This window comes from Alteromonas sp. 1_MG-2023, assembly GCF_030547075.1.
GTDB lineage: Bacteria > Pseudomonadota > Gammaproteobacteria > Enterobacterales > Alteromonadaceae > Alteromonas.
This window is the reverse complement of the sequence record NZ_JAUOQH010000002.1, coordinates 346,029-402,552: the sequence shown is the minus strand read 5'-3', so window position 1 is coordinate 402,552 and position 56,524 is coordinate 346,029. Positions and strand designations below refer to the sequence as shown.

General features: G+C 43.1%; 43 protein-coding genes and 1 tRNA gene (1 of these 44 running past the window's edge). 31 read left to right on the top strand and 13 right to left on the bottom strand.

What is annotated here, in order from left to right; translation table 11 throughout:
* Positions 1 to 140 precede the first annotated feature (140 nt).
* The 11 genes from Q4561_RS03655 to Q4561_RS03605 all read left to right on the top strand — a co-directional run bounded on the left by Q4561_RS03655 (position 141) and on the right by Q4561_RS03605 (position 14,985).
* Positions 141 to 217 (top strand) — tRNA-Met (locus Q4561_RS03655).
* Between the two features lie 912 nt (positions 218 to 1,129).
* The gene (locus Q4561_RS03650; protein WP_303457656.1) at positions 1,130 to 4,498 is read left to right on the top strand and encodes an MHYT domain-containing protein; all 3,369 of its coding nucleotides are present in this window, start codon (positions 1,130 to 1,132) and stop codon (positions 4,496 to 4,498) included.
* The gene (locus tag Q4561_RS03645; RefSeq protein WP_303457655.1) at positions 4,498 to 5,493 is read left to right on the top strand and encodes a two-component system response regulator; all 996 of its coding nucleotides are present in this window, start codon (positions 4,498 to 4,500) and stop codon (positions 5,491 to 5,493) included. The genes Q4561_RS03650 and Q4561_RS03645 overlap by 1 nt, the downstream gene beginning before the upstream one ends.
* Positions 5,494 to 5,823: 330 nt before the next feature.
* Positions 5,824 to 6,282 carry a ribosome maturation factor RimP gene (gene rimP, locus Q4561_RS03640; RefSeq protein WP_303457653.1) on the top strand — a complete coding sequence of 153 codons (459 nt, stop codon included), beginning with the start codon at positions 5,824 to 5,826 and terminating at the stop codon, positions 6,280 to 6,282.
* Between the two features lie 45 nt (positions 6,283 to 6,327).
* Positions 6,328 to 7,821 carry a transcription termination factor NusA gene (nusA, locus tag Q4561_RS03635; protein ID WP_303457652.1) on the top strand — a complete coding sequence of 498 codons (1,494 nt, stop codon included), beginning with the start codon at positions 6,328 to 6,330 and terminating at the stop codon, positions 7,819 to 7,821.
* Between the two features lie 24 nt (positions 7,822 to 7,845).
* Positions 7,846 to 10,452 carry a translation initiation factor IF-2 gene (gene infB / locus Q4561_RS03630; protein WP_303457650.1) on the top strand — a complete coding sequence of 869 codons (2,607 nt, stop codon included), beginning with the start codon at positions 7,846 to 7,848 and terminating at the stop codon, positions 10,450 to 10,452.
* Positions 10,453 to 10,621: 169 nt separating this feature from the next.
* Entirely contained in the window at positions 10,622 to 11,023 is a 402-nt protein-coding gene (gene rbfA, locus Q4561_RS03625; RefSeq protein WP_303457648.1) for a 30S ribosome-binding factor RbfA, read from the top strand.
* A complete protein-coding gene (gene truB, locus Q4561_RS03620; protein ID WP_303457646.1) occupies positions 11,024 to 11,995 on the top strand; it encodes a tRNA pseudouridine(55) synthase TruB in 972 nt (323 codons plus the stop codon). It abuts the gene before it with no gap.
* Between the two features lie 106 nt (positions 11,996 to 12,101).
* A complete protein-coding gene (gene rpsO / locus Q4561_RS03615; protein WP_013783816.1) occupies positions 12,102 to 12,371 on the top strand; it encodes a 30S ribosomal protein S15 in 270 nt (89 codons plus the stop codon).
* A 138-nt stretch (positions 12,372 to 12,509) separates the two neighbouring features.
* Positions 12,510 to 13,700, top strand: a complete 1,191-nt coding sequence (locus tag Q4561_RS03610) for a YjgN family protein (protein ID WP_303457644.1) — start codon at positions 12,510 to 12,512, stop codon at positions 13,698 to 13,700.
* Positions 13,701 to 13,704: 4 nt separating this feature from the next.
* Positions 13,705 to 14,985: a M48 family metallopeptidase gene (locus Q4561_RS03605; RefSeq protein ID WP_303457643.1), complete on the top strand. Its 1,281-nt coding sequence runs from the start codon at positions 13,705 to 13,707 to the stop codon at positions 14,983 to 14,985.
* 60 nt (positions 14,986 to 15,045) lie between these two features.
* Here the strand turns inward: Q4561_RS03605 and Q4561_RS03600 are convergent, their stop codons facing one another.
* On the bottom strand, positions 15,046 to 15,870 hold the full coding sequence (locus Q4561_RS03600) for a hypothetical protein (protein WP_303457641.1): 825 nt from the start codon (positions 15,868 to 15,870) through the stop codon (positions 15,046 to 15,048).
* 135 nt (positions 15,871 to 16,005) lie between these two features.
* A complete protein-coding gene (locus Q4561_RS03595; protein ID WP_303457640.1) occupies positions 16,006 to 17,562 on the bottom strand; it encodes a bifunctional GNAT family N-acetyltransferase/carbon-nitrogen hydrolase family protein in 1,557 nt (518 codons plus the stop codon).
* Between the two features lie 255 nt (positions 17,563 to 17,817).
* On the opposite strand from Q4561_RS03595, the gene Q4561_RS03590 reads away from it, so the two are divergent.
* Together Q4561_RS03590 and Q4561_RS03585 are read left to right on the top strand one after the other, a co-directional pair.
* A complete protein-coding gene (locus Q4561_RS03590; RefSeq protein WP_303457639.1) occupies positions 17,818 to 18,486 on the top strand; it encodes a 2OG-Fe(II) oxygenase in 669 nt (222 codons plus the stop codon).
* 189 nt (positions 18,487 to 18,675) lie between these two features.
* Positions 18,676 to 20,364, top strand: a complete 1,689-nt coding sequence (locus Q4561_RS03585; RefSeq protein WP_303457638.1) for a response regulator — start codon at positions 18,676 to 18,678, stop codon at positions 20,362 to 20,364.
* Between the two features lie 100 nt (positions 20,365 to 20,464).
* On the opposite strand, the gene Q4561_RS03580 is transcribed toward Q4561_RS03585, so the two are convergent.
* Positions 20,465 to 23,032 (bottom strand): ExeM/NucH family extracellular endonuclease, encoded by a 2,568-nt coding sequence (locus Q4561_RS03580; RefSeq protein WP_303457637.1) that lies wholly within the window; start codon positions 23,030 to 23,032, stop codon positions 20,465 to 20,467.
* 371 nt (positions 23,033 to 23,403) lie between these two features.
* On the bottom strand, positions 23,404 to 24,720 hold the full coding sequence (locus tag Q4561_RS03575; protein WP_303457636.1) for a DUF2252 family protein: 1,317 nt from the start codon (positions 24,718 to 24,720) through the stop codon (positions 23,404 to 23,406).
* Between the two features lie 340 nt (positions 24,721 to 25,060).
* Between Q4561_RS03575 and ahpC the strand changes: the two genes are divergently transcribed.
* The 6 genes from ahpC (at position 25,061) to Q4561_RS03545 (ending at position 31,874) form a co-directional block, all read left to right on the top strand.
* Positions 25,061 to 25,624, top strand: coding sequence for an alkyl hydroperoxide reductase subunit C (gene ahpC, locus Q4561_RS03570; protein ID WP_303457635.1), 564 nt, complete (start codon positions 25,061 to 25,063; stop codon positions 25,622 to 25,624).
* A 149-nt stretch (positions 25,625 to 25,773) separates the two neighbouring features.
* Positions 25,774 to 27,363, top strand: a complete 1,590-nt coding sequence (ahpF, locus tag Q4561_RS03565) for an alkyl hydroperoxide reductase subunit F (protein WP_303457633.1) — start codon at positions 25,774 to 25,776, stop codon at positions 27,361 to 27,363.
* A gap of 502 nt (positions 27,364 to 27,865) precedes the next feature.
* Positions 27,866 to 28,405, top strand: coding sequence for a hypothetical protein (locus Q4561_RS03560; protein ID WP_303457631.1), 540 nt, complete (start codon positions 27,866 to 27,868; stop codon positions 28,403 to 28,405).
* A gap of 8 nt (positions 28,406 to 28,413) precedes the next feature.
* A complete protein-coding gene (locus Q4561_RS03555) occupies positions 28,414 to 29,961 on the top strand; it encodes a PepSY domain-containing protein (protein WP_303457629.1) in 1,548 nt (515 codons plus the stop codon).
* A gap of 240 nt (positions 29,962 to 30,201) precedes the next feature.
* Positions 30,202 to 31,284, top strand: coding sequence for an SMP-30/gluconolactonase/LRE family protein (locus Q4561_RS03550; RefSeq protein ID WP_303457627.1), 1,083 nt, complete (start codon positions 30,202 to 30,204; stop codon positions 31,282 to 31,284).
* Between the two features lie 11 nt (positions 31,285 to 31,295).
* On the top strand, positions 31,296 to 31,874 hold the full coding sequence (locus Q4561_RS03545; RefSeq protein WP_303457626.1) for a cupin domain-containing protein: 579 nt from the start codon (positions 31,296 to 31,298) through the stop codon (positions 31,872 to 31,874).
* Positions 31,875 to 32,029: 155 nt separating this feature from the next.
* Here the strand turns inward: Q4561_RS03545 and Q4561_RS03540 are convergent, their stop codons facing one another.
* Entirely contained in the window at positions 32,030 to 34,318 is a 2,289-nt protein-coding gene (locus Q4561_RS03540) for a YgiQ family radical SAM protein (protein WP_303457624.1), read from the bottom strand.
* 241 nt (positions 34,319 to 34,559) lie between these two features.
* Here Q4561_RS03540 and Q4561_RS03535 point away from each other — a divergent pair, with 241 nt between their 5' ends.
* Positions 34,560 to 35,024, top strand: coding sequence for an EVE domain-containing protein (locus tag Q4561_RS03535; RefSeq protein WP_303457622.1), 465 nt, complete (start codon positions 34,560 to 34,562; stop codon positions 35,022 to 35,024).
* Between the two features lie 125 nt (positions 35,025 to 35,149).
* Here Q4561_RS03535 and Q4561_RS03530 read toward each other — a convergent pair whose 3' ends face one another.
* Positions 35,150 to 35,566 carry a hypothetical protein gene (locus Q4561_RS03530; RefSeq protein ID WP_303457620.1) on the bottom strand — a complete coding sequence of 139 codons (417 nt, stop codon included), beginning with the start codon at positions 35,564 to 35,566 and terminating at the stop codon, positions 35,150 to 35,152.
* A 153-nt stretch (positions 35,567 to 35,719) separates the two neighbouring features.
* On the opposite strand from Q4561_RS03530, the gene Q4561_RS03525 reads away from it, so the two are divergent.
* From Q4561_RS03525 to Q4561_RS03490, 8 genes are read left to right on the top strand one after another with little or no spacing between them, the layout of a single operon-like run.
* Positions 35,720 to 38,083, top strand: coding sequence for a TonB-dependent siderophore receptor (locus tag Q4561_RS03525; RefSeq protein ID WP_303457619.1), 2,364 nt, complete (start codon positions 35,720 to 35,722; stop codon positions 38,081 to 38,083).
* 20 nt (positions 38,084 to 38,103) lie between these two features.
* Positions 38,104 to 40,257 (top strand): FAD-dependent oxidoreductase, encoded by a 2,154-nt coding sequence (locus tag Q4561_RS03520; protein ID WP_303457617.1) that lies wholly within the window; start codon positions 38,104 to 38,106, stop codon positions 40,255 to 40,257.
* A gap of 16 nt (positions 40,258 to 40,273) precedes the next feature.
* Complete coding sequence (locus Q4561_RS03515; protein ID WP_303457616.1) at positions 40,274 to 41,191, top strand: DUF547 domain-containing protein; 918 nt, start codon at positions 40,274 to 40,276, stop codon at positions 41,189 to 41,191.
* Complete coding sequence (locus Q4561_RS03510) at positions 41,178 to 42,590, top strand: ABC transporter substrate-binding protein (RefSeq protein ID WP_303457615.1); 1,413 nt, start codon at positions 41,178 to 41,180, stop codon at positions 42,588 to 42,590. The genes Q4561_RS03515 and Q4561_RS03510 overlap by 14 nt, the downstream gene beginning before the upstream one ends.
* A 47-nt stretch (positions 42,591 to 42,637) precedes the next feature.
* Complete coding sequence (locus Q4561_RS03505; RefSeq protein ID WP_303457614.1) at positions 42,638 to 44,473, top strand: ABC transporter permease; 1,836 nt, start codon at positions 42,638 to 42,640, stop codon at positions 44,471 to 44,473.
* Positions 44,470 to 45,105, top strand: a complete 636-nt coding sequence (locus Q4561_RS03500) for an ATP-binding cassette domain-containing protein (protein ID WP_303457613.1) — start codon at positions 44,470 to 44,472, stop codon at positions 45,103 to 45,105. The genes Q4561_RS03505 and Q4561_RS03500 overlap by 4 nt, the downstream gene beginning before the upstream one ends.
* Positions 45,099 to 45,758, top strand: coding sequence for a CDP-alcohol phosphatidyltransferase family protein (locus Q4561_RS03495; RefSeq protein ID WP_303457612.1), 660 nt, complete (start codon positions 45,099 to 45,101; stop codon positions 45,756 to 45,758). The genes Q4561_RS03500 and Q4561_RS03495 overlap by 7 nt, the downstream gene beginning before the upstream one ends.
* The gene (locus Q4561_RS03490) at positions 45,758 to 46,546 is read left to right on the top strand and encodes a sterol desaturase family protein (protein WP_303457611.1); all 789 of its coding nucleotides are present in this window, start codon (positions 45,758 to 45,760) and stop codon (positions 46,544 to 46,546) included. Before Q4561_RS03495 ends, Q4561_RS03490 begins: the two co-directional genes overlap by 1 nt.
* 32 nt (positions 46,547 to 46,578) lie before the next feature.
* Here Q4561_RS03490 and Q4561_RS03485 read toward each other — a convergent pair whose 3' ends face one another.
* Positions 46,579 to 47,157: an exopolysaccharide biosynthesis protein gene (locus tag Q4561_RS03485; protein WP_303457609.1), complete on the bottom strand. Its 579-nt coding sequence runs from the start codon at positions 47,155 to 47,157 to the stop codon at positions 46,579 to 46,581.
* A gap of 197 nt (positions 47,158 to 47,354) precedes the next feature.
* On the opposite strand from Q4561_RS03485, the gene Q4561_RS03480 reads away from it, so the two are divergent.
* Positions 47,355 to 48,857, top strand: coding sequence for a diguanylate cyclase (locus Q4561_RS03480; protein ID WP_303457608.1), 1,503 nt, complete (start codon positions 47,355 to 47,357; stop codon positions 48,855 to 48,857).
* Positions 48,858 to 48,862: 5 nt separating this feature from the next.
* Here Q4561_RS03480 and Q4561_RS03475 read toward each other — a convergent pair whose 3' ends face one another.
* The gene (locus Q4561_RS03475) at positions 48,863 to 49,909 is read right to left on the bottom strand and encodes an alcohol dehydrogenase family protein (RefSeq protein WP_303457606.1); all 1,047 of its coding nucleotides are present in this window, start codon (positions 49,907 to 49,909) and stop codon (positions 48,863 to 48,865) included.
* A 12-nt stretch (positions 49,910 to 49,921) separates the two neighbouring features.
* Positions 49,922 to 50,458, bottom strand: coding sequence for a TetR/AcrR family transcriptional regulator (locus tag Q4561_RS03470; protein WP_303457605.1), 537 nt, complete (start codon positions 50,456 to 50,458; stop codon positions 49,922 to 49,924).
* A gap of 399 nt (positions 50,459 to 50,857) precedes the next feature.
* On the opposite strand from Q4561_RS03470, the gene Q4561_RS03465 reads away from it, so the two are divergent.
* Both Q4561_RS03465 and Q4561_RS03460 read left to right on the top strand, forming a co-directional pair.
* On the top strand, positions 50,858 to 51,496 hold the full coding sequence (locus Q4561_RS03465) for a hypothetical protein (RefSeq protein ID WP_303457604.1): 639 nt from the start codon (positions 50,858 to 50,860) through the stop codon (positions 51,494 to 51,496).
* Positions 51,497 to 51,498: 2 nt separating this feature from the next.
* Positions 51,499 to 52,317 carry a DUF3307 domain-containing protein gene (locus Q4561_RS03460; protein WP_303457603.1) on the top strand — a complete coding sequence of 273 codons (819 nt, stop codon included), beginning with the start codon at positions 51,499 to 51,501 and terminating at the stop codon, positions 52,315 to 52,317.
* On the opposite strand, the gene Q4561_RS03455 is transcribed toward Q4561_RS03460, so the two are convergent.
* The 4 genes from Q4561_RS03455 to Q4561_RS03440 form a co-directional block, all read right to left on the bottom strand.
* Complete coding sequence (locus tag Q4561_RS03455) at positions 52,314 to 54,374, bottom strand: EAL domain-containing protein (RefSeq protein WP_303457602.1); 2,061 nt, start codon at positions 54,372 to 54,374, stop codon at positions 52,314 to 52,316. The two genes, Q4561_RS03460 and Q4561_RS03455, sit on opposite strands and share 4 nt — an antisense overlap.
* Positions 54,371 to 54,856 (bottom strand): YfiR family protein, encoded by a 486-nt coding sequence (locus Q4561_RS03450; protein ID WP_303457601.1) that lies wholly within the window; start codon positions 54,854 to 54,856, stop codon positions 54,371 to 54,373. The genes Q4561_RS03455 and Q4561_RS03450 overlap by 4 nt, the downstream gene beginning before the upstream one ends.
* A 9-nt stretch (positions 54,857 to 54,865) precedes the next feature.
* Positions 54,866 to 55,924 (bottom strand): hypothetical protein, encoded by a 1,059-nt coding sequence (locus tag Q4561_RS03445; RefSeq protein ID WP_303457600.1) that lies wholly within the window; start codon positions 55,922 to 55,924, stop codon positions 54,866 to 54,868.
* A 325-nt stretch (positions 55,925 to 56,249) separates the two neighbouring features.
* On the bottom strand, positions 56,250 to 56,524 hold the 3' end of the coding sequence (locus Q4561_RS03440; protein ID WP_303457599.1) for a DUF4437 domain-containing protein. It continues 571 nt past the right edge of the window; 275 of the gene's 846 nt are visible here — the last part of the coding sequence; its start codon lies off the right edge, out of view — the gene reads right to left on this strand; the stop codon is at positions 56,250 to 56,252.

Here is a 56,524-nt window from a genome sequence, read left to right as displayed (position 1 = left end):
CGGGATGGAGCAGTCTGGTAGCTCGTCGGGCTCATAACCCGAAGGTCGTAGGTTCAAATCCTGCTCCCGCAACCACAGAAAATTAAACGATTTAATTACTGAATTGTCTAATTTAGAGACAAGCGGTAAAAATGTACAGACGCGGGATGGAGCAGTCTGGTAGCTCGTCGGGCTCATAACCCGAAGGTCGTAGGTTCAAATCCTGCTCCCGCAACCACATTATAACCCTGGCTTATGCCGGGGTTTTTTGTTTCTAGAATGCTAGGTTTCAATAATATACTTGCCTTTAGGTAAGTAGTGACCAGCTTCTAATCCTGCCCAGTAAGGCGCTTATAGTAGTGCTTGCATATTGAGGTCTTTATAACAGGGCTTTAAGTTACTCCTGGTTCAAAGCCTCATTTAACTGATTCAAATTAGCTTCCGTGTTGTGATGTTTACTTTGGAAAGATGAAATAGTAAAGCTTACGGTAATTCCAATGGTATGCTTAGCCTCACCTACTAAGCTTTATTCAATTTCCTTATAGATTTTTGACGCTACATGTACAGTACATTACTCTTGAGTTTTTAGTTCTGCTATAAAGGCATTCATGCAAAAAATTCTTCGCCTCTGCAATGGGTGACAGTACCTGAAATATGGACGGGTAAAGACAGAATGCCGGTTTCGCTCTGCTGCTCAATAACCTCGTATAAGACCAAATTCACCACACTAGATTAATTTTAATAATGTTGACTTACGCAGCGTAAATTTCTAGGTGAATTACTGTGTAAATAAGCGTCATGTCATTACAGGTTCTTCAATTTCAATAGCGTAATTATGGTTTGAGTTATTAAAGCTTATACTTTAGTACTATTCAGAAGCGTTGTTATGATCTTATGAAATATTCATACTAAGCGCTCTAGTTACAAGGCGGCGTTAGTTGATGGATGTTATAAGAATACCTGAATTTGTACTACCATCTGTGTCCGGCTGTTTTGTGGTGAATAAGCATATATAGGTAGTTCCCCCAATTTTTAATCATCAGAGTGTTACTTATATAAATATGGTTTACGAAGTGGTAAAAAAGAACCCAATAATTAGATGCGCGTTTAATGCGACGCAATTTGTTACTGAATAACAGAATAAAAAACTATGATTGAAAAATATTTTACCGTTGGGCAGGAAGTGTCGTTGCTTAATGGTCACTATGACTTTAGCTTGGTTACGCTTTCGTTACTTATCGCTATCTTCGCCTCATTTATGGCATTCAATGTGGCTTCCCAAGCAGCCGCTACAAGTCATACATTACGAAAATATACATTGCTAACAGCGGGAAGTGCCGCCATGGGGGGCGGGATCTGGGCAATGCATTTCCTTGGCATGATTGCCTTCGAACTCTGTACACCTGTGTCTTATGATATATCTATAACGCTAGTATCAGCCATTCCCGGTGTGGCCGCGGCATGGGTAGCGCTTTTCCTAATGACGAAACCCAAAATTTCATTTACTGAAATCTTAATAGGTGGTGTTTTGGTTGGTTCCGGAATTGGCACTATGCACTACAGCGGTATGGCGGCAATGGAAATGTCACCGCTACTTCGTTATAACCCGTCTCGATTTTTACTTTCTATTGTGGTCGCTGTATGTCTTGCCATGTTAGCGCTGTGGATTAAGTTTGGCCTTAGCGCTGCTAGCGAGAAAAGTGCTAAGGGTAAAAAAGGTACGCTTGGTAAAAGACAAACAAATTTCGGTCGTGATGCACTTATTTCAAGTGTTGTCATGGGGCTTGCGATTGCTGGAATGCATTACACCGGCATGTCGGCCGCACGGTTTGTTTTACCTCCAGGAATGGAATTTTCTTCACAGCCATCTGAAATTTCAGTCTACCTCGCCCTTGCTATCGCTATGGTCACGGTAACGTTAATTGCCATGGTGCTTGGACTCAGCTTGCTTTTTAAATATCGCGACGTGAGTTTTCGGGCGTTACAGAGTGAAAAAATTCAACGTGCAATAACCGATAACGCGATAGATGCCATTATAACGGTAGATAATACCGGCATTATAAAAACGGCAAATCCAGCGGTTGAAGCTGTACTAGGGTATAAACCTCATGAATTGGTGGGTAAACCCGGTACTATTTTGGCGCCTGATGATAAAAAGTCGTTGTACGATAGTGACTTTTTCGAACAAAGAACAGTACCTACAGAACAAATCATAGGGACCAGCCGTGAAGTTGCTGTGGTAGGTAAAAATGGAAGTCTTATCCCTGTCAGAGTAGGAATTGGCTACACTAAAATTGACGACAAGCCCTTGTTTGTAGGCTTCCTCTCAGATTTACGCAAACGCAAAGAAATGGAAGACGCGTTACGGGAAAGTGAGGCTAAGTTTCGCAGCTTTATTTCTAATATACCTGGCATGGCCTATCGCTGTTTAAATGAGCCAGAATGGCCGATGGTGTTTATTAGTGAAGCCGTTAAGGAATTAACGGGTCATGATGCAGCCGACTTCAGCCTTCCAAATCCTAATGTAACCTTTGGTTCTCTATGTCATCCCGACGATGTAGAAAGGATAGCCGAAGAAGTTGCTGACAATAAACAATTCACCATCGAATATCGCATTATCACCAAGTGCGGGGATGTACGATGGGTTACCGAGCATGGTGTTCATGTCCTCGACGATGACGGAAATACCATTTATCTAGACGGCTTCATCTCTGATATTACGGCTCGTCGGGAAATGGAAGAAGAGCTTAAAGCGGCGAAAGAGCGTGCTGAGCAAGCGGCTGAAGCTAGAACTAACTTCCTAGCCAACATGAGTCACGAAATTCGAACTCCAATGAATGCGATCATCGGCTTCAGCGATTTAATGTTGGCCGAAGAAATGCCGCCAGAGCAACATGGTCACTTGACTACCGTGAACCGGTCTGCAAGATCTCTGCTTCATCTACTAAATGATATTCTTGATAGCGCTAAACTTGATAAGGGTAAGCTAGATTTAGATTATCGCGATTTCATTATTAGAGAAGAAGTCGACACGGTCATTTCTACTTTTTGGCTAGAAGCCAAGCGTAAGAATATTTCCCTTGAAGTGAATGTGAAAGACGATGTTTGTGAAGCCTACAATGGTGTGCCTGAAAGAATAAGGCAGGTGCTTAACAACTTAATTGGCAATGCAGTTAAGTTTACCGGTGACGGTAGCGTGGTTGTCGAAGTATCAAGTGACGTGTCAGATGTTTATTTCAAAATTAACGATTCCGGCATCGGCATGAACGACGAACAAGTTAACCGCGTTTTTGATGCTTTTGCACAGGCTGATGCATCAATGAGTCGCAAATACGGCGGAACAGGTTTAGGTACAACCATATCGAAACAACTTGTTGAATTGATGGGCGGTAAAATATGTGCACAGAGCGAGTTAGGGGTAGGAAGTACGTTTATATTCCGTTTACCATTAACCCCAGCGGTGCCCCCTGAAGCGGATGAAGCGGGCACGCCGGTGGATCTACCACCAATGAAAATTTTGATAGTGGACGACATAGCACAAAATATCGATTTGCTATCGTTATTGTTAAAGCGTTCAGGGCATAGCGTGGTGGTAGCAAGAGACGGTCAAGATGCTTTAGAGAAAATGGAAAATACGCCAGGAATTGAGCTTGTGTTAATGGATTTACAGATGCCAATTTTGGATGGGTTAGAGGCCTCTATGCAGCGTCGAAAATACGAAGAGCAGCATAACTTACCCCGTTTACCTATCATTGCCTTAACCGCTAGTGTGTTGGTACAAGACAGACACGCTGCAAGTGACGCTGGAATGGAAGGTTTTGCCAATAAACCGATTGATTATCCTTTGTTAACCCGTGAAATGGCAAGAGTACTTGGTAAAGAGGTTAACGATACCGCGACCAAAATACGTTCAGTGGAAAAAGTGGAGCGTAAATTAACGAAGGTGGTTGATTTATCCAGAGCGGTTTCGTTATGGGGCGATGCTGAAACGCATCATAATGAAGTGGCTAAGTTCACGCAGATTAACGAATCAAAAATAGCTGAAATGACAGCAGCAATCATGCAAAATGATGCCCCTAAAACAGCCTCGTTAGCTCATGGTATTAAGGGGGTGGCGGGCAATCTTTGTCTTAACCCTTTGATGGCCGTTTGTAGAGATATTGAGAAAAATGCTCTTAAGGGAGAGTTAGATATCTCTTCGGTGCAGCAACTTAAAAAAGCCTTCAATGAAGTTATTACTTGGGTACAAGGGGAAAGCGAGAAGGTTAGTGCCTCTACAGAAAAGGAAGAAATAGACCTTCCCCTACTAATTACTTATTTAACAAACTTGAAATTAAGCGTTACACAAAATATGCTTGATGAAGAAGTGTTAAAAGAAATGAAAGGGCTCGCAAGTGGCCAATATAAAGACTCTATTGCTGCTATATTAATGGATATTGATGATTTTGAGTTTGAACGCGCCGAAAGCCAGCTTTCGGAGCTTATCGACACCTTGGTTAAAGAGACTGAAACGCAATAATGCTTAGAAACATTGAGAAGCCTACGTTATTACTCGTTGATGACGAACCAGTAAATTTAAGGGTGTTAAAGCAGTTGTTGTCGGCAGACTATCAATTGATTTTTGCTAAAAATGGTGAAGAAGCAATTCGTCTCGCATCTGTGCGGCAACCTAAGCTTATTTTACTCGATATCATGATGCCAGGTCTCACTGGGTATGAAGTGTGTCGCGTACTGAAAGGTCAAGATAGTACCCGCGCAATTCCAGTCATATTTGTTACCGCGTTAAACGACGAGCAAGATGAAGCGGAAGGTTTCGAAGTTGGCGCTGTGGATTACATTACTAAGCCTATTTCTCCACCTGTGGTTAAAGCACGAGTAAAAACCCATTTATCGTTAGTGAAGTCTGATGAACTCATGCATACACGCTTGCAGGTTGTTCAACGATTGGGCAGAGCGGCTGAATACAAAGATAACGAAACCGGCATGCACGTGCTGCGAATGAGTCATTATGCAAAGGTGCTAGCACTCGCGTATGGTTTCAGCGATCAACAGGCAGAAGTTCTGTTACATGCAGCACCAATGCACGATATTGGTAAAATTGGTATCTCAGACAGTATTATGCTGAAACCCGGCAAGCTGACTGATGAAGAGTTCGATATTATGAAGACTCATCCGATAATTGGCGCTGAAATACTTGGCGAATGCGACTCTGAATTGCTTGAAATTGCGAGATCGGTTTCATTAACTCACCATGAAAAATGGGATGGTTCAGGTTACCCGTACGGCATTGCAGGGGAAGATATCCCTATTGAAGGTAGAATTTGTGCTGTAGCCGATGTGTTCGATGCACTGACTAGCAAGCGTCCGTATAAAGATGCGTGGACGGTTGAAAAAACCCTCGCGCTGATGGAAAGTCAAAAGGGCGCACATTTCGACCCTAAGCTCATTGATTTACTGATGGAAAATTTACCGGAAATTTTAGAAATCAAAGAAAAGTGGAAAGACGAAGATTAACAGCCCGTACTATTAACACAGACTAACAACTAATAGTCGAGTGCTGTTGCTTAATGTGGCACCAATCAGTATAATGCGCTCATTAAGTGGTGGTAGCGGGCTCCCTCAGTGTTCAGGAAAGTAACGCTTCCATTATCTAGCAAACATCACCTACCGGTGGTTTTTACCCATATGTTTGCATTTGTCTGTTGGACAAATATGGGTTCAGAATTTTAATAAAAGCCCCGCTAGTACGGGGCTTTTTGTTGCATTAGACCCTGGAGTCAGCCTAGCTGAGCTAGGTGATGACAGGTGGGCTTTAGGCCCTTTTTTCGTTTTTGGAGGTTTGCATTGGCAAAACTTGAAGAGAAACTAACCGAAATGTTAAACCCAGGCGTTGAAGCGTTAGGGTTTGAATTGGTTGGGATCGAATTTGTACGAGCGGGGAAACATTCAATTCTTCGTGTTTTTATTGATCACGAAAATGGTATATCCGTAGATAACTGTGCAGATGTGAGTCATCAAGTAAGTGCGATTTTGGATGTTGAAGATCCAATTAGCACAGAATATAACCTAGAAGTATCTTCACCAGGTATGGATAGACCGCTTTTCAAAGAGAAGCACTATGTTGAATCAGTAGGTGAAGTAGTTCAGGTTCGTTTATCTATGCCGATGGACGACAGACGTAATTTTAAAGGCAAAGTATTGGCTTGCGACAATGGCGTAGTCAATATTGAAGTGGATGGCCAGCAGTTCCAGTTAGCTGTGGCGAATATCGAAAAAGGTAACGTTGTTCCCACATTTGAATAACGGAACAGCAATGCTTTCATCGACGAAAGCTTGAGTGAGGCTAAAATGAATAAAGAAATTTTGTTAGTGGCGGAAGCCGTTTCAAATGAAAAACAAGTGCCTAGAGAAAAGATTTTTGAAGCGCTGGAATTTGCAATAGCCAGTGCCACCAAAAAGAAAAATGAAGGCGATATTGAAGTTCGAGTAAGTATCGACAGAACCTCTGGTGACTTCGACACATTCCGTCGTTGGTTAATTATTCCTGATGATCAGGAACAAGAAAACCCATTCGCAGAAATTACCCTTTCTGCTGCGCAAGTAGAAGAGCCTGAGCTTCAATTAGGCGATTATGTGGAAGATCAGATTGAATCTATCAAATTTGACCGCATAACTACGCAGACCGCGAAACAGGTTATTGTACAAAAAGTACGTGAAGCTGAACGCGCGCAAATGATTGCTGAATACGAAGATAGAGTCGGTGAGTTGGTAACGGGTACGGTTAAGAAAGTAAACCGCGACAACATTATCATCGATTTAGGTAATAACGCAGAAGGCGTTATCTATCGCGACGATATGCTTCCTCGTGAAACGTTCAGACCAGGCGACCGTGTTCGCGGCCTACTTTATGTAATCCGTCCTGAAGCACGTGGCGCACAGTTGTTCGTCAGTCGTACTCATCCTGACATGCTTGTAGAGCTGTTCAGACTTGAAGTACCAGAAATTGCGGAAGAAACACTAGAAATTAAAGCGGCGGCTCGTGATCCGGGCTCTCGTGCAAAAATTGCCGTTAAAACTAACGACAAACGCTTAGACCCAGTCGGTGCGTGTGTAGGTATGCGTGGTTCACGTGTACAAGCAGTATCGGGCGAATTGGGTGGTGAGCGTGTTGATATCGTATTGTGGGATGAAAACTCTGCACAATTCGTTATTAACGCTATGGCACCTGCAGAAGTTGCTTCTATCGTTGTGGACGAGGACAGCCACATGATGGACGTAGCAGTAGAAGCTGACAACCTTGCTCAGGCAATCGGTCGTAGTGGTCAAAACGTTCGCCTTGCTAGCCAGTTAACTGGTTGGGAACTGAACGTGATGACAGTGGAAGACTTGAACAAGAAACATGAAGAAGAAAACGCGAAGGTGTTGAACATCTTCACTGCTGGTTTAGAAGTAGATGACGAATTTGCGGCTATGTTAGTTGATGAAGGTTTTACCACCTTAGAAGAAGTGGCCTACGTGCCAGCAAGCGAACTTCTTGCTATTGACGGACTTGATGAAGATACCGTTGAAGAATTGCGTAATCGTGCACGTGCATTCCTTACGACCCGTGCATTGGCAAATGAAGAATCGCTTGAAGGCGCAGAGCCTACCGAAGCCTTACTAGGCCTTGAAGGAATGAGTAAGCACGTGGCCTATGTGTTGGCCAGCCGCGGCATTACCGACCTTGAAGGACTGGCCGAGCAAGGCACAGATGAAATTAGTGATATTGATGAACTGGATGACGCTACTGCTGGTGCCCTTATTATGGCAGCACGTAACATCGTTTGGTTCAATGAAGAGTAAGGTCAACAGGGGGAATAATACGTAATGGCAGATGTATCTATTGAAAAGCTCGCCAGCGACATTGGTACGACCGTTGACCGATTGGTTGGCCAGTTTAAAGACGCGGGTATCACAAAGAATGCCGGCGCTCAGGTTACTGAAGAAGAGAAAAAGAAACTGTTGGATCATTTAAGTAAGCAACACGGCAGCGCGTCCGAACCACAGCGCATGACTCTTAAACGTAAGACAACCAGTACTATTAGCGTAGGCAAGTCTAAAGAAGTTAAAGTAGAAGTACGTAAAAAGCGTACTTATGTGAAGCGTACTGATGCTGAAGAGCAACAACGCCAAGCTGAAGAAGAAGCTAAATTAGCCGAAGAAGCACGTTTGAAGCGCGAAGCAGAAGAAAAAGCGGCTGCTGAAGCGAAACAAGCGGCTGAAGAAAAGGCACGTAAAGCGGAAGAGTCAAGAAAGGCTGCTGAAGAAGAACGTGCACGTCGCGTAGAGCAAGCGAAGAAAGACGCTGAAGCGCGTAAGAAGAACGAACCTGAGATGTCTGCTGAAGAGAAAGCTTCTCAAGAAGCTGCTCGTCAGGAAGAGGAACGTCTTCGTAAGGCTCAAGAAGAAGAAGCACAGAAGAAGCTTGAAGAAGATGCTAAGAAAGCGGCTGATGAAGCACGTAAATTAGCAGAAGAAAACGAGCGTCGTTGGAAAGAAGAAGCTGAAGCACGTAAGAAAGCGGAAGCTGAAGAAGTACATTTGCATTCAAACCGCTATGCTCAAGAAGCAGAAGACGAGCAAGACGCCCAAGTTGAGCGTTCTTCACGTCGTCGTAGAAAGTCTAAGCGAAATGCGGGCGAGCACTTGAAGCAAGGCTTCAACAAGCCAGCTCAACCTGTAGAGCGTATCGTTAAACTGGGTGAAACTATCACCGTTGGCGAACTTGCTAGCAAGTTAGCGATTAAGTCTAACGAAGTTATCAAAGCCATGATGAAAATGGGTGAGATGGCGACGATTAACCAGGTTCTTGACCAAGACACAGCAGTACTTGTTGTTGAAGAGATGGGCCATAAATTTGAACTGGTTAACGACAATGCACTTGAAGAAGAATTGTTAGCTGATGATGGTACAGGCGGTGATAAAACATCACGTGCACCTGTAGTGACTATCATGGGTCACGTTGACCACGGTAAAACATCACTACTTGATTACATTCGTCGCGCGAAAGTGGCAGACGGTGAAGCCGGTGGTATTACCCAGCATATCGGTGCTTATAAAGTACAAACTGATAATGGCGAAATCACGTTCTTAGATACTCCAGGACATGCCGCATTTACTGCAATGCGTGCTCGTGGAGCAACGGCAACCGATATCGTTATCTTGGTTGTTGCGGCAGATGATGGCGTAATGCCACAAACGAAAGAAGCGGTTCAGCATGCTCGTGCAGCAGGCGTACCGTTAATCATTGCCGTGAACAAGATGGATAAAGAGTCAGCCGATCCAGATCGTGTTAAAACTGAGCTTTCTCAACTGGAAGTTATTTCAGAAGAGTGGGGCGGTGAGCACCAGTTCTGTAACGTTTCTGCTAAAACCGGTATGGGTGTTGATGGTCTTTTAGAAGCTATTAACCTTCAAGCTGAATTACTAGATTTACAAGCGGTAGCTAAAGGCCCAGGTCGCGGTATCGTTATTGAATCACGTCTTGATAAAGGCCGTGGTCCAGTCGCTTCAGTACTTATCCAAGAGGGTGAGCTGAAAGCCGGTGATATCTTACTATGTGGCGAAGAATATGGACGTGTTCGTGCAATGCGCGATGAGCATGGTCAAGAGCTTAAGCTAGCTGGCCCATCTACACCTGTTGAAGTACTGGGTCTATCTGGTGTTCCAGTAGCCGGTGAAGATGCAGCGGTAGTTAAAGATGAGCGTAAAGCACGTGAAGTAGCGGCTAAGCGTCATCAGAAGAAGCGTGAGCTTAAACTTGCTCGTCAGCAAAAAGCTAAGCTTGAAAACATGTTTGCAAACATGGAAGCAGGCGACGTTAGTGAACTTAACATTGTACTTAAAGCTGATGTACAAGGTTCTGTTGAAGCGATTGCTGAGTCGTTGATTAAACTATCAACGGCAGAAGTTAAAGTGAACATAGTTGGTAGCGGCGTAGGTGGAATCACTGAAACTGATGCAACATTGGCAGCAGCTTCTGGCGCTATCGTACTTGGCTTTAACGTTCGTGCCGATGCAACTGCACGCCGCGTACTAGAAGCTGAAGAAATTGATTTACGCTACTACAGCGTTATTTATAGCCTAATTGACGAAGTGAAAGCAGCAATGAGCGGTATGCTTGCGCCAGAATTCAGACAAGAAATTATTGGTCTGGCTGAAGTGCGTGATGTATTTAAGTCGCCTAAGCTTGGTGCTATCGCTGGTTGTATGGTTACAGAAGGTGTGGTTAAGCGTAGCAATCCAATCCGTGTACTTCGTGAAAACGTAGTAATCTATGAAGGTGAACTAGAATCTCTACGTCGCTTCAAAGATGATGTACAAGATGTACGTAACGGTATGGAATGTGGTATCGGCGTTAAGAACTACAACGACGTAAAAGTTGGAGACCAAATCGAAGTCTTCGAAATCGTTGAAGTTAAACGCGAAATCTAATTGCCTCACTAAATCAGTATAAATAAAGCGGGGGCACAAGCCCCCGTTTTTGTCTGTCACTTTCGCAACAGCTTAGCTTATTTAAACTAAGCTTTAGAGGCTAAACCTTTAAAAGGCTTTGCGTTAAAGTGATTGGCAACTATCGCTGATTTAAAGATAGGAGAAAGTTATGGCTCGTGAATTTTCACGTACCGACAGAGTGTCGCAGCAAGTTCATAAAGAAGTGGCTAGCATTCTGCAAAATGAATACAAACACCGCGTAGGCGATATGCCACTTATTACTGTGTCTGAAGTAGAAGTAACACGAGATTTAGCCCATGCTAAAATTTACGTGACTATCTATAACAGCACAGAAGAAGAAGGCAAAAGACAAATAAAGCAGTTGGCCGAGTTTCAACCGTTTATTCGCAGCATTTTGGCTAAGCGTTTACGTATGCGTTCTGTACCGCACCTTCATTTCTTTGAAGATAAATCAATTATTGAAGGTATGCGCATTTCTAACTTGGTATCGCAGACCGTTGCGGCAGATGACGCAAAGCGAGATACCGACGAGTCAGAAGAGAAGGAATAAATGGCAAGGCGTCGTAAAGGCCGTGATATTAACGGCATAGTGTTGCTAGATAAGCCATTAGGTGGTTCTTCAAACCAACTTCTTCAAAAGGTACGTTGGTTGTTCAAAGCTTCGAAAGGTGGGCACACAGGTGCACTAGACCCTTTAGCTAGCGGTATGCTGCCATTGTGTTTAGGCGAAGCCACTAAGTTTTCTCAGTTTCTATTAGATGCAGAGAAAACCTATGAAGTGACTGCTACTTTAGGTATTCGTACTACTACCTCTGACGCAGACGGTGAAGTTGTTGAAGAAAAGCCAGTAACAGTAGGCGAAGAGACGGTTCGAAACACGTGTTTGCAATTCTTAGGTAAAAGCAAGCAAGTGCCTTCCATGTTTTCGGCCTTAAAACACCAAGGCAAGCCCCTTTATCATTATGCTCGTCAGGGGATAACGGTTGAGCGTGAAGCCAGAGACATCGAAATATTTGAACTCGAAGTTACCCGTATTGCGTTGCCTGAAGTGGATATGCGGGTTAAATGTAGTAAAGGCACTTATATTCGTTCGTTAGTAGACGATATTGGTCAAATTCTTGAGTGCGGTGCATATGTTACTCGTTTACATCGCACTGAAGTAGCAGATTATCCAACAGATAAAATGGTATCTCTTGATACCCTTATTGCTACCCAAGAAGCGTTGGAAGAAGGGGACTTTGCTGCACTTGATGCGTTTATGATCCCCATGGATACCGCGGTAAGTCGCTTACCTGTGGTTTTCATTAACGATGCTGAAAAACATCGTTTCGATAACGGCCAAAGCGTGAAAGGTACTTGTAGCGAAGCACTTGTTATTGGCCAACCTTACCGCGTTTATTTTGGTGAAAACGAACAAGGTTTATTTTTAGGCGTAGGGGAAGGTGTACAAGATCCGAAAGATCAGCCAACGTCTAATGGCGATATTTTTGTTAATCCGAAAAGACGGGTAGTGTACAACTGATAAAGTTTGTACTTTCCCTTGCTAACTCGCGCGCTGTCATTATAATACGCGCTTCATTCCGTCTGGCTGAATTAGTGATCGGCCGGACATAATTTAGGAGAATGTTATGTCACTAACTAAAGACGAAACTGCAACAATCATTGCTGATTATGGCGTAAAAGAAGGTGATACTGGTTCACCTGAAGTTCAAGTTGCGTTGTTAACTCACAACATCAACAAGCTTCAAGGCCATTTTGCTGATCATAAGAAAGACCACCACTCACGTCGCGGTCTTTTACGTATGGTTAGCCAGCGTCGTAAGCTTCTAGACTACCTTAAAGGCAAGAACGCTGAGCGTTATCTTGACCTAATTAAGCGTCTTGGCCTACGTCGATAAGCTTAAGTTTTTAATGAAAAAAGCACCCTAGGGTGCTTTTTTTATACCTTTAAAACGTTGCCCGAATATTAAATATTGCGTATGTTTAGTTTTGTAATGCTTTAAGCATATGGAAGTTACTAATAATAAGAGGGATGTATGTCATCAAGTATCGATTACTCAACGTATTCACTGGAAGAATTAAAACAAGCTCGCGCTACTCTTAATGAAGTTGAGCACCCAGAACGGGCTCACGAGTTAGAAGAGCGTATCGCGCAGTTTGCATCACCAGAAAACCCACCTACAGCACCTACCGCAGACGTTTTGAGAAAGGGTAAGGTTTCCTTTCATGGTAAAGCGTCAGAATTCTTTTCTATTTGGATTGTGAACTTATTGCTTACCATTGTGACTTTAGGTATTTATTCTGCGTGGGCAAAGGTAAGAACAAACCGTTACTTTTATGGTAATACTGAAATTGACGGTCATCGGTTCTCCTATTTAGCCCATCCTCTACAAATTTTAAAAGGCCGTATTATTGCGGTGTGTCTATTTGCAAGTTACTTCATTTTAAGTGCCCTAAACCCTATTGCAGGTGCAGTCATGGTGTTGGCTTTAATGCTATTTACGCCTTTTATGATAGTGCTAGGTCAACGTTTCAGTATGCGTATGACAGGATATCGAAATGTTCGGTTTAAATTTAACGGCGGCTTTGGCGATGCATTTGTCGTTTTCGTTGTTTTGCCTTTCGTTAGCTTATTTACCATGTACTTAATGTTGCCATGGGCGCTTAAGAAGATAGATGAATACCTCGTTGACAAATCTGCGTTCGGTGACAGTCGTTTTCGCACTAAACTGAGCACAGGTTCCTACTATTTGGCATCATTCGGGGCTGTGGGTATTGTCGCGGCAGTATTTATTATAGGTGTGAGCATAATGGGTTTTGGCTTCACTAGCGTTATGCAAACATTAGAAACCGGCGCGCCTATGGCTATGCTCGCCTTCTTTGCTATGTATATTATCGCCTTTGCTATTTCGTCCAGTTTTTATACTGCACTCATTCGTAACCATATTTATGCAAACAGCGAAATTCCAGATGTGGCGCGATTTGATTCCAATGTGGGTGTAATGCCGCTGGTATGGCTTAGAAGCACAAACGTTATTGCTATCGTTTTATCCTTAGGGTTTGCTATTCCTTGGGCGAAAATTCGCAGTGCTCGTTTCTTTGCGAATGCGACTGAGGTCACAGTGTTATCAGGCATTGATAGCGTAACCTCAGTTAACACCGGGTCTGTGGGCGCGACTGCTGAAGAAGCGGCTACATTGTTCGATGTTGATGTCGCATTAGGCTAGCCTAATGATAGACGGGCAGTTATATCAATCAGAAGGTTCATCGGTAACACCTATTACCGCGAGTATTGAAGATAATGCATTGATTATTCGTTTCTTAAACGATGAACAGTGTGTTTCTAAAAGCGACCTAGTATTAGGCGAAAGCAATACTGCAGCAGACGTAAGCGTTGGCGTAGGGATTGCCCAAAGCGCTGGCATATCGATAGCCCAAAGCGCTGGCGTAGAGATTAGCGAAAGCGCTGATGTAGAGATTAGCGAAAGCGCTGATGTAGAGATTGTGAAAATCGCTGAGCTAGATAGTGAAAGCACTGCGCCTTTAAGGTTTGAACAATCGCAAGTTAACGCGAAGTCGAAGCTGGGTAACTTGCCTCGAGAAATCACCTTACCTAACGACCGCTTATTGGTTTGTTCACCATCACCACTGTTAGATCAGTGGTTAGATGGTGGGGCAGGTAGTCGAATCTCTCAAATGGAAACGAGAAAGCGGTGGTTAATCGCGAGTGTTTTATTAGTACCGCTTTTACTCTACGTTATTTTTGTACAAGGGATGCCATGGGCAGCCGTTAAATTTGCTGACCAGGTACCGTACTCTATTAAAACCTTAGCTTCCCAGCATACGTTGAGCGCATTAGATTATTCTATGTTGGAGCCTAGCACGCTTCCAGAGTCGCAACGTAAGCAGTTGTTGATGGGCTTCGACGCTGTTTTAGAGCAAGTGGTCCAATATAACAACCAGCAAGTAAGCCTGCCAACAAGTGAACACCGACAGTCTAAAGGGATAGCAACAAACAACATTCGGGTTCACTTTAGAGATTCCGAGATAATTGGGCCCAATGCCTTCGCGTTGCCAGACGGCACCATAGTGTTCACCGATGATTTAGTCACACTGGTGGATGGCGATCAAGGGTTACTCGATGCCATTTTGTTACACGAAATTGGTCATGTGGCGCAAAACCATTCCATGCAAATGGTGGCGGAGTCTTTATTAGCAACCCTAGCAATAAGTTACTTTTTCGGTGATATAAGCGGGGCAATTGAGTCTTTTATGGGTATCGGTACTAGTGTCATACAAAACCAATACTCACAAAAGCATGAATGGCAGGCCGACAACTTCGCTATTTCACAATTAAAATTGATGCAACGAAGTCCCGCTGATTTTGCGGATGTAATGCGTAAATTATCAAATGATGACGCAGGGGAAGAAACAGGTAATAGTTGGTTTCAATCTCACCCCACTACCAAAGCTCGGATAGAAAATGCTGAAAAGCACGCCGTTCCACAATAAAACAAACAAAAAAGGAGCCGAAAGGCTCCTTAGATAACGCTATAGAACTAAACTTGATGCTTAGCCTTGTGACAGACCCGCGTTAGAAGCTGGTGTGCTACCTGTTGAGCTAGTTGTACTTCGTGAAACTACCTTAGTGGCAATCTCTCTTAACTCATTCTCAAGACTAGTAATACGCCCAGAAAGTGACGTGTTGCGCTGTTCCAACACTGACAATTTGTCGGACAGGTTACGTAATTGCTGTTCACTGCTTTGTTTATCATTCGAGACTTGCTCAAGTTGCACGTTTAGTGCAAGAATTTCGTCAGCGAGTGAAGCTAATTGATTTTTAACCGAACCCACTTGGCTATTTTGACTAGCAAGATCGTCAGAAACTTTCTTAATATTGCCTTGAAGGGCAGTTTGAACATTACCCACTCTATCACCTAAGTCAGCAATCTCTTTTTGGTTTCTACGCCAGGCAGACGCCCAGAGTTTATCCATCTGTTCCCACAAATCGTTTGTCTTGCTTGCCAGCTCGTTCACTTTTACTTGTAAGGCAACCGTCGACTCGCCCATTTCTTCACCGGTAGCAGACAGTTTGTTTTCTAATTCAAGAATACGTTTTTCTGCTAGTGACGCGACCTCTTTTTGCTGTTCTACTAAGGTGTATAAGTAGTAACAACCGCCGCAGGCAGCAATCGCGATAACTGCAACTAGGAAGACCCAGAGACCATTTCCACCGCTACTCTTTTTTTCAGACGTTTTAGGAGGAGGGCTAGAAGGCGATGGGGAATTCGAAGACGCTCTAGTGGGCGTAGGTTGACGCTTTTTTTGGTAGTCGCGACGATCTTCGTCATCTAAGCGAATAGTTGGAAAATCATCATTATTCGAATTATTTGCCATAAGTTCTCTATTTTCTCTCATTTAAGCTTTGGGTTAACTGCACCTATCTTGTTTAAGGTGCAGTAACCGAAACATAATTAATCGCGCATAATAACATCGATATTATATTGAATTAATTATAAATACCAATGGCGATTAAGTATCGTTATTAAACCATTCCACACGATACAAATCACGGCGGCGATCGAGATAGTTTCTCACTGAACCTTCATTTTGAAGCTTTGTGAGTTTGTCCAAATCTAAGTCAACAATTAGCGTCATTTCAGTGTTCGGTGTGGTTTCAGATACAATAGCATCGTGAGGGAACGCAAAGTCACTAGGTGAAAATACCGCTGTTTGTCCGTACTGAATATCTACGTTGTCTACTTTAGGTAAATTACCAACGCTACCTGCAATAGCTACATAACACTCGTTTTCAATAGCACGGGCTTGTGCACATCGTCTTACGCGCAAGTAGCCATTTTTAGTGTCTGTCCAAAACGGCACAAAGAGGATTTGCATTTCTTGTTCGGATAGTAGCCTTGCTAGCTCAGGAAACTCTACGTCGTAACAAATAAGTACACCAATTTTCCCGAAGTCTGTGTCAAATACTTTCAGGCTGTTACCGCCTTTCATTATCCAATCTTTCTTTTCGTGCGGGGTAAGGTGTAATTTGTACTGACTTTCAATGGTACCATCGCGCTTACAGATATAACTTACGTTATAAAGCTCATCTTCCTCTACTACAGGCATTGAGCCCGCAATAATCGTAATGTTATACGACACGGCAAGGTGAGAGATAGACGTTAAAATTTCATCTGTGTACGTTGCCAAGTGCCATATTGCATCAATTGAGGTCTCAGATGGGCTAAGCCCCATTAATGGCGCATTAAAAAATTCTGGGAAGAGTGCCACATCGCAAGAATAATCTGACAATGCATCTACAAAATACTCTACCTGCTGTAATAGCTCTTCCACATTATTGAAATAACGCATTTGCCACTGAATACAGCCAATACGGGCATTCGACTTTCGACCCGTGATTAAAGACGGGTTGTTTGGCTCATAATAGATATTGTGCCATTGTAATAAGGTTGCATAGCCTTTAGATGCTTCGTCTTCAGGTAAATAGGCGCTAAGCACCTGCTTAACTTCAAACCCATTCGATAATTGAAAGGTTAGAATAGGATCGTAAATATCTTTTGATTTGACCTGTTCAATGTATTCATAGGGCGACAGTTCTTTCGCGTAATTTTTGTAAGTAGGAATACGGCCGCCAGCCATAATCGACTTCAAATTTAAGTTTCTGCATAGCTCTTTGCGGGCTTCATACAAACGTCGTCCTAATCGCAGCCCTCGATAATCTGGACACACTATAACTTCCACGCCGTATAACACATCGCCATTTGGATCGTGGGTGGTGAGGTACGCATCACCAGTAATTTCGTCGTAGCTATGCTTATCACCGAATTGGTCGTAATCAACAATGACCGAAATAGCGAACGCAACAACTTTGCCTTTATCTTCTAAACAGATTTGTCCTTCGGGAAACGTTGTGACTTGCGCCTTAAAATTATTGTAAGGCCAAGCGCCACCTACGTTTGCATAGACATTGTCCATTAACGCTTTTACATCGCTGTAATCATCTAGGCGAAGATTTCGCAGTGCAAGATGATGTTCAGTTTCTTCAATTACTGTTTGATCCTGACTCATGCCTTTACCACCAGTGGTTGTTTTACATATTTGAGCATATTTATTTCCGTGGGGCTAACGCTATTATTTTTGGTGTATTAGACGTTTTAAAGCAAGTTTTATTCCCCTTAAAACCAAGGCTTTATATAAATGCTAAGGTACGGTGTTTTATTGTTCGCAAACTGAGCATTTTTTGCTTGCTGCAAGGCTGACTTAAGCGTATAAACCCGCATCCCTTTTTTGGTGCTATCACTTAGCCAAGTAAAATAACAACCCATGGAAAATTTCCCGTTAGATATTCGTAAGCCCCTGCATATTTTTGATGAAAGCTACTTTAGTAACATCGTAAATGATTTGTATGAAAAAGGCTTTAGCATTAGAGCGTTAGGGGTACCAAGTTTTATTGTTGATGCGTTAGTGCGTTGCCAAGATTCTTTGTCAAAGCAAGCGTATCAACGTGCCGGAATTGGCAGGGCTGAGCAATTTCAACATCACGAAAAAGTGAGAAGCGACGAAATTTGTTGGATAGACGGCACCTCAGAAGAAGGGCAGCTTTGGCTTGATTGGTGTGAAGCATTACGTCTGTATATTAATCGTCACTTATTTATGGGCCTGTTTTCATTTGAAAGCCATTTTGCCTGTTATGAACCCGGTAATTTTTACAAACGGCATTTAGATGCGTTCCAAGGGCAAAGCAATAGAAAGCTGTCGGTAGTGACCTATTTAAATGACAAGTGGCAGCCCAGCGATGGCGGAGAATTAGTTTTATATTCGAGGAAAAATGATCTAGAGGGCATTCAGGTGTTACCTGAAAAAGGTACGATTGCGATTTTCTTAAGTGAAGTTTTCCCTCATGAGGTGCTTAAGGCTAACCGAGAACGGCATTCGGTTGCAGGGTGGTTTAGGTTAAATACCAGTGTGAATGATAATATCGATCCCCCCTAAATAATTCATCTGTGGCAAAACACGGGTTTCTAATGCTAGTATCAAAGCATAAGTCAGTTAAACGACTCGGCTGCTGTTAACCTCATCAGTAGCCTATTGGCTTATAATATCGTAGATGGTTAAACCCTCAATTTAACGAATGTGGTATCTGCGGTAAGTCTTACGGATAAGTAATAAGTGATAAGTTGAATGTTGGAAAAAATTCCTGCCCCTACCTCAAAAGAGGATTTGCGCGTTCTGGTTATTGATAATCAGGGATTAGTGCACGATGTAGTAGCATCCGCTTTGCATGCTATTGGCATCAAACATGTTGTGAGTGCATTCAATGCTTTTCACGCTATTCGTTTATGTGAAGAGAAACGTTTCGACTTGGTGTTGCTTGCTTTTAATGTTAGTCATGACAAAGATGGCTTCCATTTGTTCGAAGAACTAAAACACTTAAATCATATCAACGATACCACCACGGTTATTTTCCTAAGCGCTGAAACTTCACCTGAATTAGTTAATTGTATTGTTGAATTGCAGCCAGATGATTTTTGGGTGAAACCGTTAAAGCCAAGCAGTATTGAGTCTCGTTTAAATTACTTGCTACAAATACGCTACAAGCTACATAAAATGCTTCATTGCATGCAAATTGGCGATTACGCTACGGCGATGTATTATGCCGAGCGCCAATTAAAAGATGCGTCGTTATCAGAATACCACCCACGAATTAAACGCCTTATCGGTGAATGTTTGCTGCAATTGCGCGACTATGAAACCTCTGAAGATTACTACCGTAAGCTGTTACAAACCATGGACCATGCCTGGGTGCATGTTGGTTTAGCCCGTTCATTGTTACGCCAAGATGAGTTGGAAGAAGCGCAGATTTTAGTGGAAGACTTACTACTTCGCGCCGATACTCGTTTTTTAATGTACGACTTACTTGCGCAATATTTTATTGAGAAAGAGCAATTTGAATTAGCTTACGAGCAAATGAAAGAAGCGAGTAAGTTGGCACCGCGTAATATTGAACGTAATAAACGACTGTGGGACTTAGCGAGGCTAAATCATGACAAAGTAGGGCAGTTGTCTGCGGTGCAAAATATGGCAAAGTTCGCCAAAAATTCTATTCATGACTCCCCCGAACTTTCTCTTAATGTTATTCGCTCTACCATTGATTTAGCCACAAGCCTAGGTGCTGGAGAGGGTGATAGATATTTACAACGTGCCCAAAACGATTTAGAAGAACTGAGTCAACAAAAAGGCGTGCAAAGCCAACTTGGCGATCAAATTGATGTAATTAAAGCGCGCATGTTGTGTTTGCGAAATGAGAAAAAGTCAGCTGAAAAGATTATGAACGAAAGCTCTGTACATACTACAGGGCAGTCGATGGAAGATAATCTGGATAAAATGAAAGCCTTTCATGAACTAGGGATGCGAGAGCATTGCATCAGTATTTTAGAAAAGCTGAAAACGCAAATTGAAGGGGATACCTTTTCTTCACAAGTGGTCGATGAATATCTAAAGCAAGAATCTATTGAGCGCAGTGAGATACAATTTACGACGAAAGAGTTAAAGAATATGGCGACGGCGCACTATAAAGAAAACCGCCTTCAGCCGGCTTATAAAAATTTACAGCAAGCTTTAACAATATCGCCGAAAGATAAACAAATTGCGTTAAGTTTAATGAAGGTGTTGCTGCAATTGCATAGCACGCAACCGCTAAATGAAGAGCAACTTGAAGTGGTTACTCTAGCCGCTCGTATGCTCACTAACGAGAAGTTATCGGATTCACAAGCTGATAAGCGCGATCAATATATCAACAAGTTAGGGCTTAAGATTGAAGAGCCACAAATTGCGGGTACGGTTGGTGTATTGGGTCAGCCAACGTCTTAGGTAAAAAAGCCTAGATATAAAAAGGGGATGGTTTTTACACCATCCCTTTTTTCGTTTTGAAACCGCCAGCGTTTATTTGTGGCGGTTACGTTTGATGAATTTACTTAGCTGAACGGCGGCGAAAGGTTAGAACACCAGCCATTAATGCTAAGATAAAGCCCATAGAACCGCCTGAATCATTGTCATCTTCAATAGGATCAGCTTCATCAGGTAATTCTGCTTCTAAGTTGAAGGTTGCAATGAACGGGTCGTGGTCTGAGCTGCGGAATGGACCTACATCAGTAAATGCATAGCCGTCTTCATCAGGGTAGTAAGAAAGCGCTTGGTCGTACTGGAATTGGTAAACTTCAGGAGAGTTAATGCTCCAATGTGCACCGTCTACCGCATCAGCAAGCATTGCTTCACTTGCAAGCACATGGTCTAAGCTGCCCACTTGCTCTGTACCGTAGAACCAGTACGAGTAACCTTCAGCATCAAACTCTTCTGCAAGGTTAACATACCCATAGTTGGCCGTGACTTCTACAGAGGCACCGTCGTCCATACCTGTGTTAGCTGCGGTCATTACCGTGTAGCCTTGGGTTTCTGCTGTGTAGTCGGTAAGAACAGCAACTGGATCTTCAGCACTGTACGAGTTCAAATCACCCAAAACTAGTATACGCTCTGGCAAGCTCTCATCACTTAACGCGTCACCTAATGTAATAGCAGCAGATACACGAAGTGCGTTACAGCTACCTTGAATGGTATCAGTTTCGCTCACTTCTTCAGCAAGATCTTCGCCACACTCAGAACCTTTCGATTTAAAGTGGTTAACCGCAACCGCAAAGGTCTTTCCGCTTTCAACATGGGCAAAAGATTGAATTAGAGAAGGGCGCATTTGTGCCACGCTATCTTCATCAATTTGCTGAATTGGCATGTCTACAACCTGAGCATCGCCTTCAGGGGTTACAATAGCTGCGCGGTATAATAAGCCAACGGTAATCGCATCAGTACCAATTGCTGTGCTATCAGCAGTGCTAATAAATGAGTACTGCTCGGCATCGGCAAGTTCAGCATTAACAGCAGCAACAAGGCTTACAATAGCGCTATCGTCCCCAAAACCATCGTTTTCAATTTCCATTAAGCCAACAACGTCAGCGTTTAAGCCAACAATAGCTTCAACGATACGCGCTTCTTGTAATGCGAATTCAGTTTCGTTTTCTGCACCACGGTTTAAATCGAAATCGTAGGTTACATCGCCGTTTGCATCTACTTCGCCATTGAAGTAGTTCAGTACATTGAAGGTAGCAATTGATAAATTACCTTCAGTTACCACTGGGTTCGCTTCACGAGTAGAGGTTACCGTTATGACTTCAGTAGGGTTAATTCTAAACGTACCAAAGCTGTAGTTTAGTGGGCCGCTAGCAGACACAGTATCGCCAATACGAATAGGATTAGCGTAGCTAAACGTAGGGAAGTAGTTAATAGTGTCTGGGTAGCTAGAACTGCTGTTGTCTTCGATTTTAAGCAAGCTAGCTTCAGATGCCGCTACGGCTTCAACGTATGCGTCTGTTAGTGGCGCAGCTACATCGCTAGGCTGACGTTTAATACCGTCACTCACTTGCATTTCACCATAACGCCATAAGTCGTTGGTGCTAGTTACCGTCGCATCAACGACTGATACAAGCATACTTTCTAATGGCTCAAGAGAGTAATCGAAAGGCATATCGATGGTCGTCATTAATACGTCATCGCTCGCACCACAATCTAGTGCAGTCACATCGCTGTCTAGGTTAAGCGTAGTCATGCCGTAGTTTTCAATAACTTCACCGTATAAACGCGCAACATTGCCTACTGCAATATCAGTAGAGCCGCTAACGAAAATACCTTCAGAGGTGGCGTCATCGCCATCGCTATCTGCTGTTTCTTCTTGTAAAAAGAAGCCGCCCGCACCCATGCCAGTAACAACGGCTTCAACGATATGACCATTGCCTACTTCTTCTGAAGCATCGCCGCTACCTTGAATGGTGCTAATAAGGGTTGCGGCATCAGCACAAACACCTAACTCAATGACTGGCTCTTCTGGTGGAAGTTCTTCATCACCGCCGCCTTCAGTACTAAAGGTTGCAACAGGGAAGGGAGTCGCTGCATCAGCATTGGTTGGTGTATCATCTAATGCGTCTACGCCACTGTACGTCCAGTTGTCAGACGAGAAGGTACCGCCATTAGCGACTGAACCATCTTTTCGATAGGCCCAGCCATCTAGGTATTCCCATGCTGTGCCATTACCATCAACGTTGATGTCGCCAAATGTATCAATAACCGCTTCGTTTTCGAAAAGCTCTACGGCATCATCGCCATTAATACCCATTGCGGTTGAGTCGTAGTCAGGGGCATAACCGAAAAATTCAGTAAAACCATCAATTTCAGAGGCTACATAAATATAGGTACCCGCTGAGGCGCTATCTGCTGGGAAAGTAAATTCTACACCATCGGTACCGCCGCCATTGTTGGCTGAGCCAAGCCCGTATACAGACAAGTCGGCAATATCGTTTACAACGTAAAGCTCGACCGCTTTAGGAAGGCCGCCGGTAAGTGATGCATCAACAACACCGCTGATGACGAGGTCGCTGGCGTTAGCCGAAAATGCAGTAAGAATACCTGCTGTTATTAGTGACAATGAAGTTTTCACTGATTGTTTCCCTTTTAAGTCTATTATTATTAAGTCTAATTTTTTAGACCTTCTTTTTATTGCTAGACCTAGCCTATAACTATAACGCCAACGCAGGAATGACTTAACGCTATTCAAGTTTACTTTTAGTAATTATCGATTAATCAGTTATTTAGCTTTATTGAGTAAGTTTATTTATGACATTGACTCGTCATAAAAGCCATTTTAACATCTATAAATAACGCTATATTGTTTAAAAAAGTATCTGGTAGTCGCTTGGTTTTATAGCCTTAGAAGCATGCGCTTTACGTTTTCTTTACCATTTCGCTGTCTGTTCTTTTTTTATTTTTTGCTCTAATTTCTTTTTGTGCTCTCTTCGTATTATTGACTAATTAGCCGTTTTTAAGCGTTTCACAAAACCAAGCGTGATCTTCTATTACTTGTTTTGAATATTGATTGGCGCTGTTGATTAACGCATTAATAGTGTCTTTGGTTAGTGTGTTGACCGCACCTCTTGCAAAGCGAGTGCTTCGCCTATCACCACGGCAATGCGCTAAGGCAAGGGTGTACCCACACAGTTTAGCGAAATAACTAAAATCACCTTCACGTGCTTTATTTCCTAATCCAATATCCTGTGGATCTAATCCTACTTTAGCGTGATGACGAGAACGAATTAACCAATGAGCATCGTCCCAAATCACTTCATCAAGTAATAAATCAGGGCGGCGCTGCATACGCCGTTGACTTCGAGCGGTAAGGTGAGCCGGGTTTAATTTATTTACTGGACATACATTTTCAAAATAGAACAGAGGTGCGGCCTTGCGCTGTTGCTTTACTTCAACAATATGGCAATAACGAAAGCTTTCAGCAGTATGCGGCTTTTTAGGACCCACTAAAAAATAGAAACGACGCAGGTTAACCGAACCGGTACCAGCATTTTCTCTGCTAGTGATATCAACAATGTCATCATCCATATAAGGTGCAAACGCGTTTAACACCTGTTGATGTTCGCTTGGGCTTAACGGTGTATATTTGTCGGTAATATGCTTAAATTCAAGCCCGTCTTCTTTCATGTGTACTGCTTTTGCCAGTGCACTTCTGGTTTCAAACTTTTCACCACACGAAGAGCGCGCTAGTGCTTTACGATAATATTTTTTTAGCTTGCCCTCTGGGGGATAATCCACTGCCTCGTTGATCACATTGGCATTTTCGGTCACCCGTTGACAGGTTGCTACGTACTCATCCAAAAATACCTGTTGCGCGTGGTTAACATGGCTAGCATCGATAGCGCGCTTAGATAAGTCAGCTTCATCTATAGCAATATGCCCTGCAGTTACACCTTCGCAATGCGCTTGCACTAATGATAGTGAAGTAAGAAAGCGCAGAATATCCCAGTGGGCATAACCGACACAGGCATCATCAAAATCGTTAGGTGAAAACACAACGGTGTCACCATGAGAACCTTCTTCTGTTAGGAAGCCGAAGTTAGACGTATGGCAATCGCCCATCACACTCGTTAAAGGCATTGAAAAGCAGGCTTTAGGTACCATTAAATGATGAGTGGCTAAATCGGCGTAAAATAGCTGCGCACTACCACGGTAAAAAACGAATGGGCTTTGGGCCATTTTTAAATGTTTTGCTAAATGAGAAGAAGGTGAGATGCCATCAATCTTGGCTATTTCTTGATTGAGAAATACTGCGCGATCCATAACTGCAATGCCGTTGTAACAATGATGGCGCTAACATTACCTTTATTGGTTTTTGAAAGCGACACTTGCGTGGATGGGTGGAATGTGAGAAATTTCGCCTGTTCGGGATTTTTGTGAGATTTTTAAACTATTGATTGGTAAATGTGATTAAAGCATTCAGAAATACCAATTAGTTTTTTTAAAAAAACCGCGCTATTCTTATCACCAGTTTCAACGAAGTCGAGTTTAAGCAAAACCGATTCTGGTTAGTTTTACTGGGCTTTGTAATATTTCGTACTATTTGTATTGGTTAGATTTTACTAACAATACAAAATTTATTCACTTAATGGAGAAAGTAAACATGGCATTAATTAACACTGCTATCAAACCGTTTAAAGCACAAGCATTTAAAGACGGCGAGTTCATCGAAGTAAGCAGCGAAGATATCAGCGGTAAGTGGGCAGTATTTGTTTTCTATCCAGCAGATTTCACATTTGTATGTCCAACTGAACTTGGCGACATTGCTGATAAGTACGAAGAGCTTCAGTCTCGTGGCGTAGAAGTATACTCAGTATCTACTGATACTCACTTCACTCACAAAGCGTGGCACGATTCGTCTGACACTATCAACAAAATCAAGTTTGCAATGATTGGCGACCCTACTGGTGAAATCACTCGCAACTTTGATTGTATGCGTGAAACTATGGGTCTTGCTGACCGTGCAACATTTGTTGTTGACCCAGAAGGTATCGTTCAAGCGATGGAAATCACTTCTGAAGGTATCGGCCGTGATGCAGACGACCTAGTTCGTAAAATCAAAGCTGCTCAGTACGTTGCTTCTCACCCAGGTGAAGTTTGCCCAGCTAAATGGAAAGAAGGCGAAGCTACACTAGCTCCTTCTCTTGACCTAGTAGGCAAAATCTAAGCAACTGCTTAGCACTTATAAATAATTTATAAGTAAGTAATGGGAGTGGGTCTCCACTCCCTATCTAATAAATTTCCAATTCCCGCTTATGTTGTTAGCCTGAAAAATGGTTAGTGGGGATCGGCGTGTCGAAAATAAGGCAGATTACCGTGTTAACTAAAGAAATTTTACAAGCGTTGAAAGGCTATGCTGAGTCAATGCAGAAAAACGTAACCTTCGTCGTACAGACCGGTGAACACAGCAAGCGTGAAGAGCTTGTGTCGTTTCTGTCCGACATTGCTGGTGTAAGTGACAAATTAAGCCTTGAAGAGCGTGACACCAATGGTGTACTACGTAGCTCTATTAGCTTTCTGTTAGAAGCAGATGGTGAAGATACAGGCATTCGCTTTTCTGGTATTCCTGGCGGTCACGAATTCAACTCGCTTATCTTAGGTATGCTTCACGCATCAGGAACCGAGCTTAAAATTGATGACAGCGTAAAAGCGATTGTTAAAGGCGTTAAAGAAGAACTTAACTTCGAAGTATTTATCAGCTTAAGCTGCCACAACTGCCCAGAAGTAGTTCAGGCGCTTAACCAATTTGCACTACTTAATCCAAACATTACGTCTGAAATGATTGACGGTGGTTTGTATCAAAACGTAGTAGCAGAACGTGACATTCAAGGTGTTCCAAGTGTTTACCTTAATGGCGAGCTGTTCGCTAACGGTAAAGTAGATGCATCGGTGCTTATCGACAAACTTATCGAACGTGACCCTTCGCTAAAAGATGCGAACAAGGGTGAGTCGTTACCGCTACAAGACGTTACCGTAATTGGTGGTGGTCCAGCGGGTGTGGCATCTGCCATATACAGCGCACGTAAAGGCTTAAAAGTGACTGTGGTTGCCGATCGTTTCGGTGGTCAAGTGAAAGATACTATGGGTATTGAGAACCTTATCTCAGTATCTAAAACTACCGGCCCTGAGCTAGTAGGTAACTTAATGGAACACATGAACGATTACGATATCACGCTTAAAGAGCACGTTCGTGTTGATTCTGTAGAACAAGGTAATGTTAAAACGATTACGTTATCGTCTGGCGAACAAATTCGCACTCGTTCAATTGTTGTTGCTACTGGCGCACGTTGGAGAGAACTTGGTGTTCCAGGTGAGAAAGAAAACGTAGGTAATGGCGTGGCATATTGCCCTCACTGTGATGGTCCTTTCTTTAAAGGTAAAGACGTTGCGGTAATTGGTGGTGGTAACTCAGGTATTGAAGCTGCCCTTGATTTGGCTGGTATTGTGAAATCGGTAACGGTATTTGAATTTATGCCTGAGCTTAAAGCAGACCAAGTACTCATCGACCAAGCTGAGAAACGTGAAAACATCACGATTATCAGAAACGCGGCAACGCATCAAATCACGGCTGAAAATGGCAAGGTGAATGCTATCGAATATCACGATCGCAATACCAACGAGTTACACTCTCTTGCGCTTTCAGGTGTATTTGTTCAAATTGGTCTAGTACCAAACAGCCAATTTATGAAAGATGTGGTTGATATGAGCAAGTACGGTGAAATTGTTATTGATACTAAGTGTAATACGTCTGCACCAGGTATTTTCGCTGCAGGTGACGTTACAACGGTACCGTATAAGCAAATTGTAATTTCAATGGGCGAGGGTGCTAAAGCATCGCTAGCAGCATTTGAATACTTGCTTAGCCATGAAGTCATTGAAATGGAAGAAGATACGCAAGCAGCGTAATCGTTCTTACCGTTGAAATAAAATATAAAAGACCGACTTACTAATGTAAGTCGGTCTTTTTGTTTATAGCCTACAAACTTAATTCTTTTTGTAGATAAATGCTTAAATACAAGTTCATGCATGTGCGTTCTTGAATTGAAGATCTTTGAATTAAGAGCCTTTATCTAAGAAATTTTATTTAAGTGTTTGAAAGTAAACTCATTAATGTAGTGCCGTGCTAAATTTTTGACTGGGTTTTTGATTAGGTTTTAAACCAAGTTTTTGAGAACACCTGAGCGTAATCTAGCCGTTAGTCATTTGAAAAGAACAGTACAATCAAATAGGAATAATTATTGTTTTCATTAGCTGCTAAATTTTGGTAATTTATACCCATAATAGTTGATGAAAAAGCACGATATAAAAGCTAATAAAGTATAGGTCGACTGATAGATTGATTTACCTTTTTGTTAGCTCAATTCAATGCTAAACCACATCGGCACTCATTATTATTCAAAGGTTAGTTATGTTCATGTTGTTTGCCGCAAGCGGCCTTTCTATTGCTTCTATGGCGGCGGTATACCAGAGTTGGCGGCGTCAAACTGGCCCCATGTTATATATTGGTATCGCTGTCTGGCTGTTATCGTCCATTGCATGGTCAATGTCAGTAGGATGGGAGTTTGGCGTTTTGTATGCATTATGCCTTCCGGGATTAGTGGTATGGCCATTTATTGCGGCAAATCAAACCCACATGCCAGCACCTCAGCAGTTACCTCAACCTAGAAAGTTAGACTTTTCTACTAAAACGACATTACGGCATATTCTTCACTACATTGTAGTATTGGTACTCCTTCTTGTATTTAGCGTTATTGCATCTCTTGCTATCTGTGCCCTGCTGCCATTTGATATCACCGGGCAACTTGCTACCACTATGGTTATATCACCCATTATATGGGGGCTTGCGGTTTATCATTACTTAGCGACGACAAAAAAAATAAAAACGGTTATTGGCTACCTTGTGGCTACTGGGGCAAGTTTAGCCATACTGATGGCCATGCCAATTTAGGAATGAAAATGGATAAAGCGACAAAACAATCAGCGCTAAATGCACACAGTTGGGTAGGCGTATTTTTAAGTGCATTGCTCTTTTTAGTTTGCCTTTCAGGCACTATCGCGGTGTTTCATTTAGAGTTCGAGCGTTGGGAACAACCTCACATTCCTGAGTTTGAATCTGTGGACGAAGGCGCTGTTGATAAAGCGATGGAGAGCTTTTTAGCCGAACATCCCGAGGAAACCGACCATTTATTCGTGGTGTTTCCAACATCAGGTATTCCAAGGTTAGTGGTAGAAAATGATCATGCTGCTTATTTTGCGGATGCCCAAGGAAATTTGCTTGAAAAGGAAGACGTTCCATTCACTCAAATGCTGGTGGACTTGCACTTATACCTGAATTTACCCCATAGTTGGGGAATGATACTAGTCAGTGCTTTGGGTGCTATTATTTGTACACTCATTATCACTGGCGTTATTGCACACAAGCGTATGGCTAAAGATGCTTTCAAATTACGCCGAGGCGGAAATGGGCAACAAAGCCAAATTGATTTACATAATCGCTTTGGTCTATGGGCGGCGCCATTTCATTTAGTGATTGCAGTAACAGGCACTTACTTTGGTTTAGCGGGTATTGTGCTCGTTATAGTCGCGCAATTGCATTATGGCGGCGATCAAGATGCGGTGATTAATCAAGTATTCACCCCAGACCCGGTATTAGTACCGCAAGAAGGTAGGCCTGCTTTAGGTAAAGCCATTGCTCAAATGGAAACGATAGCGCCAGAAAACCCGCTTATTTTTGTTACCGTGCATGAGGTTAATAAACCTGAGCAGTTTATTGAAATATATGCGCAAGTACCGGGGCGTTTAATATACGGTGAAGCCTATAGATTTGACACTGCCGGTAATTATTTAGGCACCGCAGGGTATGACGATGGCACCTGGGGCAAACAACTATTGTGGGCGGTGTATCGTATGCACTTTGGTGACTTTGCGGGTATGCCTTCCAAAGTGCTGTATTTCGTTTTAGGTATTATGCTTACCATGCTATGTGTATCGGGTATGGAAATATGGCTCTCTAAAAAAGCGCACCCTGTATTAGCAACCCGTTTATGGTATTGCACGGTGTGGGGGAGTGTTAGCGCATTAGCATTAACCGCAATAGCCGATATGTTTATTGCTAGCTCTTTAACCGCTGTGTTTTGGGGGATAATGGTGCTTAATGTAGCACTAACTGTAGCGCTTAAGCAGCTTACTAAGCCGGTATGGCTGATAATATCGGGAATAAGTGTTCTGCTGCTATTAGTTATTTACGGGGCGGTGAATGGTGAAAATGTGTTATCGATAGCCTCTCTGCAATTAAATATTCCTATGCTTGCTTATGTAATATGGAGTATTTTACGTGGCAATACTTTGCTTAAGCGTGAGGCCTTGTTGACAAGCGCACAGACTGAATTAAAACAGACGGAATCAAAACAGGCGGAATCAAAACAGACTGGCAAGACAAGCAAGGCGCCGAGTAAATCTAATAACTCGCAAGTATCAGGTGACACTCAATCACCTCTTGTTTAACCGTGCAATAAAGAAAACCTCAAGATCATATAATCAAAAAAAACCATCCACGTTAGACTAGCAATAACGTGGGTGGTAAGTGAGAAGTAGTAAAACGCTAAAGACAGAACCCCTCATACTGGTCGCTTATAGCCTTTAGGCATTGTTACTCATCATCAATCTGAATTTAACCCTAATTCAATAACATGTTATTGCTTAACCCTATACTTTTTTCAAGCTCGATTTTTATAAGGTAGGCGCATGCGAATTATACTAATAATTGCTTTACTGACAGTGACGGGATATTTACTCTTTTGGCCTGTGCCAGTTGAACCTGAAGCATGGGATGCACCAGAAAACAAGGGCTACAGCGGCGTTCACCTTACTAACGATAAACTATCCCTTGCCGACAGCCTTACCCTAGGCGACGAATTTGGTCCCGAAGATTTTGCGCTGCGAAGTGATGGCACCATCGCTACCGCCACCCATTCGGGTACTATTATGCTGTTAGCGCCTGGCGCAACTAAGTTTACTGCGTGGGTAAATACTGGCGGGCGTCCTTTAGGGATGGAGTTTGATGCCAACGATAACCTTATTGTAGCGGACGCTTTTAGCGGGCTACTTTCAATTTCGCCATCATCTGATATTAGGCTACTGACTGATACCGTTAATGACACGCCTATCGTGTACGCCGATGACGTCGACGTGGCAGAAAATGGCATGATATATTTTTCTGACGCCACCACTAAATTTAGTGCTAAAGCCTATAGCGGAACCCTAAGCGGCAGCCTGTTAGAAATTTTAGAGCATAAAGGTAATGGCCGATTGCTTGCGTACAACCCCGCTACAAAAGCCACCACAGTGGAAATGGACGGGTTAACGTTTGCTAATGGCGTTGCTATCAGTGAAAACCAGCAGTATGTCTTGGTAAATGAAACAGGCAGCTATCGGGTATTGAGATACTTTATTGCTGGGCCTAAAGCTGGAATGGTAGATGTGTTCATTGACAACTTACCTGGATTTCCCGATAACATTGCTCGCGCGCCAGATGGCGGCTATTGGGTAGGGTTTGCTTCACCTCGCTCTGCCTCGCTAGACGATTTATCTCACTCTCCTTTTTTACGTAAAATAGTACAGCGGTTGCCTGCATTTCTGCGTCCTAAAGCTAAAGATTACGGACACGTGATAAAAATAAGTAAACAAGGAAAAGTGATTGATGACTTGCAAGACCCAAGTGGTGGCTATCCACTTACGACAGGAGTGTTAGAAACTGCCGATATGCTATACATTAGTAGTTTAACTGCCCCAACAGTGGCAGTGCTTAACAAAGCAAATCTACCGTAAGGAGATATTGAATGAAGCGCTATCTACCCAGCATATTGACAGCGAGTTTATGTGTTTTTGGCAGTTTTTCTGCTGCTTTTTCTGAAGGGTTTACCGCTGACAAATCCGTTCCCCAACAGACTGCTTCTAATAAATCCATGGCTAGCCAAGCCACGTCTAATCAAGCCCTATTGAATCAAAAAGCCTCTACTAAAGTTGACGCCAGTAATTACTTTGCTACCCAAGTGATCCCAAAGAAAAATGCAGAAATTGATGAAGGGGAGGGCTGGATGTTTTATAGCTACCACAATGATGAAACCTTTGGCACTAGCCAATCATTGGCGGGTATGGCAGTGATTAAGCCTGGGGTAGAAATACATCCACCTCACGAACATAGTGACGAAGAGTTTTTATTGGTGACTCAGGGAAGTGGGCAGTGGAGTGTTAAAGGTGAAGTATTTAAGGCAAATACAGGTGATATGTTGTATGCCGCGCCTTGGGATGAACACGGGGTGAAAAATACCGGCGATGTAGACTTAATATTTGTCGTATTTAAGTGGCACAGCAAAGGTATTGCTGTGCCTACAAAAAGTACGCTTAAAAGCGACTGATAGTCACAAATATAAAGTGGCAGAACTCAAGTGGCCTATATTTTAGACAATAGGCCTTGGCAACAGGCCAGCCAATAGGTTCAACTAACCTAGGTAACTGATATCTGCCCCGAGGCTTACTAACAAGAGGGGCAGAAAGAGGCGCAAAAGCGAAACTAGCGTTTCGCTGTTGGCTTTCCTCTTCGCTGTGAGCTTGGCGTGTTCTGTCCACGATTTTGCCCGCCGCTTTTACCGCCGTTTCTGTTCTCAGTTTTATTCCCACCTCTATTTTCGCTAGAAGCGCCAGCAGTGTTGTTTTTACCACGGCCTTTGCGTTGGAAACTTGGCGGTAAACCCGTGTGCTTAGTTAATCCGCGTTCGCCATTTCTGCCTCTTACTGCTTTTTGACGTTTTTCATCTGCGGTTTCAGGCGGTACTAAGTGCTGTGCGCCACGGCCTATTAAATCTTCGCGACCCATACGTTTAAGTGCTTCACGAATTTGCGCGAAGTTTTTAGGATCGTGATATCGAAGCATAGCTTTGTGTAAGCGACGATGTATTTCACCCTTTGCCGAAGGTACATCTTCGCTTTCTTTAGTTACCTTACGAAGTGAATTCACTTCGGTGTGGTACATCGTTGTTGCCGTCGCCATTGGAGAAGGATAGAAGTTTTGCACTTGATCAAGCTTAAACTTATTCTCTTTCAGCCAAATCGCCAAATTCAACATATCATCGTCTGTGGTACCTGGGTGCGAGGCAATAAAGTACGGAATAAGGTACTGTTTTTTGCCTGCTTCTTGCGAGTATTTATCGAATAACTCTTTGAAACGGTAATAGCTGCCCATACCCGGCTTCATCATTTTCGATAAAGGCCCATCTTCGGTATGCTCTGGTGCTATTTTCAAGTAGCCGCCAACGTGATGCAAGGCTAATTCTTTTACGTACTCAGGATCTTCAACCGCTAAGTCGTAACGTACACCAGAAGCGATAAGAATTTTCTTCACGCCGGGTAATTCACGAGCACGACGGTACAAATCGATAGTCGGTTTATGGTCGGTGTCCATGTGCGCGCAAATGCTTGGATATACACAAGATGGGCGACGACATGTGGCCTCAGCTTTTGGGCTCTTACAGCGCAAACGGTACATGTTTGCGGTAGGGCCACCCAAGTCTGAAATAACACCCGTAAATCCAGGTACAGTATCGCGAATTTCTTCAATTTCACGAATAATCGAGTCTTCAGAGCGGCTTTGAATAATTCGGCCTTCATGCTCAGTAATAGAACAGAAGGTACAACCGCCGTAACACCCGCGCATAATATTGATACTGAACTTAATCATATCGTAAGCGGGTATAGTGGCATCGCCATAAACAGGGTGGGGCACACGCTGATACGGAAGGTCGAATACCGCATCCATTTCCTCTGTTTCTAAAGGCATGGCGGGTGGGTTTATCCAAATATGTCGGTCGCCGTGGCGCTGCATCAATGCACGAGCACAGCCAGGGTTGGTTTCTTGGTGCAAAATACGCGACGTATGGGCATATAAAACTTTGTTGTCTTTTACTGTTTCGTAAGCCGGTAGCTTCACGTATACATTTTCCCAAGGCTTGCGGCGCGTGGGTGGTTGTATCACGATTGGTGCAGCTTCTGGCGCTTCGCTGTTTGTGCTGTCTTTATCTTGCGAGTCGCAGTCAGGCTCTACTTGATAAGGGCTTGAGATTGGCTCAATTTTACCGGGGCGATCTAACGAGGTTGAATCAACCCCTTGCCACTCGGGTAATGCTTCTTTAACAATAATGGCGGTGCCGCGAATATCGCGCATTTCGCTAATAGTTTCACCGGCCGCTAAACGGTGGGTGACTTCAACCAATGGGCGCTCGGCGTTGCCAAAAAATAACATGTCAGCTTTTGAGTCGAACAATACTGAACGACGTACCTTTTCGCTCCAATAATCGTAATGTGCAATACGGCGTAAGCTGGCTTCAATACCACCTGCAATAACAGGCGTGCCTTTAAAGGCTTCACGGCAACGTTGTGCGTATACGGTAACCGCACGGTCTGGGCGCTTACCGCCCACATTACCTGGTGTATAAGCATCGTCGTGGCGAAGCTTTTTGTCTGCTGTGTAACGGTTGATCATTGAATCCATGTTGCCCGCAGTAACACCGAAATAAAGATTCGGTTTACCCAGCGTCATGAATGCATCTTTGCTCGTCCAATCAGGTTGAGAAATAATACCTACACGAAAACCATGGGCTTCAAGTACACGGCCAATCACCGCCATACCAAAGCTTGGATGATCTACATACGCATCGCCAGTCACTAAGATTACGTCACAGCTGTCCCATCCTAGGGCATCCATTTCCTCTTTAGACATGGGAAGAAACGGCGCAGTACCAAGGCAGTGCGGCCAATATTTAGGGTAGGAAAATAGACCGCGATCGGCCTTAATGGTGGCTTGCATAAGGTTCACATATAGCAGAGAAAAAAAGAATTAAGTAGGTCAGTACATCATAGTTCATATTGCTAATCGCAAATACAGACCGCCAAAAGCGGATATGAAATTGCTTAGCGCGAATACAAACATTGCAGACCGAACGTCTATTATACCAGTACACAGCAACCTAGGTATAGCGCTGTCGTCAAATTCACCGCCTTTGTTATACTGCTTTGCTATATCAATTAGGATAATAACGAGAAAATGTATGGCTTACTGGTTATTTAAGACAGAACCCGATGCATTCAGCATTGATGATTTAAAAACACGGCCTGAGCAAACTGAGCCTTGGGATGGGGTACGTAACTATCAAGCAAGGAACTTTTTGCGGGATAAGGTTGCTATTGGTGATCAAGTGTTTATCTATCATTCAAGTTGCAAAACAGTAGGTATTGCAGGCGTTGCAGAAGTGGTAAAAGCAGGTTACCCAGATGAAACCCAGTTTAATCCCGAGTCTAACTACTATGATCCTAAATCGACACGTGAAAATCCGCGGTGGTTTCGCGTAGATGTAAAGTTTGTAGAAAAGTTTGAAAGTGTATTGCCGCTATCTGTCATTAAGGGAATGCCTACTATTACAGAAATAGGCTTGGTGAAAAAGGGCGGTAGGTTATCAATAATGCCCGTTGAAGAAAAAGAATGGCAGCAACTTTTGGCTACTACCAAATTTTAATTAACGTGCTATATATAAGTAAATATTTATTTACTTACTTTGTACGGCTGCTTACTTATCGCGCTTGTTAGGCCCACTTAATATTCGTACTTGGCAGCCGTGCTTACCTATTTGATGTAGTAGTTTTACTTACCTAACGCAAAACGTGTGTCTGCGTCGCGAAGTAAATAAAGGGCAAAACATGCCGCCCACATAGGCCATGCAGCGAAAAACAATAAATTATTGAAGGCATCAAAGTACTGTGCAAAGGCCGACACTGTAGAGCCGCCGTGAAGCAAGAAAATTAAACCGTAGGTATAACGTTTTGCGATACCCGCGACGAAGGCAAGCACTAATGCTAACTGAAATGCGCCCAAAATGTAGACCGCTGTCTCTGGTACGCCACCAATTGAATAAAAATGTTGAAAGATTTTCATACTGTGTGCTGGGTTCACGAATTTATCTAGTGTCCACACGAACATAACGATAAAAACAGACACGCGAAGGGCGAGTAGAGACCAGCTCAAACGAGCAGAGATATCAGTGGTTGGTTGAGATTGCATTTTAACTCCTATTTATTTGTGAAGCGATAAAGAACGGGGGTTTTCATATTAAATTTCAAAAACTTTCATTTAAAAAAATAAAAATGCTTTTGAAATATTTTTAGCAAGGTGTCGGTCTTGTCCAGTAAGCAATTTTGTAAGGTAAAAATACGAATGAAAAATAAATTTGGGCTTGCCATCAGTGCATTGGCGTTCTCTGTAAGCCAAGGGCTGCAAGCTCAGCAAGTCGATCAGCTCGATAGTCCTGACGCTAAAGATATAGAAGTGGTTGAAGTAACCGGCAGCCAACAAGCGCTAAACCCGTTAAACCCTGGCGACAATACGCTTAGTGGGTTGTTTGGCGCCGGCATGTCGGCAGCCGATACGCCACGAGCAGTAACGTCTTTATCGGCTGAAGCTATGGATGCGCTAAACATCAATACCTTACATGATATTGTTAAAGCGGCGCCGAATGCCTATGCGTCTAGCGGTTTTGGTACGCCTAGCTTGCCTAGTATTCGTGGCCAGTTGGGGGAGCTATTCCAAGATGGTATACGTCGTCAGTCGGGTAACAACGGTTTTGGTTTACCGGTTTCGTTCAACAGTGTTGAACAATTAGATGTAGTAAAAGGTCCATCGCCCGTGCTCTTTGGCAGCACACAGCGAAATGGTGGCTTTGTAAACCTGCAAACCAAAACTGCACCAACAGTAGGCAGTGAAGGTAATATCACACTTCGCGCTGGGCGCTGGGATCAATATTCAGCGCAGCTTGATTATGGTACTGCCATCGAAGAAGGCAAAAGCGGTATTCGAGTAAGCGCTGAATGGTTAGATCACGATAGCTTCTTTGACTTTGCAGAGCGTGAAAGCAAAAACCTGTTTATTGCGTATAGGTACACACCGAGTAATGCTACAACCTGGGATATAAGCGCAGAATATTACGATGCCGAGTACCCAGATATTGCAGGTATTAATCGCCCAACGCAAAACCTAATTGATAACAACCTTTATATAACAGGCCAAGGTGTTCAAGCGAATGGCAGTACCGTACCTGGTGCTGGCGCTATTATTTCGCCTACCGGTGAAGTGGCTATTCCACGCAGCCAAGTTTATACCCATCCTGATGATATTAATGGCGCTGAGTCTACCGTACTACGAAGCAACTTATCTCATCAGTTTTCAGACAGCCTTGTACTACGAAACATGACGTACTATCAGCATCTTACACGTGAAGAAATTGCACAGAATAGTTTTGTAGAAATTATTGATGGTGCCGATGCGTTCGAGAACCGCACTGAATTAGATGTGGTTTGGAACGATAAGCAAACCACCACATTCGGTTTAGCATTACGTTACAACGATGTTTTAGGTTACAGCCAGTTTACGACTGAAGCTGACAGCCCCGTAGATTTAACTGGCCCATTAAGCAATCGCGAAATTCCGTTAACCGATGCACAAAAAGCCCGATTAGTTGAGCTTCGCCCAGGTGTATTTGTTTCACCTGGTGGACAGTACGATATAGATGGCGATGGTGCTGGGGATTACAATTTATCTGATACCACCGATTCAACCACCCTACAAACTGGCTTAGCGTTTCAGCAGCGCTCTCAATGGACAGAATCGTTTTCAACCATTGCCGGTGTTAGGTTCGACTATTACGATGTAGAAGCGCGAGATCCGCTCGCGCCTGAAGGGGTTACTGCAGCTTCTGATACTTACAACGATATACTTGAAAGCGTACAACTAAGTGCGGTGTACAAGCTGACAAAATCACTCAATGCTTATGTGGCGTGGTCAGAAAATGATGCCACATCCAATAGCATGGCAGGTGGCACCACACTTACCAGTGCCAACGAAATTAACCCGCTAAACTTCGCCACCGAAAATACCCTTTATGAAGTAGGGCTAAAGTATTCTCCTGATAGTCATTGGTATGGTGAGGTATCGGTATTTGATCAGACACGTAGCTTACGTAACCGTGATGGCAGTAACAGTGGCGTGAAAACCAAAGGCGCAGAGCTTCAAGTTTTCTACCAAGGGCAAGATGTATGGGTAAATGCGGCATACAGTTATTTAGATGCACGCTTCGATGATTCGGCCTCTTTCCAAGATACCGCGCAAGTCGCCGATGCTTTTGACGATAGCCGACCAGATATCATTGAAGGTAATGGTGTTGGTTCGCCATCTTTTGCTGCGTTTGCTCCGTCTGACTCATTAGTGCAGGGCATTCCATCTCAAATAGTGTCATTAAATGCTGGCTGGCAACTTACCGATGATTTACAAGTTGGTGCCTCGGCCTTGTACACTAAGTCGTTCCCACTCGACTTTCTACAAACCGTATTTATTCGAGACCAAATCAACATTGATGTAAATGCCGATTATCAAGTTAGTGATGATATGCGCCTACGTGTTGATGTTATTAATATTACCGATGAAGAGAACTGGCAGCCCGTGTTTGAAGGGGGCTACTTTGGCGCTACCTTGGCGATGCCGAACACGCCACGCCACGTTCAATTCACTATGCAATACGCGTTTTAAGCGCAATTAAGGAATAAAACATGTTCAAGAAAATTGCACTTGTCGCCGTATTGGTGGCTGCCGTCATTGGCTTTTTTTACTTTGATTTAAATACCTATCTTACCCTTGAAGGGTTGAAAGGGTCGTTAGATACCTTCACACAACAAATTGAAGAAAACCCACTTGTGAGTATCGGTGTTTTCTTCGCAATTTATGTGGCAGTAACGGCCTTGTCGTTGCCTGGTGCGGCCATTCTTACCTTAGCCGCAGGTGCGTTATTTGGGCTGGTGCAAGGCTTTATTATTGTATCTTTTGCTTCTAGCGTAGGGGCTACCGTAGCCTTCTTAGTGGCACGCTTTATTCTGCGCGATACGGTAAGAAAGCGTTTTGGCGAAAAGCTTAAAAAGATTGATGAAGGCGTTGAAAAACAAGGTGCGTTCTACTTGTTCACATTGCGCTTAGTGCCCGTATTTCCGTTCTTCTTAATTAATCTACTGATGGGCTTAACATCAATTAAAACATGGACATTCTACTGGGTAAGCCAAGTAGGCATGTTGGCGGGTACTGTAGTTTACGTAAATGCTGGTACACAGCTTGCGCAAATAGACAGCTTGTCGGGCATTGTATCGCCAGGGCTTATTTTATCGTTTGTATTACTCGGTATATTCCCGTGGATTGCCAAGGCTATTGTGGCGTTTGTTGAACGCCGCCGCGTTTACAAAGGCTATAAAAAGCCTGCTAAATTCGACAGGAACCTTATTGTTATTGGTGCGGGCGCGGGTGGCTTAGTCACCAGTTATATTGCCGCAGCGGTAAAAGCGAAAGTAACGCTAGTGGAAGCCGGTGAAATGGGCGGTGACTGTTTGAACTATGGTTGCGTGCCAAGTAAAGCCCTCATCAAAACGGCCAAAGTAGCCAACCAGATGCGTAACGCTGAAAACTACGGCTTGCACAACGTTGAACCTACTATGTCATTCAAAACGGTGATGCAGCGTGTACATAATGTTATTGCGACTATTGCGCCGGTCGACAGTGTAGAACGCTACACAGGTTTGGGTGTAGATGTAGTGAAAGGCTACGCAAAAATTATCGACCCTTGGACTGTGGAAATAAAGCAAAACGACGGCGGTATGCAAACCTTAACGACCAAAAGTATTGTCGTGGCGACAGGTGCAAGCCCATTTGTACCACCCTTGCCAGGCATTGAAGAGAGTGGTTATGTAACATCTGATACTTTATGGAGCCGTTTTGCTGAATTAGATGAAACTCCTAAGCGCATGATTGTATTAGGTGGCGGCCCAATTGGGTGTGAACTAGCACAAGCCTTCGCACGTTTGGGCAGTGAAGTAACCCAAGTTGAGCGTGCACCGCACCTTATGGGCCGAGAAGACAAAGAAGTCGCTGAATTTTCAGAAACCGTACTTCGCGATAGTGGCGTGAACGTGTTAACCAGTCACGATGCCCTTCGTTTTGAAAATAAAGATGGCGTTAAAACCCTTGTAGTCGCCAAAGATGGCAATGAAAGCGCTATTGAATACGATGAAGTCATAGTGGCGGTAGGGCGTAAAGCACGTCTTAACGGCTTTGGCTTAGAAGAGTTAGGTATTCAGTTTGATCGCACCATCGAAACCGATGAATACCTACAAACCTTGATGCCAAACATCTTTGCGGCGGGCGATGTAGTAGGGCCGTATCAGTTTACTCACGTTGCTGCACACCATGCGTGGTATGCCGCAGTGAATGCCTTATTTGGTACCTTCAAAAAATTCAAAGTGGATTACCGTGTTATTCCATGGACGACCTTTATCGACCCTGAAGTGGCACGAGTTGGCCTTAATGAAAATGATGCAGCAGAGCAGGGTATTGACGTTGAAGTAACTCGCTACGAGTTTGAAGAACTTGATAGAGCCATTGCTGAAAGCGCAATTAAAGGTTTCATTAAAGTACTTACTCCGCCGGGAAAAGACAAAATTTTAGGGGTAACCATTGTTTCTGAACATGCTGGCGATTTATTAGCAGAATTTGTATTAGCCATGAAACACGATTTGGGCCTTAACAAATTACTTGGCACTATTCACGCTTACCCAACGTGGGCCGAGGGTGCCAAAAATGCTGCTGGCACATGGAAACGAGCGAACACACCAGAAAAATTACTAAGCTATGTGGAAAAATTCCACACGTGGCGTCGTGGTTAATAAGCGAGTAAATATTATGTTTTCTATGAATACGATAACGCTAAAAAAATCGGGTGCAATTTCAAAGCGGGTGTCAAAGCTAGCGTCAAGGTTAGTTTCATCGGCAATGGGGGTGTTACTACTGGCTATGCCAGTGGTAGCTCACGCTGAAGCTTCTCTACATGAAGCATATTCAGTAATGCTAGCTAAATATGTTGTGCCTATTAATCCTGTTACCAGTGGTGATGGAGTGGAAATTAAAGGCACGAGCACACAGGTTAACTATGCGGGCTTTAAATCGTCGCAAACTGAACTTAATGCTTATCTAAAAAGCCTATCGGCAGTGTCGAAAGATACGTTTGAACAGTGGGATAAAAACACGCAGTTAGCGTTTTTAATTAACGCATACAATGCGTATACCATCGATTTAATATTAACCCGTTACCCAGACTTAACCTCTATTCGTGACATTGGTGGTTTCTTTTCATCACCGTGGAAGCAAGCTTTTGCACCACTGTTAGGTGAAAAGCGTAGCCTTGATGATATAGAACACGGACTTATTCGTGAAAAGGGTGTGTATAATGAACCTCGTATTCACTTTGCGGTAAACTGCGCCAGTATTGGTTGCCCTGCATTACGTGAAGAAGCCTATGTGGGCGATAAGTTAGATGAACAATTAGAACAACAAACCGTTCGTTTTTTATCTGACAATAGCCGCAACTATTATGATGGGAATACCCTACACATTTCGAAAATTTTCAGTTGGTATAAAGAAGACTTTGAAATGAAATGGCGTGATTCAGCAAGCTTAGCTGGATTTATAGCTCAGCATGATGATGCGCTTTTATTCAAAGATGGTTCGCCACTTGATGACAGTGACATAAAAGCGATTATGTCAGGGAATATCGACATTGAGTTTTTGGATTACAACTGGGCGTTGAATGACCAAGAGTAATTTACTATTAGCGGCGCTAGGCAGACTGTTTTGCCTAGCGCCACTACGTACGTCTTTTGAGCTAGGTGTTGATTCACATGTCAATTTACGTGTTATTTCAAAAGAAATTGTAAGCGCAATATCGGCCTTTATTTTTGCTACTACGGTGGCTTATGCATCTGAACCTGCAGAAACAAGCATCCATGCTCAAAACAATGCCGAAGCTCCAACAAATTCTCCTTTAAAAGGCCAGCCTCAAAATCAATCACCAGCTTTAAATCAGGCACAAGCTTCTAATCAAAAGCTAGGCGATTCGCCTACGGTGCAGTTTCATGCGTGGGGCGGCAGTGCCCAAGTGAATGGGTATATTCAGTGGGTAGGCCAGCAAGTAAGCGACCAATATAATATTACCTTGAACCATGTGAAACTAGCCGATACCAGTGATGCGGTTTCTCGGGTACTCGCTGAAAAAGCGGCGGGTAACAACAACCAAGGTAGTGTGAACTTAATTTGGATTAATGGCGAAAATTTTGCTGCCATGAAACGCCACGATTTATTATTGAAAGACTGGGCTAATAGCATTCCTAATTTTGCCCTCACGAATCCGTCTCGAAACCCTGCCATGACCACCGATTTTGGTATTGCTACCGACGGACAAGAAGCACCGTGGGGCAAGGCATCTATGGTGTTTTATTATAATAATCAGTTTGTAGAAAATCCTCCGCTCAACATTCATGAATTACTTGCCTTCGCCAAACAATACCCGGGTCGATTCACCTATCCATTACCCAACGATTATTTGGGCATAAGCTTTTTAAAGTATGCGGCGATAGCGTTAAACCAAGACCATCAAGACTTGTTATATAAGCCGGTAACTGACACTGCATTAGCGAAAATCACCCCCGCGCTTTATGAATACTTAGATGTGTTACACCCTCTTATGTATAAACAGGGCGATTATATGTTACGCCAAGCTTCGCAGCTTCAACGACTAATGGGAACCGGCGAATTACTATTGGCATTTTCGTTTACCGCCGCCGAAATACCCAGTGCAGTAAACCGATTTGACTTACCTAAAAGCATTCGCACTTACGCGATGGAAGATGGCAGCTTAGCGAACGTGCATTTTATCGGTATTACCTATAACACCGAAAATATTGCAGCTGCTAAACAAGTGGTAAATTTTTTATTATCTCCTCAGGCTCAAGCGAAAAAGCAGCAGTTGGCGGTATGGGGTGACGATTCAGTACTCGACTTTTCCATGCTTACTGCCCACGACAAAGCGTTGTTTAAACCTATATCACACCATGATTCTGCGCTAAATAAAGAAAAGACATTGCCACTTTTCGCTGAACCTCATAGCAGTTGGACAGATGCGATACGACAAGCGTGGTTTGACCGTTATGGTGAACGGTTCTAATGTCGGTTCTAATATCGGTGCATTCACGAACTCAATGGCTTCGCAATATGACGCTTTTTCAACGCATAACGCTCAGCGTGCGGGCGTTGCTTATTTTGCTGTTAAGCCTACCGGTATTGGCGGGGCTAGTTGGCGTGGTGTTACCTGCCTTTGGTTATTTTCCGGCTTTGGATGCTCATAATTTTACATTCGATGTGTTTGGGCGGTTATTTGCAATAGATGGCATGGGTAAAATGATGTTGCTATCGTTTTTCACCGGCTTAATAGCTACGTTACTTTCGGTTGCAAGTGCCTTTTTGCTTCTAGCGGTGTTTTATCATTCATCCTATTTAAATAAGATACAAACTTGGCTAAGTCCGCTTTTAGTTTTGCCCCATGCGGCTGCGGCTATTGCGCTGTTGTTTGTGCTATCACCTTCAGGCTTCTTTTCGAGCATTGTTACAAATGTGAGTAACATACTAAGTAGTATAGGGGTAAGTGACGCAATAAGTGTAGATGGCGCCAGTACGCTATTGCCGCCGACGTGGGCATTTCCGTACGACAGTTACGGTATATCTATTATTATCGCGTTGGCACTTAAAGAACTGCCGTTTGTGTTTTTAATGGCAGTAAGTGTGATGTCGCAGCCACAAATTAAACGTAAGTTTGATGGTTATTTTAAAAGTGCCACTGCCCTAGGGTATTCACCGGTAACTGTGTTTTTCAAAGCTATTTTCCCCATTGTTTATCCCCAAGTACGTTTACCTCTATTGGCAGTGTTAGCTTATGCTACGGCTAATGTGGAAATCCCCTTGCTGTCAGGGCCCAATAACCCGCCCACGTTAGCCGTGGCGGTAGTGCAATGGTTTAATCATGTTGATTTGTCGATGCGCTTTCAGGCATCGTCCGCTGCATTGCTTCAAGTCGCTGTCACTTTAGTGGCTATTAGCGTATGGATAGTGGGTGAAAAAGTAGCGAAGCATGCACAAGCTCGCTTCTATTCAAATGGACATCGGCATACAGGGCAAACTCTTAGTGCTATAGTCGCCTACGCCATAGTGGCCATTTATACGCTACTAATACTCTCGATTATCATCAGCACATTACTCTGGTCTTTTGCCACCTTTTGGCAATTTCCTGCTTTTTTACCAGAGGGGCTAACTTTGCTGCATTGGCAAACCACGCTAGCTGCACTGGCTGAACCTTTTAACAATACCGTGTTGCTTGCTGTGTTAGTGAGCGGCTTTTCGGTAATAGTCGCTACCTTAGCGTTAGAAGCAGAATCTTTGAACGGGAATAGCGGCAATATCGGGGGTAACAGGCATAAAAGCAAACCCTCTTCTTACTTTAACGGGTGGGCAGGGGCGTTGCTTTCAGTTACTTTGTTTTTACCACTGCTAGTGCCAGGCGTGGCGTTTTTATATGGCTTAGTGTGGTTTCAATTAGCTTATTTTAACGAGGCGGTGTGGTTTCATTTGTTTATTAGCCACCTTGTGTATGTGTTGCCCTATGTGTTTATCTCGTTAGCGGTGGCCTACCGAAAGTTTGATCCTAGATATATTCAAGTAGCTTATGGCATGGGAAAAACGCCATGGCAGGTGTTTGTAAAAATAAAACTACCCTTATTGTTTGCCCCCATGCTGGTGGCGTTTGCGTTAGGGCTTGCCATTAGTTTTAGCCAGTATTTGCCTACCTTACTAAGTACCGGCGGGCGTATTGCTACCGTTACCACAGAGGCGGTGGCAGCGGCATCGGGCAGTAGTGCTCGGTTAACGGCGGTGTACGTAATAGTACAAACGCTAATGCCCTTATTAGGCTTTATATTGGCGTGGTGGCTGCCCACAATTTGTTTTAACCCGATGGGGCGCTATACGCTTCTGCAAACAAGGAAATCGAAATTATGACCTTGAAACTAGATAAGGTGAGTTTGTTTCGATACACAGATACCTTGCTTTCACTCGATGAAGTAATTAAACCTGGGGAAGTGCTTTCTATTATGGGGCCAAGCGGCTCTGGCAAATCAACCTTATTGAACACGATTGCCGGGCAGTTAACTGCGCCTTTTTCTATGACAGGAAGTATATACATCAATGATAAGTGCATTAATGACATGCCAGCTCACAAACGTGGGGTAGGCGTGCTATATCAAGATCCTTTGCTTTTTGAACATATGACCGTTGGGCAAAATATTGCGTTTGCATTGCCTTCTAGTGCGCTTAATAAAGCGCAGCGCGAGCAACGGGTTAGTGAAATGTTAGCCGAAGTGGGTCTTAGCGATTTACAACATCGGCCGGTACAAACCTTATCGGGCGGTCAACAGGCGCGTATCGCGTTGTTACGAACGTTGGCTGCGGCACCGAGTGTGGTGTTACTCGATGAGCCATTTAGTAAATTAGATGCTACCACCAAAACTCAAATGCGAACCTGGGTATTCGGGCAGCTTAAAGTGCGTGGCCTACCTACCTTATTAGTTACGCACGACAACGACGACGTAGAAGCTGCCCAAGGGCACTTAATAGAGATAGAGACATGTTAGATGCTAAAGTTACGCCTTATATAAAGCCGCTGTTAAGGCCCATGATAGTGGCGCTTAGCAAAGCTTGCGTTACCCCGAATCAAGTTACCTTGGCTGGTTTTGTTATTGGTATGCTGGCGGTTCCTGCCATTATTAATGGGTGGTGGGTATTGGCATTCATTTGTATTGTAGCGAACCGAGTATTCGACGGTATCGATGGCGAACTAGCACGCTTTCAGCAAAGTAGCAGCAGTGCAGGTGGTTTTTTAGATATTTGTTTAGACTTTCTATTTTACGCGGCAGTACCGTTAGCTTTTGGTGTTGCTAACCCTAGTGAATGGGGCGTACCTGCGTTAGTGCTAATGGCCGCGTTTGTAGGAACGGGTAGTAGTTTTTTGGCCTTCGCCGTCGCCGCAGAAAAATTCAATATCGAAAAACCACAGTTCAAGAATAAGAGTTTTTACTATATGCAGGGGCTCACCGAAGGCACCGAAACCATACTCTTGTTTTTAGCATTTTGTATATGGCCGGCGTATTTTCCGGTGTTGGCTTATGTTTTCGCGGCAGCGTGTGGCATTACCATCATCACCCGAGTTTACAGTGGTTTTACCACCCTTAAAGCCGTAGAAGGCATTGATGACTATTGTAGTAACAAAGAAAAAGAGAAGTCATAGTGGATAACACTGCACTTGTTCGAGTTAGCCTGTTTTTAGGCATATTCACGATAATGGCTGTGCTAGAAGCATGGCTGCCAGCGAGGCAATCGATATTGGGGCGCGCCAGCCGGTGGAAAGGCAATCTGAGTATGGTGGTATTAGGCGCGCTGTGTTCAAGGGTAGTACTGCCTGCCAGTTTAGTCGGTGTGGCCTTGTGGGCTGATAATACTAATGTGGGGTTATTCAACAGCCTAAGTATGAGCCACTGGGTTGTGGTCGCTTTTAGTGTATTGCTGTTAGATATGGTGATTTATTGGCAGCATCGGCTGTTTCATAAAATTCCTCTTCTATGGCGTATTCATAAAATGCATCACGCTGACAGCCACGTAGATACCACCACAGGGCTTCGCTTTCATCCTATCGAAATTATATTAAGCTTGTTCATTAAAGCGGTGGTGGTTGTCGCTTTTGGGGTACCTGCTATTGCGATAGTTATTTTCGAAGTTGGTTTGAATGGGTTTGCCCTATTTAACCATGCAAATATTCGACTGCCACAGAAGTGGGATGACAGAATTGGGATGCTTATTATTACCCAGCGGTTGCATCGCATTCATCACAGCCAACGTAAAGAAGAATCTAATACTAACTTTGGCTTCAGCGTGTCTTGGTGGGACAAGCTATTTGGTAGTTTTAAAAGCCGTGCAACCATGCGTGATGAAGATATTGCCATAGGTCAAAAAGACTACCCCGCCACTAATGACAATGCAGGCATAATAGCGCTGTTAAAAATGCCGTTTAATCGTTAACGATTGTTGTCATTCAGTTAGCTTTTATTGATTTAAAGCAGCCCAGATATTGTTAGCGTTAAATACACAGTGCCTAACTGAATTATCATTCCTAATCCAATAAACACCCCATCCCGATTGGTCATGCCTATTGCGGTTAACGTTAACGCTGAGGCGGGGAGTGCGACAGCGAAGGGCACTACTTCTAGCGGGATCATACACAACGAGGCAAAAGCACAATAAGCTGCCACCATATTTTTCCAAGGTGATTTAGATAAGGCTGTGAATCGCGGTTTTAATAGCTTTTCGGTTTTTTTAACATAAGGCTTTGCACGTTCTACCGCGCTTTGTAGTTTATCTTGCTGAATTTCCTGGTTAGTAATTTTATTCGGCAACCAAGGTGTACTTCTACCTAGTGCTACTTGTATGCAAATTAAAAATAGTGTGATGCCACACAAGGAAGGTACGCCTGGGATGGCACCAGTAGGAAGGAGGGCAATCAAGGAGGGTATAAGTAATAGCGGGCCAAACCCTCTGTCTTCAAAGCGAGCGATAATATCTGCTGCACTTTGCTTTTCGCCACCGTCTTCATCAACTAACTTATCCAAAAGCCCACTTATTGATTCATTCATATTAACCCATCCATAAGTTACCTCGTGTCCTTAGGAAAGAAACTATGGTGAAACATAGTTGCTGTAACTTATTACGTAAGTTCCTTGTAATGGATTACTGCAAACATTCTCACAGTTAAAGCTAATCGCTGAAAAGCGTGTTTTATGAATATGTACTAAAGTAATAGCTAATTACTTAACTTCTATAAGGGGTATATGTGGAGCCAAATGAAGGCATTAAGTTACTACGTCAACTCCCCACCTGCTTGTTATTCAAGCCTATTGGTGATCCTGAGTTCGATGTAAGTACTGCGTTTGCTCGACAATTCGGCGAGATAGCGGTAACGAATGCGTTTCTTCAAAGTTTACGTTTTTACGATCCTATTACTAAAGAAGAACTCACCGGCAGCCAGCATCCATTCTCCATTGCAGAAGAAACATTGCACCTTTGCCAGTGGGTGCGAATTCAAACCCGTGAGCAAGGTATTCAGTTTTTTCTGGAAAGCTCAGTGGTCACTTTCAATGATGTTAGCTGGGTGGTCATTAACGCAAAGGCGGTTCAAAACAACTTATTCATTCCACCTGAAGAGTCTTCACCTGTGGGTAAGCATATTGCTTTTAATGGGCTGCTTGCCACATTGTCTTCTCAACTTATTAATGCTGCTAACGATAAAGTTGATGATCTTATAGACGGCGTATTAGGCGCGTTTGGTGAGTTTTGTGATCTTGATCGCTGCTACTTATTTAAGTTCTATGATAACGCGCAATTTGCCACTAATACCCATGAGTGGGTAGCGGCAGGGGTACTTCCTTATAAAGACGACCTTCAAGCTTTGCCAATGGATACTATGCCTTACCTAGATAGAAAGCTTAAACAGGAAGGCTTGTTCAAGGTGAATAATGTCGCATACTTGCCTACAGAGGCCAAGGGCGAGAGAGAGGAGTTTGAGCGAGAGCGTATCTGCTCTATCCTTTGTGTTTCAATTGAGCTAGATAATGGTATTTTTGGTTTTATTGGCTGTGATATTACAGGTATTCCATACACGTGGCGCGACCATGATATTAAATACTTACAGCGCATAGCTCAAATGTTGGCGAATACGTTACAAAATGCACATAACGAGCGGGCACTTCATGATGCACAGCAGCAATTAATTAATGCTAATAGCAAGTTAGCAAAATTAGCCAATATTGATGGCTTAACCGGTATCGCCAATAGAAGGTTATTTGATAATACTCTGCAAGCTGACATTGATAAGAGCCTTACTAGTAATACACCGCTAAGTCTATTGCTAATAGATGTAGATAACTTTAAAGCGTATAACGATTATTATGGTCATGTGGCAGGCGATAGCGCACTAATTCAGGTTGCTGAAATACTTAAGAAAACCTGTGTTGGCAATGACGATGTCGTTGCACGGTACGGTGGGGAAGAGTTTGTTGTAATTTTGCCTTACACGGACACAGATACTGCAATACAAGTGGCCGAGCGAATACGTAAGAGTATTGAGCAAGCGGCCATACCTTTCGAACTGTCGAGTTATGGGAAAAGGCTTACCATAAGTTTGGGGGTGTCTACTATGTTACATTGCCACCCAATTAGCCCAAACGAATTAATAGAACGAGCCGATACTGCACTCTATCTGGCTAAATCGCTAGGGCGTAATCGTGTTGATGTGTGGGAACCCGCAAAGCCTTTAGAAACCGACGTTAATACCTAATCAGATTAAAACGTAAGCACAAACTTTCCAATATGCGCTTTTTGTTCGAAGTCTACTTGTGCTTGTTTGATGTCTTCAATCGGGTAGGTTTTAGACACAAGTGGTGCTATATCACCCGCTTCAATACGTTTAACTAGGTTGCCGAATACCTCTTCTGAAAGCACAGTACAGCCCAATAATTGTAAATCTTTTAAATATAGCGTTCGCACATCTAATGGCACTGTGTGGCCAGCAATAGCACCGGATACGGCATAGCGACCAAAGGGGCGCATCATATCAAGCAGCTCTGGCCACCTAGGCCCAGCCACTAAATCTATTACCACATCAAAGAGCTTATCTTTCGCATAAGCTAACCAATTACAATCGCGTGTTAGCGTATCGTCTGCGCCAAGTGCTTTTAGTGCCTCTTGTTTCGATTCACTGGTGATAGCTACCACAAAAGCGCCTCGCGCTTTGGCTAGTTGTAAGGCCGCAGAGCCTACACCACCAGAAGCCCCAGTAATAAGCACTCTATCGCCTTTAGATACTGCAGCCCGATGCAACATGTTTTCGGCGGTAGAATATGAACATGGAAATGACGCAAGCTCGGCATCAGTTAGTGTTGAGTTTACCGCATGGGCGTGCTTAGCGGCTACTTTTGTGTATTCTGCAAAGCCACCGTCACATTCAGATCCAAAGTACCACGGTGAGCTTAATTCAATGCCATCCGCTTCTGATAAGCTTGGCTCTATAATGACTCGCTCACCAATTCGATTCGCGTCTACTTCGCTACCTACTGCTACAATATAGCCGCATACATCTGCGCCTTGAACAAGGGGAAGCGGTAGTGGTGTGCCAGACCACGATGCATCTTCTGCATCGTTATCGCCTTTTGAATACCATCCTTTGCGGGTATTAATATCGGTATTATTTACACCAGCCGCGGCGACTTTAATCACCACATCGGTTGCAGCGGGAACCGGCAAAGCTAGATCGTTACGGATACTCAATGCATCAAGGTCGCCGTGATGGGTAAGTACTACCCCTTTCATTTGTGATGGAAGTTGTGACATAAAAAGTCTCCGTTAAGTTAAGCCATGTTCTTTAAGTATTTGGTTTAGCATTACCTGGGTAGTATCTAGGGTTTCTTCGCCCATAGTCGGCCAAGCAGCAGACATGCCTTCATGTAATATGAATAGGGAGTTCGACAGTGAATCATTACCTGTTAAATCGAAAAGCCATTGGCGGACATCGGCCTTGTGGGTGTTTACGGCAGTCGTTACCTGTACATAGTTGGGATAGCTAGATAATGCTTGTAATGACATACAGCCGTTAGGTGCATATTGCGCAAGCCATAAAGCAAGACGATCGAACACATGTTTTACCGCGCCATGTAAATCGTCAGGGCAGTCTGTGGCCAGAAATGATAAATACCGCTGGTGGCGGTGATCAAGCGCACCAATTATCATATCTTCTTTAGAAGGAAAATATTTATACAGGGTTTTGAGTGTAGTCCCTGTTTGCTCCTTTAAAGAGGCGACATTAGGCTGGGTAAAACCATTTATGCTAAACGCACTTTCAAGACGTGCAGCAATGTCATTCTTTCGTTCATCTGGTGTCATTATCACTTCCGAATTTATACCGTTAAAGTAAAGGTAGAATGAATACTCTACCTTGTGTTTTAATGGTAGAGCAATCATTCTACTTTTGCAAGTGCTCTTAGGAATATGCGTTTTTAGAGTGAATATTACTCGGTATCACGGTTTTACCTTGATTAAGTGATTATTTATGGTTACTTTGTTTAATGTGATTGTTTTTGGTGTCTTTTGTGAAAGTGCTTATTTACAGTAACTGCACGCACCGATGACATTATCTACTATGGCGTATTGCATCTGTATAAAAATACAGGCAATCTGGAAAGCAGAGTCGCGTAAGTCAACGTAAGCCAAAACTTGCCAAGGCAAGTCTTGTTTAATGCTTGGTGCTTTACTTAATGCGTAGCGCTTTACGAAGGGGAAGTTATGGATAATACAAATAAACATGCGGCGGTACTCACCGGTGATATCGTGAATTCCCAACGTTTAAGTGAAGGGGAATTAAAACATGTACTTTCAGTATTAACCGCTACGCTAGACACGCAAACAAAGATATACAAAGGTCAATACGATGTATTTCGTGGCGATGCTTTTCAAGCTGTTATCTCTACAATTAAATGCGCGATGCATGTAGCAGTTTGTATAAAATTAGCGCTAAAAGCTTGCAATCCTTCAACAGATGTACGAATTAGCGTCGGCATTGGAAAAGTGAGCTTTACCGATGGACAAGTTAGGACCGGAAACGGCGATGCCTTTGTACGCTCGGGCAGGGCGCTCGATAACCTTAAATCTCAGCATTTAGCTATTATTAGCAGCAACGAAGTCTTTAATAAAAATACTGGGTTGTTAACTGCGTTTGCTGATAGCCATATTAGTTCGCTAACTCAAACTCAGTCAGAAACTTTACTTGCTTATATTAATGCTGAAGATAAAGGCCATGAGCAAATAGCGAACACACTAGGAAAAACCCGAAGTAACATTACCCGTATTTTAAACGCCAGTGAATATCACTTAATCAATGATTATTTAGCGTTTATGGCGGGCGAACTGGAAACGGAGCTGTAAGCATGGAGCAACTTAGCATAGTGATAGGGCTGATAGTTGCCCATTTGCTTGGCGATTTTTACTTTCAGCCAAGTAGTTGGGTAGAGAGCCGTAATACCAAACACCTGCAGTCGAATGCATTATACTTTCATGCGTTATTACACGGAGTGTTAGCCTTAATAGCTTTGGTAACGGTTTCCTGCATAACTCTTGTTGCGCAAAAAGAAACTGGCCTAGCCGACATGGACTTTACCGCTCTGTTGATGGTAGCGGGTGGGGTATTACTAAGCCACTTTTTGATTGATGCTGTAAAGTCTTACGCAAGGGCATCAACCTTGGCTTTCACGCTTGATCAGCTAGCGCACATTGCTGTGATCATTATATTGTGGGCCGCGCTTACTCATCAGTTTGAAGCCTTGTTAAAGCAAGTTTTACTCATTGATTATCAACATCTGGCCATAGTATTAGCCTATTTAGTGATTTTGAAACCGACGTCTATATTTATAAAACAGTTACTTTCACCGTGGACAAAAGAGTTAGATTCCATGGTGAAACCAAAAGAAACAGCACAACTCGTTCAGTTGCCAATCCAAAATACCTTGGCCATGGCAGGGCAACGAATAGGCTATTTAGAACGCTTACTTATTCTTACTTTTGTACTGATAAACCAATTTGCGGCTATTGGTTTTCTGCTTGCTGCAAAGTCTATTTTTAGATTTGGTGATTTATCAAAAAGCGAAGATAAGAAGCTAACGGAATATGTTTTATTAGGAACATTAACCAGTGTGGTAATAACCATTGGCGTAGGGCTTACCACCCGTTGGTTTATAGGAAAGCTTTAAGTTTGGTGAGTGTCTAGCATTAGCTTAGCTGCAGCGTCAACATGCAAAGGCGGATGGTAATAATACCCTTGAATAATATCGCAGCCCATCTCTCGTAGCTGAATGAGTTGGTCTTCTGTTTCTACACATTCTCCTACTGTAACGAGGTTTAGGCCTTTGGCCAGCATCACTATTGCACTTACAATGCCATCGTTAGATTTTGACTTTCCTAACTTTTGTACAAAGCTGCCATCAATTTTCAATTTATCAATAGGTAGTGTGGAGATATAGCTTAAGCAAGAATAGCCGGTGCCAAAGTCATCAATGGAAACTTTAAAGCCTAACTTTTTTAACTTTTTCAGTGATGTTAAAGCAAATTCTGTAGAGCTTATAAACGTATTCTCGGTCAATTCAACTTCAATTAATTCAGGCGGAATATTGTTAGATGCCATGATATCGGCAATCTGCTCGGCACAGTCTAATTGAGTAATAAAACAAGCAGGTAAATTGATGGCAACAGGCACCAGAGGCACGCCTTGAGTTCGCCAGTGATTCATTTGGGCGCTAACACGATTCAATATCCAAACACTGAGTAAGTTGATTAGGCCGGCTTCTTCAGCAATAGGAATAAAGTCTGAAGGAGGGATATAGTTGCCTTCAGCATTTTGCCAGCGTATTAAGGCCTCCATACCTTTAATGTGGCCAGTGTTGGCACAAATTTGAGGCTGATACACCATAGTAAATGCATCTTCAAGTTTCAGTGCATGTCGTAGTTGCCCTTCTAAAGAAAGGCGGTTCATTGAGTTTTCTAACATGCCGTCGTTAAAAAAGCAGAACTGACCCGGCCCTTGTTCTTTAGCGTGATACATACTGGTGTCGGCATGCTTCAATAATGAAATACCGTTTTCTTCTTGGGTCTCATAAACCGCAATGCCAATACTGGTAGAAATATGAAGTTGATGCCCCTCTATTAACATAGGTTCACTTAAACTCGCGATAATGTGATTGGCAAGATAAGATAAATCATCTTTTGAGTGTAATTCTTCAACCATTACGACAAATTCATCGCCCCCCCACCTAGACACTCGGTCTTGTTTAACCACAATTTCAGTGAGTTTCTTTGATACTTCGACAAGTACTTTGTCACCAATATCATGACCAAGGCTGTCGTTAATAAGCTTGAAACGATCTAAATCGAGAAACATTACCGCCAAAGGACTACGAGTCTTATTCGCTTTATTAATCGCAAGTTCTATTTGTTCAACAAAAAGGTGGCGATTAGGCAAATGCGTTAACGCATCATAATTAGCGCGTTGGTAAAGCTGGCGTGTTCGAAGTTCCACTAAACTTTCAAGTTCAGTATTGTGGGCCTTCAATTGTTCTTGATGGTTTTCAACTGTGGCCAAAATATCGTTTAGACCAGAAAATAACTCCCCTAGTTCATCATTGCGAACTTCCGGCAAGCGAGTATGGTATTCCCGAGATTTTGCCACCTTTCTGATTAATGAAATAAGCTTGTCGATAGGGCTGGTGAAGAGCTTCTGTAAACGGAAATTGAGCAAGTAAGAAAGCAGCATACTTAGCAAAAGTACGCCTATAACTACAAGCAACGCTTGATGCTGTTGCGAATCAAGAGAATCAGTGCTTGCCGACAACATAAGGAAGCCAATTATTTGTTGGTCGAAAACGACAGGTTCAACAAAGTAAAGGGCGTCGTCTTTAAAGGTTTCCCCTAAAGGAAGTTGTTGGGGAGAGGTTAGGTCGAAAACACCTTCTCTAGAATATTCAGCAAAGAGATTAAACTCAGCGTCGTATACTTTAGCGGTTAACGTGGCTTGTAACTGTGACGCCGCAAACAGTAAATCTTGAGTAGACTGTGCATCATTAAAAAGCACCGACGAGCGGCTTGCTGAGGCTAATAACTTAGATTGGCTGCTAAGTACATTTACCAAGTTGTTTTTGTAATCACTTATAAAGTTGGAATACAGTAATCCTGCTACAAGACATAGCGATAAAAAGTTAACCGAGAGTACGGCAAACAGCTGTTTGGTGAAAAAAGAAGTAGAACGAAATATCATTTTATTTTCGCTACCTTCAACAATTCAGAGCTTATGGTTAATTCGAGTCGTTCTGCCTCGGCTAAATTAATTTCAAACCTCAACCGATTGTTTTCTTGATAAAATGTAAATACTGATGGTCTGTCAATCAAATCGGGGAAGTCACTTATTAAAATGGTAGAGGTGCTGAGATTTAGCAGGACATCATCATTTTTAATAATATAAGCGAAGGTGCACATTTGTTTACCGTCTAACATAACAATGCTAATAGGCGCACCGCTGCTACTCGGCCTGCTTTCTACCAACTGTGTTAAAAAGCGTCGAAACACTTCATCGTCTTGCACGCAAAAATTAATAGACTCAGAACTCGCCCTGTCCCATTTAATAAATTTCGTAAAATTAAACATATAAGCGGCTTTGAGCTTCTCAATTTTCTTTAGGTCGGCAAAAGCCGAGTGACTAAAGCTTAGCGTCAGAGCGATAACAACCAGTAAATACCGCATGTACAACACTTAATATAACACTGAGAATTGAAGGCCTGCTCGCCACAACTCTTGAGGTTGAGGCCCATTTAAGTTTTGGTATACAGGTTTACTGACATCAGCAATTACTTTTAACCAGTCAATAGGAACAAATGAAATGCCACCGGATAGACTTACTTTCTCACCGCCGTATAAATTAGGGTTAGTAATACTGGCAGGGTAGGGATAGTCTCCACCTACCGTAATTTCATCGTCCTGCCCATGGATAGAGTCTGAATAACTATAGGCTGCACCAGTAAATAAAACAGTAGTTTGGGATAGTGGAAAATTATACTTTCCACTTAATTTATAGTTGTTCCCAAGGCGATAGTTTCTATCATTAGTCCCCGTTCTGAGCATGGCAGACAACGAGACTGAAAAGGAATGTTCGCCTTTATTCTGATAACTCACTTCCAAAGGGAAATCGTAGGTACCTGATCCTAACTGCATGGTGTAGGGAAGTTGTTGATCACCTGAATCTCTGGGGGTATCGCCTTCTTCATCTATGGAGCCAGTGGGTAGGCTTACACCGGCAGTTACCCACCAACTATAATCAATATTATCTTTAAGCGAATAGCTAACTGACAATGCAATGTCGCCTAATCCTGTAGACGTAATAATAAAGTTATCGTAACCTGGTACTGCACTTATATGGTCAGTTTCTTGGTGAATAAACGGAACTTGAATGCCAAGCTTTAAGCGATTATTGACTTGGTAGCCTAATTGAACAATTTGCGCGTATTGATCGATAACCGTAGGCACCACAGGGAAGTTAGCTTCCGTACGCGGTTCATCACCTGGTGAAAACAATACATCGTCAAGACTAACGTCACTATCATCAATTTTATAGCCATCAAATTCTGCTGCTTTAAACTGTACAGCAAAACTCCACCGGTTAGGTGAAGATAGCTCGGTATCTTGCTCATTAATATCTACATCGAGAAGCGCTTGAAAACTTAATTCTGCAAATTCTGAAGGCGTGCTTTGGGCTAATACGGCACTTGTGAATGAGGCTAAGCCAAAACTGGCTACTCTCAGGAATTTTCTCATTAATGCGCTCCGAGACTGGCCAAAGAAAGAATGTAATAAACAACCAGTTTTAGTATAGGATAAAACCTGACTATTACAAACTTCTACTATTCTGGTCAACCTCTTATATATGTATTTCAACTAATTGATTAGAAAGGAATAACGGCGAAGTGTAATAAGACTATTTTAACGCTAATTGATGTGTTTGATTTTCTATGCAATACAAAGCTAAACGCCATCAAATCGTCGCATTTAACTACATGGTTTACAAAACGGGGAAGTGGTTACAACTGCCATTACCTGAGAGAGTAAGGCTACTAAAATGCAGCCTTATCAAAGTGCTTTGTTAATAAACTTTATATGAACGGTTGGTACGAATATAGATAGTTGCTTCGCCTTTACCTTCATTAATAATTTGATGTTCAAATGTGCCTGTCGACTCTACATAGCTTCCTGCGCTCAAACTGATAGGCGAGCTAACCTCTCCAGACTGATACTCAACTTCACCTGCGATAACTACTGCGCGAAATTCATTGGCTTGTGTGCTGATACTGCCTTTAAAACCGACTGGCAACTTCACCATTGAGCCATTCAAGTCGCTAGTGTTACCCCACAAGTACG

Bases quoted from the DNA above. Each gene is read 5' to 3' on its own strand.
- Q4561_RS03650 (WP_303457656.1), top strand. From the start codon at position 1,130: ATGATTGAAAAATATTTTACCGTTGGGCAGGAAGTGTCGTTGCTTAAT.
- Q4561_RS03645 (WP_303457655.1), top strand. From the start codon at position 4,498: ATGCTTAGAAACATTGAGAAGCCTACGTTATTACTCGTTGATGACGAA.
- nusA (WP_303457652.1), top strand. From the start codon at position 6,328: ATGAATAAAGAAATTTTGTTAGTGGCGGAAGCCGTTTCAAATGAAAAA.
- infB (WP_303457650.1), top strand. From the start codon at position 7,846: ATGGCAGATGTATCTATTGAAAAGCTCGCCAGCGACATTGGTACGACC.
- rbfA (WP_303457648.1), top strand. From the start codon at position 10,622: ATGGCTCGTGAATTTTCACGTACCGACAGAGTGTCGCAGCAAGTTCAT.
- truB (WP_303457646.1), top strand. From the start codon at position 11,024: ATGGCAAGGCGTCGTAAAGGCCGTGATATTAACGGCATAGTGTTGCTA.
- rpsO (WP_013783816.1), top strand. From the start codon at position 12,102: ATGTCACTAACTAAAGACGAAACTGCAACAATCATTGCTGATTATGGC.
- Q4561_RS03610 (WP_303457644.1), top strand. From the start codon at position 12,510: ATGTCATCAAGTATCGATTACTCAACGTATTCACTGGAAGAATTAAAA.
- Q4561_RS03605 (WP_303457643.1), top strand. From the start codon at position 13,705: ATGATAGACGGGCAGTTATATCAATCAGAAGGTTCATCGGTAACACCT.
- Q4561_RS03600 (WP_303457641.1), bottom strand. From the start codon at position 15,870: ATGGCAAATAATTCGAATAATGATGATTTTCCAACTATTCGCTTAGAT.
- Q4561_RS03595 (WP_303457640.1), bottom strand. From the start codon at position 17,562: ATGAGTCAGGATCAAACAGTAATTGAAGAAACTGAACATCATCTTGCA.
- Q4561_RS03590 (WP_303457639.1), top strand. From the start codon at position 17,818: ATGGAAAATTTCCCGTTAGATATTCGTAAGCCCCTGCATATTTTTGAT.
- Q4561_RS03585 (WP_303457638.1), top strand. From the start codon at position 18,676: ATGTTGGAAAAAATTCCTGCCCCTACCTCAAAAGAGGATTTGCGCGTT.
- Q4561_RS03575 (WP_303457636.1), bottom strand. From the start codon at position 24,720: ATGGATCGCGCAGTATTTCTCAATCAAGAAATAGCCAAGATTGATGGC.
- ahpC (WP_303457635.1), top strand. From the start codon at position 25,061: ATGGCATTAATTAACACTGCTATCAAACCGTTTAAAGCACAAGCATTT.
- Q4561_RS03560 (WP_303457631.1), top strand. From the start codon at position 27,866: ATGTTCATGTTGTTTGCCGCAAGCGGCCTTTCTATTGCTTCTATGGCG.
- Q4561_RS03555 (WP_303457629.1), top strand. From the start codon at position 28,414: ATGGATAAAGCGACAAAACAATCAGCGCTAAATGCACACAGTTGGGTA.
- Q4561_RS03550 (WP_303457627.1), top strand. From the start codon at position 30,202: ATGCGAATTATACTAATAATTGCTTTACTGACAGTGACGGGATATTTA.
- Q4561_RS03545 (WP_303457626.1), top strand. From the start codon at position 31,296: ATGAAGCGCTATCTACCCAGCATATTGACAGCGAGTTTATGTGTTTTT.
- Q4561_RS03540 (WP_303457624.1), bottom strand. From the start codon at position 34,318: ATGCAAGCCACCATTAAGGCCGATCGCGGTCTATTTTCCTACCCTAAA.
- Q4561_RS03535 (WP_303457622.1), top strand. From the start codon at position 34,560: ATGGCTTACTGGTTATTTAAGACAGAACCCGATGCATTCAGCATTGAT.
- Q4561_RS03530 (WP_303457620.1), bottom strand. From the start codon at position 35,566: ATGCAATCTCAACCAACCACTGATATCTCTGCTCGTTTGAGCTGGTCT.
- Q4561_RS03525 (WP_303457619.1), top strand. From the start codon at position 35,720: ATGAAAAATAAATTTGGGCTTGCCATCAGTGCATTGGCGTTCTCTGTA.
- Q4561_RS03520 (WP_303457617.1), top strand. From the start codon at position 38,104: ATGTTCAAGAAAATTGCACTTGTCGCCGTATTGGTGGCTGCCGTCATT.
- Q4561_RS03515 (WP_303457616.1), top strand. From the start codon at position 40,274: ATGTTTTCTATGAATACGATAACGCTAAAAAAATCGGGTGCAATTTCA.
- Q4561_RS03510 (WP_303457615.1), top strand. From the start codon at position 41,178: ATGACCAAGAGTAATTTACTATTAGCGGCGCTAGGCAGACTGTTTTGC.
- Q4561_RS03505 (WP_303457614.1), top strand. From the start codon at position 42,638: ATGACGCTTTTTCAACGCATAACGCTCAGCGTGCGGGCGTTGCTTATT.
- Q4561_RS03500 (WP_303457613.1), top strand. From the start codon at position 44,470: ATGACCTTGAAACTAGATAAGGTGAGTTTGTTTCGATACACAGATACC.
- Q4561_RS03495 (WP_303457612.1), top strand. From the start codon at position 45,099: ATGTTAGATGCTAAAGTTACGCCTTATATAAAGCCGCTGTTAAGGCCC.
- Q4561_RS03485 (WP_303457609.1), bottom strand. From the start codon at position 47,157: ATGAATGAATCAATAAGTGGGCTTTTGGATAAGTTAGTTGATGAAGAC.
- Q4561_RS03475 (WP_303457606.1), bottom strand. From the start codon at position 49,909: ATGTCACAACTTCCATCACAAATGAAAGGGGTAGTACTTACCCATCAC.
- Q4561_RS03470 (WP_303457605.1), bottom strand. From the start codon at position 50,458: ATGACACCAGATGAACGAAAGAATGACATTGCTGCACGTCTTGAAAGT.
- Q4561_RS03465 (WP_303457604.1), top strand. From the start codon at position 50,858: ATGGATAATACAAATAAACATGCGGCGGTACTCACCGGTGATATCGTG.
- Q4561_RS03460 (WP_303457603.1), top strand. From the start codon at position 51,499: ATGGAGCAACTTAGCATAGTGATAGGGCTGATAGTTGCCCATTTGCTT.
- Q4561_RS03455 (WP_303457602.1), bottom strand. From the start codon at position 54,374: ATGATATTTCGTTCTACTTCTTTTTTCACCAAACAGCTGTTTGCCGTA.
- Q4561_RS03450 (WP_303457601.1), bottom strand. From the start codon at position 54,856: ATGCGGTATTTACTGGTTGTTATCGCTCTGACGCTAAGCTTTAGTCAC.
- Q4561_RS03445 (WP_303457600.1), bottom strand. From the start codon at position 55,924: ATGAGAAAATTCCTGAGAGTAGCCAGTTTTGGCTTAGCCTCATTCACA.